53 protein-coding genes (1 of these 53 running past the window's edge) are annotated in these 56,489 nt (G+C 60.1%); 27 read left to right on the top strand and 26 right to left on the bottom strand.

The features are described 5' to 3' along the window. The coding region (locus BZK31_RS17270; RefSeq protein ID WP_244182697.1) for an ABC transporter substrate-binding protein at positions 1-449 on the bottom strand (449 nt) is incomplete at its 3' end. A 199-nt stretch (positions 450-648) separates the two neighbouring features. Between BZK31_RS17270 and BZK31_RS17275 the strand changes: the two genes are divergently transcribed. The 4 genes from BZK31_RS17275 to BZK31_RS17290 all read left to right on the top strand — a co-directional run bounded on the left by BZK31_RS17275 (position 649) and on the right by BZK31_RS17290 (position 4,479). Then, entirely contained in the window at positions 649-1,557 is a 909-nt protein-coding gene (locus BZK31_RS17275) for a LysR substrate-binding domain-containing protein (protein ID WP_083184169.1), read from the top strand. Positions 1,558-1,740: 183 nt separating this feature from the next. Beyond that, positions 1,741-2,646, top strand: a complete 906-nt coding sequence (folE2, locus tag BZK31_RS17280; RefSeq protein ID WP_083184170.1) for a GTP cyclohydrolase FolE2 — start codon at positions 1,741-1,743, stop codon at positions 2,644-2,646. 11 nt (positions 2,647-2,657) lie between these two features. After that, positions 2,658-3,218: a gamma carbonic anhydrase family protein gene (locus tag BZK31_RS17285; protein ID WP_083184171.1), complete on the top strand. Its 561-nt coding sequence runs from the start codon at positions 2,658-2,660 to the stop codon at positions 3,216-3,218. Between the two features lie 94 nt (positions 3,219-3,312). Next, positions 3,313-4,479 (top strand): acetyltransferase domain-containing protein, encoded by a 1,167-nt coding sequence (locus BZK31_RS17290; RefSeq protein ID WP_083184172.1) that lies wholly within the window; start codon positions 3,313-3,315, stop codon positions 4,477-4,479. Between the two features lie 78 nt (positions 4,480-4,557). Here BZK31_RS17290 and BZK31_RS17295 read toward each other — a convergent pair whose 3' ends face one another. The 5 genes from BZK31_RS17295 to BZK31_RS17315 form a co-directional block, all read right to left on the bottom strand. Next, complete coding sequence (locus BZK31_RS17295) at positions 4,558-5,286, bottom strand: DUF4198 domain-containing protein (RefSeq protein ID WP_083184173.1); 729 nt, start codon at positions 5,284-5,286, stop codon at positions 4,558-4,560. 51 nt (positions 5,287-5,337) lie between these two features. Then, positions 5,338-7,458 carry a TonB-dependent siderophore receptor gene (locus tag BZK31_RS17300; RefSeq protein ID WP_083184174.1) on the bottom strand — a complete coding sequence of 707 codons (2,121 nt, stop codon included), beginning with the start codon at positions 7,456-7,458 and terminating at the stop codon, positions 5,338-5,340. 203 nt (positions 7,459-7,661) lie between these two features. After that, positions 7,662-8,207: a hypothetical protein gene (locus BZK31_RS17305; RefSeq protein WP_244182698.1), complete on the bottom strand. Its 546-nt coding sequence runs from the start codon at positions 8,205-8,207 to the stop codon at positions 7,662-7,664. A gap of 128 nt (positions 8,208-8,335) precedes the next feature. Further along, complete coding sequence (locus tag BZK31_RS17310) at positions 8,336-9,373, bottom strand: ABC transporter substrate-binding protein (RefSeq protein ID WP_083184175.1); 1,038 nt, start codon at positions 9,371-9,373, stop codon at positions 8,336-8,338. Positions 9,374-9,470: 97 nt separating this feature from the next. Continuing rightward, entirely contained in the window at positions 9,471-10,463 is a 993-nt protein-coding gene (locus BZK31_RS17315; protein ID WP_083184176.1) for an ABC transporter substrate-binding protein, read from the bottom strand. 169 nt (positions 10,464-10,632) lie between these two features. On the opposite strand from BZK31_RS17315, the gene BZK31_RS17320 reads away from it, so the two are divergent. The 4 genes from BZK31_RS17320 to BZK31_RS17335 all read left to right on the top strand — a co-directional run bounded on the left by BZK31_RS17320 (position 10,633) and on the right by BZK31_RS17335 (position 14,609). Further along, the gene (locus tag BZK31_RS17320) at positions 10,633-11,448 is read left to right on the top strand and encodes a class II aldolase/adducin family protein (protein WP_083184177.1); all 816 of its coding nucleotides are present in this window, start codon (positions 10,633-10,635) and stop codon (positions 11,446-11,448) included. 36 nt (positions 11,449-11,484) lie between these two features. Further along, on the top strand, positions 11,485-12,489 hold the full coding sequence (locus BZK31_RS17325) for an ABC transporter substrate-binding protein (RefSeq protein ID WP_083184178.1): 1,005 nt from the start codon (positions 11,485-11,487) through the stop codon (positions 12,487-12,489). Positions 12,490-12,543: 54 nt separating this feature from the next. Beyond that, entirely contained in the window at positions 12,544-13,452 is a 909-nt protein-coding gene (gene glsB / locus BZK31_RS17330) for a glutaminase B (protein ID WP_083184179.1), read from the top strand. Positions 13,453-13,535: 83 nt separating this feature from the next. Next, positions 13,536-14,609, top strand: a complete 1,074-nt coding sequence (locus tag BZK31_RS17335; RefSeq protein ID WP_083184227.1) for a DUF1615 domain-containing protein — start codon at positions 13,536-13,538, stop codon at positions 14,607-14,609. 34 nt (positions 14,610-14,643) lie between these two features. Here the strand turns inward: BZK31_RS17335 and BZK31_RS17340 are convergent, their stop codons facing one another. Continuing rightward, positions 14,644-15,069: a DUF1810 domain-containing protein gene (locus BZK31_RS17340; RefSeq protein WP_083184180.1), complete on the bottom strand. Its 426-nt coding sequence runs from the start codon at positions 15,067-15,069 to the stop codon at positions 14,644-14,646. A gap of 93 nt (positions 15,070-15,162) precedes the next feature. Between BZK31_RS17340 and BZK31_RS17345 the strand changes: the two genes are divergently transcribed. The 4 genes from BZK31_RS17345 (at position 15,163) to BZK31_RS17360 (ending at position 20,833) form a co-directional block, all read left to right on the top strand. Next, positions 15,163-16,974: an ABC transporter ATP-binding protein gene (locus BZK31_RS17345; protein WP_083184181.1), complete on the top strand. Its 1,812-nt coding sequence runs from the start codon at positions 15,163-15,165 to the stop codon at positions 16,972-16,974. A gap of 119 nt (positions 16,975-17,093) precedes the next feature. Next, positions 17,094-18,131 carry an NADP(H)-dependent aldo-keto reductase gene (locus tag BZK31_RS17350; protein ID WP_083184182.1) on the top strand — a complete coding sequence of 346 codons (1,038 nt, stop codon included), beginning with the start codon at positions 17,094-17,096 and terminating at the stop codon, positions 18,129-18,131. 82 nt (positions 18,132-18,213) lie between these two features. After that, a complete protein-coding gene (locus tag BZK31_RS17355; RefSeq protein WP_083184183.1) occupies positions 18,214-19,014 on the top strand; it encodes a glucose 1-dehydrogenase in 801 nt (266 codons plus the stop codon). Continuing rightward, positions 19,007-20,833, top strand: coding sequence for a glycoside hydrolase family 15 protein (locus tag BZK31_RS17360; protein ID WP_083184184.1), 1,827 nt, complete (start codon positions 19,007-19,009; stop codon positions 20,831-20,833). Before BZK31_RS17355 ends, BZK31_RS17360 begins: the two co-directional genes overlap by 8 nt. 45 nt (positions 20,834-20,878) lie before the next feature. Here the strand turns inward: BZK31_RS17360 and BZK31_RS17365 are convergent, their stop codons facing one another. The 5 genes from BZK31_RS17365 to BZK31_RS17385 form a co-directional block, all read right to left on the bottom strand. Next, positions 20,879-22,309: a DUF2723 domain-containing protein gene (locus BZK31_RS17365; protein WP_083184185.1), complete on the bottom strand. Its 1,431-nt coding sequence runs from the start codon at positions 22,307-22,309 to the stop codon at positions 20,879-20,881. A gap of 76 nt (positions 22,310-22,385) precedes the next feature. Next, a complete protein-coding gene (locus BZK31_RS17370; protein WP_083184186.1) occupies positions 22,386-23,351 on the bottom strand; it encodes a lysylphosphatidylglycerol synthase transmembrane domain-containing protein in 966 nt (321 codons plus the stop codon). Next, on the bottom strand, positions 23,348-24,088 hold the full coding sequence (locus tag BZK31_RS17375) for an SDR family oxidoreductase (RefSeq protein ID WP_083184187.1): 741 nt from the start codon (positions 24,086-24,088) through the stop codon (positions 23,348-23,350). Before BZK31_RS17375 ends, BZK31_RS17370 begins: the two co-directional genes overlap by 4 nt. Next, positions 24,085-25,401 carry an FAD-binding oxidoreductase gene (locus BZK31_RS17380; protein WP_083184188.1) on the bottom strand — a complete coding sequence of 439 codons (1,317 nt, stop codon included), beginning with the start codon at positions 25,399-25,401 and terminating at the stop codon, positions 24,085-24,087. The genes BZK31_RS17375 and BZK31_RS17380 overlap by 4 nt, the downstream gene beginning before the upstream one ends. Next, positions 25,398-26,849, bottom strand: coding sequence for a UbiA family prenyltransferase (locus tag BZK31_RS17385; protein ID WP_083184189.1), 1,452 nt, complete (start codon positions 26,847-26,849; stop codon positions 25,398-25,400). The genes BZK31_RS17380 and BZK31_RS17385 overlap by 4 nt, the downstream gene beginning before the upstream one ends. A 364-nt stretch (positions 26,850-27,213) precedes the next feature. Here BZK31_RS17385 and norR point away from each other — a divergent pair, with 364 nt between their 5' ends. Then, a complete protein-coding gene (gene norR, locus BZK31_RS17390; RefSeq protein WP_083184190.1) occupies positions 27,214-28,764 on the top strand; it encodes a nitric oxide reductase transcriptional regulator NorR in 1,551 nt (516 codons plus the stop codon). Between the two features lie 112 nt (positions 28,765-28,876). Then, on the top strand, positions 28,877-29,101 hold the full coding sequence (locus BZK31_RS17395) for a DUF6555 family protein (RefSeq protein ID WP_083184191.1): 225 nt from the start codon (positions 28,877-28,879) through the stop codon (positions 29,099-29,101). Between the two features lie 18 nt (positions 29,102-29,119). Here the strand turns inward: BZK31_RS17395 and BZK31_RS17400 are convergent, their stop codons facing one another. Then, the gene (locus tag BZK31_RS17400; protein ID WP_083184192.1) at positions 29,120-30,538 is read right to left on the bottom strand and encodes an MFS transporter; all 1,419 of its coding nucleotides are present in this window, start codon (positions 30,536-30,538) and stop codon (positions 29,120-29,122) included. 316 nt (positions 30,539-30,854) lie between these two features. On the opposite strand from BZK31_RS17400, the gene BZK31_RS17405 reads away from it, so the two are divergent. Both BZK31_RS17405 and BZK31_RS17410 read left to right on the top strand, forming a co-directional pair. Beyond that, positions 30,855-32,162 (top strand): Nramp family divalent metal transporter, encoded by a 1,308-nt coding sequence (locus tag BZK31_RS17405; protein ID WP_167378019.1) that lies wholly within the window; start codon positions 30,855-30,857, stop codon positions 32,160-32,162. 63 nt (positions 32,163-32,225) lie between these two features. Next, positions 32,226-33,683: an MFS transporter gene (locus BZK31_RS17410; protein WP_083184194.1), complete on the top strand. Its 1,458-nt coding sequence runs from the start codon at positions 32,226-32,228 to the stop codon at positions 33,681-33,683. Here the strand turns inward: BZK31_RS17410 and BZK31_RS17415 are convergent. The 3 genes from BZK31_RS17415 to BZK31_RS17425 form a co-directional block, all read right to left on the bottom strand. Further along, entirely contained in the window at positions 33,680-33,880 is a 201-nt protein-coding gene (locus BZK31_RS17415; protein ID WP_083184195.1) for a hypothetical protein, read from the bottom strand. The two genes, BZK31_RS17410 and BZK31_RS17415, sit on opposite strands and share 4 nt — an antisense overlap. A 125-nt stretch (positions 33,881-34,005) precedes the next feature. Next, positions 34,006-34,218 carry a hypothetical protein gene (locus tag BZK31_RS17420; protein WP_083184196.1) on the bottom strand — a complete coding sequence of 71 codons (213 nt, stop codon included), beginning with the start codon at positions 34,216-34,218 and terminating at the stop codon, positions 34,006-34,008. A gap of 64 nt (positions 34,219-34,282) precedes the next feature. Beyond that, entirely contained in the window at positions 34,283-34,777 is a 495-nt protein-coding gene (locus tag BZK31_RS17425; protein WP_083184197.1) for a DUF3828 domain-containing protein, read from the bottom strand. Between the two features lie 208 nt (positions 34,778-34,985). Between BZK31_RS17425 and BZK31_RS17430 the strand changes: the two genes are divergently transcribed. After that, positions 34,986-35,570 carry a LysE family translocator gene (locus BZK31_RS17430; protein WP_167378013.1) on the top strand — a complete coding sequence of 195 codons (585 nt, stop codon included), beginning with the start codon at positions 34,986-34,988 and terminating at the stop codon, positions 35,568-35,570. A gap of 10 nt (positions 35,571-35,580) precedes the next feature. Here the strand turns inward: BZK31_RS17430 and BZK31_RS17435 are convergent, their stop codons facing one another. The 3 genes from BZK31_RS17435 to BZK31_RS17445 form a co-directional block, all read right to left on the bottom strand. After that, positions 35,581-36,402 carry an AraC family transcriptional regulator gene (locus BZK31_RS17435; protein WP_083184198.1) on the bottom strand — a complete coding sequence of 274 codons (822 nt, stop codon included), beginning with the start codon at positions 36,400-36,402 and terminating at the stop codon, positions 35,581-35,583. A gap of 113 nt (positions 36,403-36,515) precedes the next feature. Further along, positions 36,516-36,824: an RcnB family protein gene (locus BZK31_RS17440; protein ID WP_083184199.1), complete on the bottom strand. Its 309-nt coding sequence runs from the start codon at positions 36,822-36,824 to the stop codon at positions 36,516-36,518. Between the two features lie 98 nt (positions 36,825-36,922). Next, entirely contained in the window at positions 36,923-37,780 is an 858-nt protein-coding gene (locus tag BZK31_RS17445) for an SDR family oxidoreductase (RefSeq protein ID WP_083184200.1), read from the bottom strand. 87 nt (positions 37,781-37,867) lie between these two features. Between BZK31_RS17445 and BZK31_RS17450 the strand changes: the two genes are divergently transcribed. The 3 genes from BZK31_RS17450 (at position 37,868) to poxB (ending at position 42,326) form a co-directional block, all read left to right on the top strand. After that, entirely contained in the window at positions 37,868-38,308 is a 441-nt protein-coding gene (locus BZK31_RS17450; RefSeq protein WP_083184201.1) for a winged helix-turn-helix transcriptional regulator, read from the top strand. A gap of 125 nt (positions 38,309-38,433) precedes the next feature. Continuing rightward, positions 38,434-40,323, top strand: coding sequence for a penicillin-binding protein 2 (mrdA, locus tag BZK31_RS17455; RefSeq protein WP_083184202.1), 1,890 nt, complete (start codon positions 38,434-38,436; stop codon positions 40,321-40,323). A gap of 284 nt (positions 40,324-40,607) precedes the next feature. Continuing rightward, complete coding sequence (gene poxB, locus BZK31_RS17460; protein ID WP_083184203.1) at positions 40,608-42,326, top strand: ubiquinone-dependent pyruvate dehydrogenase; 1,719 nt, start codon at positions 40,608-40,610, stop codon at positions 42,324-42,326. Here poxB and BZK31_RS17465 read toward each other — a convergent pair. After that, positions 42,323-42,745, bottom strand: coding sequence for a GFA family protein (locus BZK31_RS17465; RefSeq protein WP_083184204.1), 423 nt, complete (start codon positions 42,743-42,745; stop codon positions 42,323-42,325). The genes poxB and BZK31_RS17465 overlap by 4 nt on opposite strands. 233 nt (positions 42,746-42,978) lie before the next feature. Here BZK31_RS17465 and BZK31_RS17470 point away from each other — a divergent pair, with 233 nt between their 5' ends. The 7 genes from BZK31_RS17470 to BZK31_RS17500 all read left to right on the top strand — a co-directional run bounded on the left by BZK31_RS17470 (position 42,979) and on the right by BZK31_RS17500 (position 49,811). Beyond that, entirely contained in the window at positions 42,979-43,890 is a 912-nt protein-coding gene (locus BZK31_RS17470; RefSeq protein WP_083184205.1) for a LysR substrate-binding domain-containing protein, read from the top strand. 157 nt (positions 43,891-44,047) lie between these two features. Continuing rightward, positions 44,048-44,674, top strand: coding sequence for an antibiotic biosynthesis monooxygenase (locus tag BZK31_RS17475; protein ID WP_083184206.1), 627 nt, complete (start codon positions 44,048-44,050; stop codon positions 44,672-44,674). 145 nt (positions 44,675-44,819) lie between these two features. Further along, positions 44,820-46,658: an amidohydrolase gene (locus BZK31_RS17480; RefSeq protein WP_083184229.1), complete on the top strand. Its 1,839-nt coding sequence runs from the start codon at positions 44,820-44,822 to the stop codon at positions 46,656-46,658. Positions 46,659-46,727: 69 nt separating this feature from the next. Then, positions 46,728-47,357 (top strand): isochorismate family cysteine hydrolase YcaC, encoded by a 630-nt coding sequence (gene ycaC / locus BZK31_RS17485; RefSeq protein WP_083184207.1) that lies wholly within the window; start codon positions 46,728-46,730, stop codon positions 47,355-47,357. Between the two features lie 539 nt (positions 47,358-47,896). Then, positions 47,897-48,214, top strand: coding sequence for a hypothetical protein (locus BZK31_RS17490; RefSeq protein ID WP_083184230.1), 318 nt, complete (start codon positions 47,897-47,899; stop codon positions 48,212-48,214). A 524-nt stretch (positions 48,215-48,738) separates the two neighbouring features. Next, positions 48,739-49,260 carry a chalcone isomerase family protein gene (locus BZK31_RS17495; protein ID WP_083184208.1) on the top strand — a complete coding sequence of 174 codons (522 nt, stop codon included), beginning with the start codon at positions 48,739-48,741 and terminating at the stop codon, positions 49,258-49,260. A 17-nt stretch (positions 49,261-49,277) separates the two neighbouring features. Continuing rightward, the gene (locus BZK31_RS17500; RefSeq protein WP_083184209.1) at positions 49,278-49,811 is read left to right on the top strand and encodes a DUF3833 domain-containing protein; all 534 of its coding nucleotides are present in this window, start codon (positions 49,278-49,280) and stop codon (positions 49,809-49,811) included. 6 nt (positions 49,812-49,817) lie between these two features. Here the strand turns inward: BZK31_RS17500 and moaA are convergent, their stop codons facing one another. From moaA to BZK31_RS17530, 6 genes are all read right to left on the bottom strand, one after another. Continuing rightward, complete coding sequence (gene moaA / locus BZK31_RS17505; protein ID WP_083184210.1) at positions 49,818-50,816, bottom strand: GTP 3',8-cyclase MoaA; 999 nt, start codon at positions 50,814-50,816, stop codon at positions 49,818-49,820. Positions 50,817-51,074: 258 nt separating this feature from the next. After that, positions 51,075-52,424, bottom strand: a complete 1,350-nt coding sequence (locus BZK31_RS17510) for a cation:proton antiporter (protein WP_083184211.1) — start codon at positions 52,422-52,424, stop codon at positions 51,075-51,077. Positions 52,425-52,750: 326 nt separating this feature from the next. Further along, positions 52,751-53,803: an ABC transporter substrate-binding protein gene (locus BZK31_RS17515; protein WP_083184212.1), complete on the bottom strand. Its 1,053-nt coding sequence runs from the start codon at positions 53,801-53,803 to the stop codon at positions 52,751-52,753. Then, positions 53,800-55,017 (bottom strand): NAD(P)/FAD-dependent oxidoreductase, encoded by a 1,218-nt coding sequence (locus BZK31_RS17520; RefSeq protein WP_083184213.1) that lies wholly within the window; start codon positions 55,015-55,017, stop codon positions 53,800-53,802. Before BZK31_RS17520 ends, BZK31_RS17515 begins: the two co-directional genes overlap by 4 nt. Next, complete coding sequence (locus tag BZK31_RS17525) at positions 55,014-56,375, bottom strand: FAD/NAD(P)-dependent oxidoreductase (RefSeq protein WP_083184231.1); 1,362 nt, start codon at positions 56,373-56,375, stop codon at positions 55,014-55,016. The genes BZK31_RS17520 and BZK31_RS17525 overlap by 4 nt, the downstream gene beginning before the upstream one ends. A gap of 7 nt (positions 56,376-56,382) precedes the next feature. Then, positions 56,383-56,489 carry the 3' portion of a (2Fe-2S)-binding protein gene (locus tag BZK31_RS17530; RefSeq protein WP_083184214.1) on the bottom strand. It continues 208 nt past the right edge of the window, so the window shows 107 of its 315 coding nt (coding positions 209-315); its start codon lies beyond the right edge, outside the window; its stop codon occupies positions 56,383-56,385.

Consider the following 56,489-nt stretch of genomic DNA (forward strand, 5'->3'; position numbering starts at 1 on the left):
GGCTTCTTCAGGTGCAGGCGGACGCTGTAGTCACCGAGTTTCTCGGCGCTCTTGATCCAGTCGACGTTCTGCACCGTGACCACCTTGGATTCAGGCGACACCACGTAATTGAGTGTGAACACTACGTCGTCGGCGGTGAACGGATCGCCGTTGTGGAATTTCACGCCCTCGCGCAGCTGGAAATCGATGGTGGTGTCGTCAACCTGCTTCCAGTGGGTGGCCAGCATGGGTTGGTACTCACCGTTGTCAGGGTTGCGATAGACCAGGTTGTCCCAGATCAGGCGACCAAGGATCACGCCTTCGCGCAAATCGTTGTGGTAGGGGCTGATGTTTTCCGGCTCGCTGTCAGAGGCGTAGACCAGTGTGTCGTCGGCCTTGCCGGCGAAGGCGGAAAAACTGCTGAACAAACCCAGCAGCGCGATGCTGCGGGCGAAACCCTTGATGCCCATGCCGTCGTCTCCCTCTGGCGAAGTGGTTGTATCAAAGGGCAGTGGGTCGCAAATGCGAGAAGAGGGGTGTGTGTTGAACGGCCATGATTTTCTTTTGGTCTAGCCGACGGCCTCGACACGACTCTAGGCAAAGCGTATCAATGCCACAAGTACAATATTTCGAATCTTTCATTGCCAAAAAGGCAACACAGGAGGCGCGATGCAACTCTATGGCGTGCAATCTACGGCCCTGCGCTATTTTCTGGAAGTGGCGCGCTGCGGCTCGATCAGTGAGGCGTCGACCCGGCTCAATGTCGCGTCCTCGGCGGTCAGTCGCCAAATCAGCAAGCTGGAACGCGAACTGGACGCGGTGCTTTTCGAGCGTCAGGCGCGAGGCATGGTGCTCAGCGAGGCAGGCACTCGCCTGGCGACGTACGCACGCAAATCCCAGCTCGAGGCCGAACAGGTGGTACTGGAAATCACTGAGCTGCAAGGCCTGCAACGCGGTCACGTGCGGGTTGCGTGTTCCGAAGGTTTCGCTCTGGATTTCCTGCCGCAGTGCATTGCCCGGTTCCGGCGCATCTACCAGGGCATTCATTTTTCAATGGAGGTCTGTGCGCCTGCGCAAGCCACCGAACGGGTCCGCTCGGGTGATGCGGACCTGTGCCTGACCTTCAGCCTGACTCCGCAAAACGAAATCAAGGTCGAGCATGTGCACAGCGGCGCGATCTGCGCGGTGGTCAGCCCTGAACATCCGCTGGCGTCGCGCAAGGAAGTGGCGCTGGCCGAATTGCAACCCTATGCCATCGCACTGACCAACACCGATACCACCTTGCGCCAGTTGTTCGATATCTGCTGCGGCGTGCAGGGCCTGTTGTTCGATCCGGTGCTGACCAGTAACTACATCGGTGCGCTTCTGCGGTTCGTGCGTGAAGAGGGCGGTATCAGCCTGTCCAGCGAGATGACGCTGGACAAGCGTGTGCAGGAAAAACAACTGGTCTCGCTGCCGATCAGCGATGAGGGCATGAAGGCGCGCCGCATCGAGCTGCAAAGCATGGCTGGCCGCAATCTTCCGGTCGCAGTGGCGGCGTTTCGGGATTTTTTGATAGAGGAATTGATGAAGACCTGAAACCAGTCCCTCGATTCATGTTCGGTCGGTTCTTTTGTGGCCAGTGCATGCCGCACGATCGGTTGATGTCGCTTGTCATGATGATGTTATAGTGTAACGAATTTGCCGGGGCAGACAGTATGCGCCCCATGACATCAGGCTTCGCTTTAGAGGCGAAGCCGACCTACGAGACGACCGACTCACATGAACAGTTCTCTCCCTGATGTTGCCCTGACGGAAGCATCTTCGGCCCTGATTGCCCTTGACTGGGTGGGTATGCGAGCCATCGAAGTGCCAATAAGACTGAGCGAAGAGGGCGTCAGCCATCCGGTTCATGCCTATGTTGACCTGCACGTTGACCTGGCCGATCCGAGCGTCAAGGGCATTCACATGTCGCGGCTGTACCGGCTGCTTGATCGTTTTGCCGAAGATCGGGTGCTCAACGTTGCCTCTCTGTCGGACCTGCTCGAGGCGATGGTTGAAAGCCACGCCAGTTGCCGTTCGACCCGCGCCCGCATCAAGCTGGACTTCAATCTGCTGTGCCGCCGACCGGCGCTGGTCACCGAGGGGCTCAGTGGCTGGACATCCTATCCGATTACCCTTGAGGGCGTTTGGGAAGCGGGGCGTCTTAGCCTGGATCTTGCCGCTGACATTACCTATTCCTCTACCTGCCCCTGTTCGGCCGCGCTGTCGCGGCAGGCGCTGGAGCAGGCGTTCATCGCCCGTTTCGACAGGCAAACCTTCGTCGACACCATGCAGGTTGCGACCTGGCTGCGCGAGAACGGCTCGCTGGCCACGCCACACAGTCAACGCAGTGTGGCGACGGTGCAGGTACGCGTGCCGGAACACGCCACCGATCTTGGACTGATGGCGCTGATCGACACCACTGAACGCGCGCTGGGCACCCCGGTACAAACCGCCGTCAAGCGTGCCGACGAGCAGGCGTTCGCCCGGCTCAACGGGCAGAACCTGATGTACGTGGAAGACGCGGCCCGCAAGGTCCAGCAAGCACTGGAGAGCACTTACGCCGCATCCAGCGTCAGCGTGCGCCATTTCGAAAGCCTGCACCCCCACGATGCCGCTGCGCAAACATCCAACTACCTGACCTGAGGCTTGCTACCGTGATCCGTAAGAACCCGTCCGGCCATTTGCCGGTGATTGCCGAATCCGCCTACATCGACAAGACCGCCATCATCTGCGGCAAAGTCATCATCAAGGACAATGTGTTCGTGGGGCCTTACGCGGTGATTCGCGCCGATGAAGTCGACGCAAGCGGCGACATGGAACCGATCGTGATCGGTGCCAACTCCAATATTCAGGACGGTGTGGTGATCCACTCCAAATCCGGTGCGGCAGTGACCATCGGCGAGTTCACCTCGATTGCCCATCGCTCTATCGTGCACGGGCCGTGTCAGGTGGGTGACCGGGTGTTCATCGGTTTCAACAGCGTGCTGTTCAACTGTCAGGTTGGCAATGGCAGCGTGGTGCGCCACAACTCGGTGGTCGACGGACGCGATCTGCCGGAAAATTTTTACGTGCCGTCCACCACCCGGATCGGGCCTAATACCGACCTTTCGCAATTTCCACCGGTGAGCATTTCGGCCTCGGAGTTTTCCGAAGACGTGGCGCACACCAACATCGATCTGGTGCGCGGCTACAAGGCGCTGCAGAACGAGTTTTAACCGCTGACGGCGGGCGTTTCGTGACTCGACACGGTACGCCCGACCTCTCCGGAATTATCGACACCGCACACCCAACCACGGACGTTTACCCTTCATGACGACAGTTGTTCACCCCACTCGCGCGCTGACCTCCCGGCTGCGCTCCATCGACGCGCTTCGCGGTCTGATCATTCTTTTCATGCTGCTGGACCATGTGCGGGAAACCTTCTTTCTGCACCGTCAGGTGCTGGACCCGATGGACATCACTGCAACCGGACCGGAGGTCTTTTTCAGCCGCCTGTTGGCCCACCTGTGTGCACCGCTGTTCGTCTTGCTGACCGGGCTTTCGGCTTACCTGTATGGCGAGAAATACAGCGGCCGGGCGGACGTTTCGGCGTTTCTGCTCAAACGTGGCCTGTTTCTGATAGCCCTCGAATTCACCCTGGTCAGCTTTGCCTGGACGTTCCAGTTCCCGCCGACCGTAATCTACCTGCAAGTGATCTGGGCCATCGGCCTGAGCATGGTGGCGCTTTCGGCGATGGTCTATCTGCCGCGCTGGGCGCTGGTGGTGATTGGCGTGATGATCATCGCCGGCCACAACCTGCTGGACTCGCTGCACTTCGGCGTCGAGTCGGCAATGCACATTCCGTGGGCGATTTTGCATGACCGTGGCTGGATCGAGGTGTCGGACAGTCTGCGTTTGCGCACGTCTTACCCGTTGCTGCCGTGGATCGGCATCATCGCGCTGGGCTACGCCGCCGGACCCTGGTTCTCGGCAGGCTTCGATGCGGCCTCCCGTCGCGCCAGGCTGTGGATGTGTGGTTTGGGTGCGCTGCTGTGCTTTATGGTACTGCGCTTGATCAACGGCTACGGTGAAAAGCCGTGGAGCGTGGGCGAGACCGAACTGCACACGGTGATGAGCTTTCTTAACATCACCAAGTACCCGCCATCGCTGTTGTTCATCAGCCTGACGCTGGGCATCGGTATGTTGATTCTGATCGCCTTCGAGCGTTGCCAGGAAAAGGGCTGGTTGCGGCCGCTGGTGGTACTGGGCTCGGCACCGATGTTCTTCTACCTGCTGCACCTGTATGTGCTGAAGATTCTGTACCTGATCGCGCTGGCGATCTGGGGCAAGAATCAGGGCAATTACTTCGGCTTTGAGCACATGTGGGGTGTGTGGCTGACTTCGGTCGTGCTGGCGGTGCTGCTGTTCCCGGCGGTGCGTTGGTTCGCTTCGCTCAAGGCCCGGCGTCGCGACATCAGTTGGTTGAAATATTTGTAAGCGTCTTTTCAGTGGCTTCACCGCTACGCGACGGTTGCCTGAACAGCAACCGTCGCGTAGCGGTTCAAAAGAAGCGCATCAATCGCGATGCGCTTCACCGACGAAGGTCAACGATGTGAACAGGCCGCGTTCGGCGATATCGGCGTTGTCCTTCACCGGCAGCGTCACCTCGGCGGCGATGATGTTCAAGCCCTCGTTGCGTACCACCACGCTGGCCAGGCCTTGGGCATCCGTCTCGGCGCTGACCACGTCCGGCGCACTGCGGTAATCCCCGATCAATTTGATGCCCGCCGCCGGTTTGCCATCGAGCAGGACGCGCACAGGCAGTGGCTTGCCGGGACCGACTTTCAGCGGATCGACCTGCGGCACGATGACGAAGTCGAGTTTCTTGAATTCCGGCAAGTGCGCGCCTTCTTCATAGATCGCCACGCTATACTTGAAGGTATGGATCGAATCCGTGCCGTTGGGCACCTTGCTGCGTCCTTCGTTAATCCACTTCTTTTGCGCATTGCGCGTCCACATGCCATTGTCCAGCGCGACCGACATGACTGCCGGCGACTTGACCGGCACCAGACGTGCGTGATCGTCCAGCCGCTGGACCGTCACTGGAATCATCCGGCCTTGAAGGTCATACGCCCAGGCGCCGCTGATCTTTTGCGCCTTGAACGCGTTGTCTTCGGCGCCGTGGCCGTATACCACCTCGATGTTGCCACGACGTTGTTCGGTCCACAGACCGTGGGCGCTGGCCTGAGCGGCGAACAGGGCACTGAGCAGGCTCAAGGCCACAAGCGGTTTCGATGAAAGCATGATGCATCCTTGTTGTTTTATCTGTCGGGGTAGAAGCAGGATTCTTCGGGATCAGAGGTTCAAGGTGAGGCTGACTGTAAAATTGCGCGGTTCGCCTGGCGCCACCCAGTAATTGCTGAACGAACGCTCGTAGTATTTCTCGTCGAAGATATTGTTGAGGTTCAGGCCCACTGTCACGTTGTCGCTGGCCTTGTAATGCGCGAGCAGGTCGACGGTCTGGTAGGCGGGCAATTCAAAGCGTGTGCCTGACTCGCCGGAACGGTCGCCGACATAGGTGTACGCGGCGCCCACGTCCGAGCCGCGCAACACGCCTTCCTGAAATTCGTAGACACCCAACAGGCTGCCGCTGTGTTTGGCCACGCCTAGAATCCGGCTGCCGGTCGGGATGGTGCGATCACCTTTGGTCACTTCGGCATCGATGTAGGCGAAGGCACCGATCACCCGGACCGCTTCGGTCACTTGACCGGTGAATTGCAGGTCAAGGCCCTGGCTGCGCGCCTTGCCCACGGCACGGTTGCTGTCGGTGGACGGGTCAAGGGCCAGCACGTTTTCCTTCTCGATGTGGAAAGCGGAGAGCGTCGTGCTCAGGCGATCATCGAACAGTTCGCTCTTGATCCCGGCTTCGTAACCTACGCCTTCTTCGGGGTCGAAAGTCTTGCCTGCGGCGTCCAGCCCGTTGTTGGGTTTGAACGAGGTGGACACATTGGTGAACAGACCCAACTGCGGCGTAAGCTGATACAACAGCCCGGCGCGCTGGGTGAACGCATCGTGGCGCTGGCCGGAGGTCCGGTTGGTGGTGTAGTCGTCGACCTGCTGATCGAAATGCTCGACACGCGCCCCGATCATTCCGCGCAGTTTGTCGGTGAAGATGATCTGATCCTGCAGGTTCAACGCGCGGCTTTCGACATGCTCGAAGAAGTCCGTGCCCGAGCGAGCGCCATTGGGTTTGGGCTGACCGTAGACCGGGTTGTAGAGGTCGATGGCATAGGTGGTGCCCGCAACCGGCGCAATGTTGGTTACACGCTCGTTCTTGCGGTAGTTCTCGTATTCGGTGCCGATCAGCACTTCGTGTTCCAGGCCCATGCCTTCGAAGCGCCCGCGCAGTTCCAGCTGGGTGATGCTGTCATGCCAGTTGTTGTCACGCTCGCGATAGCGACGGTTGACGGTACGGCCGTCGGCACTCAAAGGACGGGATTCGCTGGCAAACCCTGACAGCTCGCCTTGCTTGTAGTGGCTGGCCAGACGCAGCGACCAGACGTCATTGAGCTGATGATCCAGGGCGAACTGGACCATGTTGTTATCGTTATCGATGTCGTCGTCAGGTTCGCCCAGGAAGGTCGAACGCGACACGCCGCTCCACTTGTTGTTGGGGGCGACCACGCCACGGTCGAACGTGGATTTCTGGCGGACGAACTCGGTTTCCACCAACAGGTGAGTGTCAGGATTCAACTGCCAGCTGAAGGAGGGCGCAACGAAGACGCGCTTGCTCTCGACGTGATCGCGGAAGCTGTTGTTGTCCTCGACCGCCAGATTGACCCGCGACAGCAGGTTGCCTTCCTCATCGAGGGGTGTGTTGACGTCCAGTGCCGTGCGATAACGGTCCCGGCTGCCTGCGCTGGTCTGCAAGGTGGTGAAGGCTTCGCGCTGCGGTTTCTTGGTGACAATGTTGACGGTGCCACCTGGGTCGCCACGGCCGTAAAGGCTGGCCGCGGGGCCTTTGAGCACTTCGATGCGCTCGATGTTGGCCGCGTCAGGTGTCGCAGGGTAGCCGCGGTTGGCGCTGAAGCCATCCTTGTAGAACTCGGAGGTGGTAAAGCCGCGAATGCTGTACTCGTAGAGTGTCAGGCCGCCAAAGTTGTTTTGCTTCGACACGCCGCCGGCGAAGTCGAGGGCACGTTCGACGCTGTTGCTGCCCAGGTCTTTCAACACCGCCGCAGGTACCACGCTGATCGATTGCGGGACGTCCTTGATGGCAGTGTCTGTCTTGGTGGCGGTGGCAGAGCGGGTCGCCCGATAGCCCTGTACCGGACTGGTGGCCGTTTCGTATTGATAATCGGAGGTGACGTTGACGCTTTCCAGCTCGATGGTCTGTGGCTGATCTTCCGCAAAACCGGTATTGCCCAACATCCCGATGGCCAAGCCTGCCAGAGACGCAATTCTACGAGACGACATGTGAGACTTCCTGATGGTTATAGATACAATATAACATCTCCGATGAGAATTGTTTCTATACAGAAGTATGCTGCTCGTACAAATTTTACGAAGCTCGCGGCGGATGAATCCTTGAGGTTCAGCGCATGGATGACGAGGGAACGGGACGTGAAATCGAAGCGAACGGAGCGTGGTCCGTTCGCCTTCCGCGATGAAGAGAAGGATTACTTGACGCGGTTGCTGAGGGTGCTGAGGGTGCTGACAGTGCTTTTCAGTGCGTTCAGATCGCTTCGTGTGTTGCTGATATCGTTCTTCAGGCTGGAAAGATCGTTGCTGCTGGCGTTCGAACCCGAACTGCGCTTCAGGTCACCGACCTGACTCTGCAACGCTGCGAGGCCACGGCCCTGTTCGTCGATCCTGCTTTTCAAACCGGACAGGTCGCTTTCGCTGCTGCGTGACGAATTGCCGTTGCTGCGCTTGAGTTCCTCGATCAGGCGTGCCTGAGCCTCTACGGTCTGCTTCAGACTTTCCAGTTTCGCCGCATTCTGCCTGGAGTCGTTCAGCAGCGCCTGGAGATCGCCGAGCGTCACGTTGGTGTTGCGCACCGAATAAGCTGAATTGGTCTCGTAATGGGTTGCGGCCAGATTGTCCTGACTGAACGCGCTGCCCGCGTTGAATTCAAGCGCTTGCGCCTGCGAACAGGCCAGGCCGGTGATCAGTAACGCCGCGAAACGATAACCCGAACGCGATGAAAAGGAGTGACACGCCATTGCAAGAATTCCTGGTCAGGTGCCGAAAGTGGCACATTGACATGACTTTAAAACGTAAGTCCGGTTCATGATCCGCCAGAATTTATTACTTGTTGATCCTGGCGGATCGGGCGTGTCAGGCAATTCCCTCAGCTTCCCTGCAATGGCTTGGCATCCTGAAAGAAATAGTCCTTCCAGGACGCAGGTTTGTTCTTGATCGCGCCAACGCGGTGCAGGAATTCTGCCAGCGGGTAAGTGTTCCTGGGCGTGATGGTGAACTGGAACTCCGGCTGATCGATGATTTTGAGCAGCTCGGCCCTGTCGATTTTCGAGCGAGTCACACGCAGGTAGATGTCGGCAGCCGCGCCGATGTCCTTGCTGACGAACTGCTCGGCTTCACTCAGAGCCTCAACGAAGGCTTTGTAGGTCTTGGGGTTTTCGTCGCGAAATTTCTCGGTGGCGAACAACACGGTTGGCGAGTTCGGACCCAGCAGATCGTAGGTGTTCAGGACCACGTGCACATTGGGGTTCTGCAGCTCCTGATCCTGATAGGGCGGATTGGAGAAATGACCGGTCAGTTCGGTTCCCCCGGCAATCAGGCTGGCCGCTGCATCCGGATGTGGCAGGCTGATGGTGTACTTGTCCAGACGCGCGAACTCTTTATCGCCCCACAGCTTTGCCGCTGCGTATTGCAGGTAGCGCGATTGCACCGAGACGCTGACGGCTGGCACTGCAATGCGGTCTTTTTCGGTGAAGTCGGCAATGGTCTTGACCTTGGGGTTGTTGCTGACCAGGTAATACGGAAAGTTGCCCAACGATGCGACCGCCTTGACGTTCTGTCGGCCGTGGGTACGGTCCCAGATGGTCAGCAACGGGCCGACGCCTGCACCGGCGATGTCGATGGAGCCCGACAGCAGAGCGTCATTGACCGCCGAACCACCGGACAGCTGAGTCCAGTCCACTTTGATGTCCAGGCCCTCTGCCTTGCCGTGCTTCTCGATCAGTTGCTGATCACGCACCACATTGAGCAACAGATAGACGATCCCGAACTGCTCGGCAATGCGGATTTGCCCTTCTGCCTGGGCCGTGGCTGGGGCCAGAAGCAAACCGGCGAGCACGCTCGCGCCCAGCCCGATGGCGGTCGCAAAGCATTTAAAGCGTGAAGTTCGTGTTGAAATGATTGACATGGGCGGCTCCAGAAAAGCGGTTTTTTGAGCTTATCGCTATAAAAATATTTATTTAAATAACGTTAATGCATAACCATAGGCATGTTTCGCTGTCGTTTCAGGCCAGCTCGAACTGGCGGTCCCACAGCGGCGAGACATCGATCCGCTCGCTCAGCACCCCGGCTTCGAAGAACACATCGGCGACCTCTTGCTGCGAGGCAATCGCCTGATCGTCGATGGCTCTGAGCTTCCATGGCTGGCTGCGGTTTTCGATCTGATCGGCGAATACCGCCGGGTCGATACCCAGCAGCTTTCCGGACTTTTGCGCCCACTGCGCCGGATGGTCGTTAATCCATTCCAGGGTCTGGCGCTGCCGGGCGAGGTAGTCGGTGATGGCCTGACGGCGCAGCGGATCTGCCAGTGCGGCGGGACGGGCAGCCAGCACGTAGTTGCCGGACAGATACCCCAGCGCGGTTTTCAACACCCGCGCGCCGCTGCGGAATTTGGCCAGTTGAATGAACGTGCCGTAGGTCACCCAGGCATCGAGCTGGCCGCTTTGAAAGGCACTGAAGCCGTCCTGCGGAGTGAGCGCGATGGCGTTCACGTCGGCCATGCTCAGGCCTTGCTCCTTGAGCGCCTTGATCAGGAAATAGTGAGCGGTCGTGGCTTTGACATACCCGACGCGCTTGCCGCGCAACTCGGCGACCGATTCGATGCGTGAGGCCTTGGGGATCAGAAATACCTGGTTGTTGACGTCGCCTTCCATCACCGCGATCAGCTTGGGTTGGCGATGGCTTTGAATCGAGAACACCGGTGGAATTTCGCTCATCGAACCGATATCGATGCTGCCGGAGGCGAGGGCTTCGACGATCAGGTTGCCGCCAGGGAATTCGGAAAACTGCACCTTGTAAGGACGTTTGTCGTTCCCTGCGTCTTCATTGAAGTTGGCGTCGCCGCCCCGGTAAGTGGCGACCTGCAGCGTCAGATCGGCCAGCGGATCGCTGGCGAACAGTCGCGGCGTCATACCCAGTGTGGCCGCGCCGAGCGTCACGGCGCTGGCGGTCAGAAAACGGCGTCGATTGAACAGTCCGTTGTGTGGCGTTTTGCTCATGCGCTCTCGTCCTTCAAGTACGGTCTGGGGTGTCGAGCGCCGATGTAAGCATAACGATGAATATTAATATTCTAATTTTTTATAATTAGCTTAGAAGTAAATGTGCTTTTTAATTGATTTCTTATGCGCCTAGTCTTGCTCCATCGACCTCGAATCAGGGAGCAATACCATGAGCAATGTCAGTGCCTTGCCGATCCCGGCCGACACCTTCAATTCGTCGGGCTCCAGCGTGAAGGAGCGGGTTACGCCGGAAGAATGGGAGGTGCGGGTCAAACTCGCCGCCGCTTACCGACTGGCGGCACTGAAACGCTGGACCGATCACATCTACACACATTTCTCGGCCCGCGTACCGGGCCCGGACGAGCATTTTCTGATCAACGCATTCGGTCTGCTGTTCGACGAGATCACGGCGTCCAATCTGGTCAAAGTCGATATCGATGGCACGATCGTCGATGACCCGACAGGCCTGGGCATCAATTACGCAGGCTACGTGATTCACAGCGCCATCCACGCCGCGCGCCACGATTTGCAGGCGGTGCTGCACACCCATACTCGCGACGGCATTGCCGTTTCGGCACAGAAGGACGGTTTGCTGCCGATTTCCCAGCACGCCATCGCCTTTTCCGGGCGGGTGGCGTACCACGGCTACGAAGGCATCGCGCTGGACCTGGACGAGCGCGAACGGCTGGTGGCGGATCTGGGCGACAAGAGTGTGATGATCCTGCGCAACCACGGCCTGCTCACGGGCGGCGTCAGTGTCGAGCATGCCTTTCAGCAACTGCACGCGTTGGAATACGCCTGCAACATTCAGGTTGCCGCGCAGTCGGCAGGCAACGCCGAGCTGGTCATTCCGCCGCACGAGGTCATTGCCAGGGTCGAGGAACAGGCCAGGGTCATCAAGGACGGGCACGGCCCAGGCGTGGCGCGGCACTGGAATGCCCTGATCCGCGAACTGGAACGCAACGACACCGATTACAAGACCTGAACATACCTTTACCCACACACACAGGGATACACATTGATGGGTTTCACTTATTGGCTCAGAGGCTGCGCTGCACTGTTGGCCTTCAGCGTGCTGGTGGGTTGCGGCGATGGCGAGAAACAGGCAGTTTCAGGTGGCGAAACGGATTGGTCGAAGGTCAAGCTGGTACTGGGCGATCAGGCCAAGGGATTGCGCACAGTGGTCGAGGCTTGCGGAGCGTTCGATGGCGTGCCTTATCAGATCGAGTGGGCCAACTTTCAAGGCGCGGCTCCTTTGTTCGAAGCCTTGCGCGCTGGCGCGGTGGATCTGGCGCCTGCCGGTGACACGCCGGTGCTGGCAGCGGCCACCGGCGGCGCGCCGTTGCGTATCGTGGCTGTACGGCGCAGTCAATCGCGCAGCATTGCGATTCTGGTGCCCAAGGATTCTCCGATTCAGACCGTTGCCGACCTCAAGGGCCGCAACGTGGTGATATCTTCGGCGCGTGGCAGCATTTCCCAGTACCTGCTGATCCGTGCACTGGCCAATGCCGGGGTCAACGAGGCGGACGTCAATATCGGCTTCGTCATGCCGACCGACGCACTGCCCGCGTTCAACGCCGGCAAAATCGAAGCCTGGGCAACGTTCGGCGTCTATCAGGCATTTGCCGAAGAGCAGGGCGCCCGCGTGCTGCTCAGCGGGGAGGGCATCAATACCGGGCTGACGTTCATCACTGCGTCGGACCAGGTGCTGACTGATCCAGTCAGGCGTCAGGCCATCAATGATGTTCTCAAACGCCTGGCCAAGGCGTTCGACTGGGCCCGCACCAACCCCGACCGATACGCCGAGGTATTCGCCAGGGTCAACGACATCCCGCTGCCGGTGTCGCGGCGCCTGCACAGCTGGGGCCTGGAGGCGCTGGAGCCGGTCGAGAACCGCGACGTCGAAGCGTTGCAGCAGGTTGACGATCTGTTCGTCGAGAAGAAGATCTTCCCGCACAAGGTCGAGGTTGCCGAGCTGGTCGACCGACAGGTATTTGTCCCGGAACGCGATATCACTGCGCGATGATGCGAGGCGTCGACGGTTGGTGTAGTGTGCGCACCCAAAACAAGGGGCGCCCACATGCAAGACCTGCTGAACGAAATCCTCGATGAAGTAAGACCCTTGATCGGTCAGGGCAAAGTGGCCGATTACATACCGGCGCTGGGCGGTGTACGGCCCGATCAACTGGGCATCGCGGTGTACGGCAACGATGGCCAGATGTTCAGCGCGGGCGATGCCGACACGCGGTTTTCGATCCAGAGCATTTCCAAAGTGTTCAGCCTGGTGCAGGCCATCGGGCATTCCGGCGAGGACATCTGGCAGCGTCTCGGGCATGAGCCGTCCGGCCAACCCTTCAATTCGCTGGTGCAGCTGGAATTCGAGCGGGGCAAGCCGCGCAACCCGTTCATCAATGCCGGCGCGCTGGTCATCTGCGACATCAATCAGGCGCGTTTTGCCGCGCCATCGCTGTCGATGCGCGATTTCGTCCGGCGGCTGTGCGGCAATCCTTCGATCACCTCCGATTCCAAAGTGGCTGAATCCGAATACCAGCACCGTTCGCGCAACGCGGCGGCGGCGTACCTGATGAAGTCGTTCGAGAATTTTCATGGCGATGTGGAAGACGTGCTGCGCAGTTATTTCCATCACTGCGCCCTTAGCATGAGCTGCATCGACCTGGCCCGAGCGTTTGGCTTTCTGGCCAATCAGGGTTTCTGCACCCACAGTGGCGAGCAGATTCTCAGTGCCCGTCAGGCCACGCAGTTGAACTCGATCATGGCCACCAGCGGCCTGTATGACGAAGCGGGAAATTTTGCCTATCGCGTGGGTCTACCAGGCAAGAGCGGCGTCGGCGGTGGTATCGTCGCCATCGTGCCAGAGCGGTTCTCGGTCTGCGTATGGTCCCCGGAGTTGAACGCGGCAGGCAATTCGCTTGTCGGTATGGCTGCGCTGGAAAAGCTCAGCGCGAGGATCGACTGGTCAGTGTTCTGATGCCCGAGCCGGGATGCTGACACCCTGAAGCACCAATGTGTTGGAGTCATGGATTGAATCGACGGTTGTTCAAGTCGCTCACGATGAGCCTGAGCCTGCTGGTCATGGCCGGTTGCGGTACCCGGACGCCTCAGGAGCCTGAACTGAGCCCCGAGCAGGCGCGCACGCGAATTGTGCGCCTGATGCCCGCCACGGTCAGCGACCGTCAGGCGTGGGCGACGGACATTCACGCGGCCTTCGCTGCACAGAAAATCCCCCTGACCACCGAGAACATTTGCTCAGTGCTGGCCGTGACCGAACAGGAGTCCACCTTCCAGGTCGATCCCGCCGTGCCGAACATGGGCCGCATTGCGCGCGGCGAGATTGACCGTCGTGCGGCACGGCTGCACATTCCCAACGCCTTGATTGCCGCTGCACTGCGGGTACGTTCGCCGGACGGCAAGACCTACGGCAAACGTCTCGATTCGGCACGGACCGAGAAGGAACTGAGCGCCATCTTCGACGATTTCATCGGCATGGTGCCTTTGGGCCAGACCCTGTTCGGCAACTTCAATCCGGTCAAGACCGGCGGCCCGATGCAGGTCAGCATCGCCTTTGCCGAAAAGCACGCCGAAGATTATCCCTACACCGTGGATCGCACCATTCGCCGTGAAGTCTTTACCCGCCGTGGCGGAATGTATTTCGGCATCGCCCACCTGTTGGGTTATCCAGTGAGCTATCGCCAGTCGCTGTACCGCTTCGCTGACTTCAACGCCGGTTGGTACGCCAGCCGCAACGCTGCCTTTCAGGCGGCTGTCAGTCAGGCTACCGGCATCGACCTGGCGCTGGACGGCGACCTTATTCGCTTCGACTCTACATCGCCAGGCGCCACCGAACTTGCGGTGCGAACCTTGGGCGACCGGCTGGGCATGAACAAGTCGCAGATCTGGAGCCAGCTCAAGCAGGGCGATACGTTCGAGTTCGAAGAGACCGAGCTGTACGACAAAGTCTTTGCCCTTGCGGATCGTGCAGCCGGCAAGCCCATGCCCCGCGCGATTCTGCCGGGCATCACCCTGAAAAGTCCGAAGATCACCCGCACGCTGACCACAGCATGGTTTGCCGAGCGTGTGGATGATCGACGCGAGCGCTGCGTACAGCGTGCGCCGGCGGGGATGTGATACGCAGCGTCGTCATCGCCGGCCTGCCGCTGACTCAATGTCCCGCCAGTTTCACCGTCATCGCATCGCGCTCACCGTCGAAAAACGTGTCCAGCACCTCCTGAAAAATCGGCCGGTCAGGCGCTGCGAGTGTGAACAGGGTCATGCTGGAATGCAGCTTCAGGTCGTCCGGAGAACTGAATATTTGCCGCGCCGTACGTTCTACTTGAGGGGCAATGAGCTGGGCACACTGCTCAAGACGCGGGCCGAGTACGGGATGTTTCAGATAGGCCATGGCCTCATCGAGACTGCCGATGGCGTAGCGCTGGGCCATGTCACTGCGGCCCAGGCCACGAATCTGCGGAAACACGAACCACATCCAGTGGCTGCGTTTCTTCCCGGCTTCAAGCTCGGCCAGCACCTGTGAAAGCACAGGTTGTTGAGCATCCACAAAGCGTTGCAGGTTGTAAGCATCGTTCATGATGAGCCTCCTGTTTTTCAGCGAGCCCGGACCGGTCGCCGTATGATGGCCGTCCTTTGCGGGGCCTGGTCCGTATCAAGAGTTCTTTTTGCCATGCCGGTTTTCAAGCGTTTTTCATCGTTCATGCAGCAAGCCTTCCGCGCCATGCACTTGGTGTGGGCCACGTCTCGCGGGCTGTCGCTCGGGCTGATCGTCGCCACGCTGGTGGCGGGTCTGTTGCCTGCGCTGGCCGCGTGGCTGGGCCAGCGCATTGTGGATGCTGTGGTCAGCGCCATGCAATTGCACGCCAGCACCGGCGAGGCTCCCTTGTGGCCGGTGTTGCGCTACGTGCTGTTCGAAGCGGGCGTGCTGGCGTTGCTGGCTGCCGCCCAGCGCGGTTTGTCGGTGCAGCAGGCGCTGTTACGGGTGCTGCTGGGGCAGAAGGTCAACACGCTGATTCTGGAGAAGGCACAGACCCTGTCGCTGATGCAGTTCGAGGACTCCGAGTTTTACGACAAACTGGTCAGGGTCCGGCGCGAAGCCTCGACCCGACCGCTGGCCTTGGTCACCAAATCGCTGGGTCTGATGCAAAACCTGATTTCGCTGATCAGTTTTGCCGTGTTGCTGGTGCATTTCTCGCCTTGGGCACTCGTTATTCTGGTACTCGGTGCGTTGCCGGTGTTCTTCGCCGAAGCGCATTTTTCCGGTGATGCGTTCCGCCTGTTCACCCGTCGCGCTCCGGAGACCCGACGCCAGAACTACATTGAAACGCTGCTTTCTCACGAGGGTTACATCAAGGAGGTCAAGCTGTTCGGCTTCGCGCCGCTGCTGCTCAAGCGCTATCGCGAGACGTTCGAGCGCCTGTACGCCGAAGATCGCCGCCTGACCGTTCGCCGTGACGGCTGGGGCTTTCTGCTCGGGCTGCTGGGCACCGCGGCGTTTTATCTGGCGTACGCCTGGGTGGTGGTGGATGCCGTGCATGGCCGCATCACCCTTGGGCAGATGACCATGTACCTGGTGCTGTTCAAGCAGGGGCAGGCTGCCGTCAGTAGCAGCCTCAGCGCGATCAGCGGTCTGTACGAAGACGGGTTGTACCTGGCAGATCTGTATGTCTACCTCGGCCAGCCGGTGGTCGTGCCGAGTGGTAGTCTGACCCAAGGCGCGCAGCTTGGCGACGGGTTGCGTTTCGAGGACGTGAGCTTCACGTACCCCGGCACCGGCAGACCGGCCCTGGAGCATATCGACCTGCATTTGGCGCCGGGCCGCAGTGTGGCGCTGGTAGGGGAGAACGGTTCCGGTAAAACCACGCTGATCAAGCTGCTGACGCGTCTCTACAAGCCTGATCACGGCCGTATTCTGCTCGATGGCAGTGACCTTCAGGAGTGGGACGAAGAGGCCTTGCGCACCCGCATCGGGGTGATCTTTCAGGACTTCATTCGCTATCAGTTTCTGGTCGGCGAAAACCTCGGCGTTGGTGACACTGAAGCCTTTCATGACGAAACACGCTGGCGCGAAGCCGCAGCCCAGGGCATGGCAGCGCAGTTCATCGAGCAGCTGGATAAGGGGTACGAAACCCAACTGGGCCGCTGGTTCGCCGGTGGTCAGGAACTGTCCGGCGGGCAGTGGCAGAAGATCGCGTTGTCGCGTGCCTACATGCGCCGTGATGCCGACATCCTGATTCTCGACGAACCGACTGCCGCGCTGGATGCCGGCGCAGAAGCCGCAGTGTTCGATCATTTTCGTGAATACGCCAAGGGCCGCATGACGCTGCTGATTTCCCATCGTTTTTCCAGCGTGCGCAACGCCGAGCACATTGTGGTGCTGGAACATGGGCGAGTGCTGGAGCGCGGCAGTCACGCCAGCCTGATCGCTGCGCAAGGGCGCTACGCCGCGCTTTTCGACTTGCAGGCTCAAGGTTATCGATAGATGAAGACAGTCATGCAAACCGATAAAAACCTTGCAGTGGGTCAGCGGTCGGCGTTTTATAGAGCTCGTTTTTCGACAGCGCTTGCGAGCGCTTTTTTCTGAACAAGACGGAGTCATCAATGCAATTTCGTTCATTGGGCAAGACTGACCTGTCGGTCAGCGCCATCACACTGGGCACCATGACCTGGGGCGAGCAGAACACGCAGGACGAGGCGTTCGAGCAGATTCGCATGGCCAAAGAGGCTGGCGTCAACTTCCTCGACACCGCCGAGATGTACCCGGTGCCGCCGCGTGGCGAAACCTACACCAAGACCGAAAGCATCATCGGCGAATACTTCAAGAAGTACGGCGACCGCAGCGATTGGGTTCTGGCCAGCAAAGTGGCCGGCCCCGGCCGCATGGAACACATTCGCGACGGTAATCCGCGTCTGGATCGCCATAACATCACCACGGCGCTGGATGCCAGTCTCAAGCGCCTGAACACCGACTATCTGGATCTGTATCAACTGCACTGGCCGGATCGCAAGACCAACTTCTTCGGCGTGCTGGGCTACACCCACGACCCAGATGACGTATCGGTCGAGATCGAAGAAACCCTGTCGGTGCTGGGCGATCTGGTCAAGGCCGGCAAGATCCGCCACTTCGGTCTGTCAAACGAGACGCCGTGGGGCACCCAGCGCTTTCTGCACTTGGCCGAAAAGCTGGACCTGCCCCGCGCGGTATCGATCCAGAACCCCTACAACCTGCTCAACCGCACCTTCGAAGTCGGTCTGGCGGAAATCGCCATCCGCGAACAGATTGGTCTGCTGGCTTATTCGCCGCTGGCGTTCGGCGTGCTGGCGGGCAAATACCTGGACGGAGCGCGCCCGGCCGATGGTCGTCTGACCCTGTTCGAGCGCTTCCAGCGTTACAACAACCCGCAAGCCGTCAGCGCCACCGAAAAATACGTGGCCCTGGCCCGCGAGCATGGCCTGGACCCGTCGCAAATGGCACTGTCTTATGTGACCAGTCGGCCGTTCGTGACCAGCAATATCATTGGCGCCACCAAGCTCGACCAATTGGCCGTCAATCTGGCGAGCATCGATGTCACACTGTCGGACGACGTGATTGCCGGGATCGAAGCCATACACATTTCGCAACCTAACCCGGCGCCTTGAGCGGAACGCCACTGAACTAAGTTTCAGCCTCGCCAGTCAGCATCTAACGCATGCCCTAGCAGACTTCGAGGCTGAAAATCCGATGCATATCTCTCTCAAGCAACAAGTCGCACTCGTCACCGGCGCCAGTTCCGGTCTGGGCGCTGCGGCGGCACGCGCTTTGGCGGACGCGGGGGCGGCCGTCGTCATCAACTACCATTCCAAGGCTGAACCCGCCGAGAAGCTCGCGGACGAGATCCGCAAGGCTGGCGGTCAGGCCGTGGCCATCGGTGCCGATGTGTCCAAAGAGGACGAGGTCGAGCGACTGTTCGCCCAGACCATCGAGCAGTTCGGCGCACTGGACATCCTGTTTGCCAACTCGGGCCTGCAAAAGGACGCCGCTTTCGTCGACATGAGTCTGGAAGACTGGAACACCGTCATCAACGTCAACCTGACCGGACAGTTTCTTTGCGCTCGCGCAGCCGTACGCCAGTTCATCAGCCAGGGCATGCGCAAAGACGTGTCGCGAGCGATGGGCAAGATCATTCACATGAGTTCGGTGCATCAGCTGATTCCGTGGGCCGGTCATGTCAACTACGCAGCCTCCAAGGGCGGCGTCGATCTGCTGATGCGCAGCATTGCCCAGGAAGTGGGTGAGCAGAAAATCCGTGTCAACAGCATTGCTCCGGGCGCGATTCGCACGCCGATCAACGCTGATGCCCGAAAGGGCGACGCGGAAAAGAAAATGCTCGAGCTGATTCCGTACGGCCGTATAGGCGAGCCGGAGGATGTCGCCAACGCGGTGGTCTGGCTGGCGTCGGACGCCTCCGATTACGTCCACGGCACGACCCTGTTCATTGACGGAGGCATGACCCTCTATCCGGAGTTTCGTGGCAATGGCTGACTTTCCAGAAGAAGCACAGAACCCGATCGAAAACCACGGCATCATCGGTGACATGCGCAGCGCCGCGCTGATTGCCGACACCGGCAGCATCGACTTCTGCTGCTGGCCGGATTTCGACAGCCCGTCCATCTTCACCGCGTTACTGGACAGCAATGATGCCGGGATCTTCCAGCTCGCGCCGGACCTGCCGGATGCGCGACGCCTGCAAATCTATCTGCCGGACACCAACGTGCTGCAGACCCGCTGGATCTCTGAAGAGGCGGTCGTGGAAGTGACGGACCTGATGCCGATTGGCGAAGATCAGGACGATCTGCCGCGCATCGTGCGCCGGGTTCAGGTGCGCTTCGGTCAGGCGACGATCCGCATGCGTTGCAAGGTACGCATGGATTACAGCCGTGGCGAAACCACTGCGCATCAGGAAGGTGAGGACGTGTGTTTTCAGGCGCAGGGCCAGCCGGGCATGCGTCTTTCAGCGGCCACGCCTCTGTATGTGGAGAATGACGCGGCGGTCGCCGAGTTCCGGATGGAGAAGGGCCAGACCATCGAATTCATTCTCGGTGGGGTCGATGACCCGCAGGTGGCGGCCGGCAAATGCTCACGCTACTTCGACGACACGCTCAAGTTCTGGCGGCGTTGGGCCGGACAGTCCGAATACAAGGGACGCTGGCGTGAGATGGTCACGCGCTCGGCGCTGGCGCTCAAGCTGCTGACCTCGCGCAAGCATGGCGGCATCATTGCGGCGGCGACCTTCGGCCTGCCGGAGACGCCGGGCGGCGAGCGCAACTGGGACTACCGCTACACCTGGGTCCGCGACGCGTCGTTCACCGTGTACGCATTCATGCGCCTGGGTTACACCGATGAAGCCAATGCGTTCATGGGCTGGATGCGCGGGCGCCTCGACGACTGCTGCGAGCACACCGAAACGATGGGCATTCTTTACGCCCTCGACGGACGGGAAAAGCTGCCTGAAGAACACCTCGATCACCTGACCGGTTACGGCGGTGCATTGCCCGTGCGCATCGGCAACGAAGCGTACAAACAGACTCAGTTGGACATTTATGGCGAGCTGATGGACGCCGTCTACCTGGCCAACAAATACGGCGATGCGATTTCCCACGATGGCTGGAAGCACGTGGTTCGCCAGGTCGATTATGTGTGTGAACACTGGAATGACCGGGACGTGGGGATCTGGGAAATGCGCGGCGGCGATCAGCATTTTCTGCATTCGCGGCTGATGTGCTGGGTGGCGCTGGACCGGGCATTGCGTCTGGCGTTCAAGCGCTCTCTGTCAGGCCCGTTCGAGCGCTGGACCAAGGTGTGCGAGCAGATTCATGACGACATTTGGGACAACTTCTGGAACCCGGAGCTGGGGCACTTCGTCCAGCACAAGGGCAGCCGCAATCTGGACGCCTCGATGCTGCTGATGCCGCTGGTGCGCTTCGTCGGTGCCAGTGATCCCAAATGGCTGGCGACGCTGGACGCCATCGAACGCACGCTGGTGCGCGACGGCATGGTGTTTCGTTACCGTAATGATGACGATCATGACGACGGGCTCGAGGGTGAAGAGGGCGCGTTCGTCGCCTGTTCGTTCTGGTATGTCGAATGCCTGGCCCGCGCCGGGCGGGTCGGTCAGGCGCACCTGGAGTTCGAGCAATTGCTGCGCTACGCCAACCCGCTGGGTCTGTATGCCGAGGAGTTCGATGCCCATGCGCGTCATCTGGGTAACACGCCGCAGGCGCTGAGTCATCTGGCGCTGATCAGTGCCGCCAGTTTTCTCGACCGCAAGCTGGGCGGCGGACAGGCGTTGTGGCAGCCCTGAGCGACCGCTGAGCCAACCTACCTCAGGCAATGCGTTACGGCCCGCTCATTTGGTGTGTAACGCAAAGCCCACCGACGTGTTTTCCAGCACGTAGTTATCGGCGATCATCCCGCAATAACTCAGGCGCGCCAGAAACACCCCCGGATTGCCCAAGTAGGCACGGATGTCGATGTTGTCACCGCACATGGCCAGTCTGCGTCCGCGCAACAGCCCTATCGCTTGCCCGGAGCGGATCGCGCCCAGCGGTGTCCAGTCGGCGATGATCAATGCACCTTCCGGCACCGAGCGTTCGTAGGCTTTGACGAACGCCTCGGCGGAGCGGTCCTGCAGGTAAGGCACCATGAAATAGTGGATGTCTTCGCGAAACGGCAGCTTTTCCTTGTGGGTCGGCAGATTAACCGCTCCGCTGACGTACAGTGAGTAGGCGAGCATGATCACCACCGGCGAGGTCAGCACCGACAGATCGAGCAGCGCCTTGCCAGTCGTGCTGCGTGACAGCAGGGCGGGAAGCTGGGTCATGCCGATGATGCTCAGCATCGCGATGCCCGGCAGGAAGAAGGTGAAGCGGTCCGTTACGTTGTAGGAAATCGCGAAGATCAGGTTCAGCACTGCCGCGCTCCATAGCAGGCGCAGTCGGCTGTCGCGGGGAAACAGCAGCAGACCGGCGATTTGCGGACCGATCAACGACAGCAACATCAGCACCACCGAGTTCTTTTCGTGCCACATGTCGTCGAACCGGAACAGGCTGCCTTCCCATTCGGGGCCGGCGACCACTGAAGATGCGCCGGTCAGGTAGCGACGCAGAAGGTCGAACAGGCCCATTCCAGCATTCAAGTCATTGATGACCGCCACTGCGGCGCTGGCAAAACCCAGCAGGAAGCCGGGCACGGTGATCAGGATTCGCGCTCTGTGCTGATACAGCAACTGCATGTAGAGCGGCAGCATCACGATAAACGTCAGCTGATGAACCGAAGCGCTCAAACCGGTCAGCACCCCGATGACAAATAGCCGTTTTACGGGCGTCAGGTGTGGGCTGGCACTGAAGTGCAATGCATAGGCCAACAGCACAAACAGCGTGTGCAACAGATAAACCTCAGCCTTGGTCGAGACCCAGAACACCGCATGGGCCAGCACCGTAGTGGCGGCAGCAAGCAGCGCCTGGCGTGCACGTGCTCCGACGCTGGTCGCGAGCCGGTAGATGATCCACGCCAGCGGTATCAACAACAGCGAGTTCATCAGACTGAGCACCTGCGAGCCGAACAGGCGATACAGGACCGAACTGAAGAGATGGTAGAACGGGTGATCCAGCGGCCCGAGCGATTGAGAGAAATACTCGCCCGTGCTGGCGTCCGCCAGAAACACCCCGTTGTCCATCCACTGAACCGGGCCGCTGGAAGCGAAAAAGCTCGCGGCAATGGCGGCACAGAGCAACAGCAACGGAACGACGATGGAAGGTCGAGTGGTGGGTGAAGTCATTGAACGGCTACTCCGTGAGGTGAACGATGCATCAGGGCATTAAGTGAGCGTGCGTCAAGTGCCGGGCAGGACGGCGTCATCTCGGCTGCCCGGGCTGTGTGGCGTTTCTGAATCGACTCAGCATCGCCGTGCCGATGGCCACCGCGAACCAGAGCGTGGCGAGGCGGATCAGGATCGTCGCGGCAATTGCGTCGGCGGCAGGCATGCCTTTGAACATCAGCAGACCGATCATCACTGCTTCGGCACCGCCCAGACCGCCCGGCATGAAGCTCAGGGCACCGGCAAGCATGGCCAGTGCATAGGTGAAAACGGCAAAGGTCAGCGCGATGTCCGCGCCCATCCAGCCCAGCACCCAGTGAAACGCCAGGGCTTCGGCGCTCCAGGCGAACAGGCTGAGAAGACTGGCGGCGAGCAGCACCGTCCAGCGGTGACACTGTCCCGCAGCCAGCAACACGTCCAGCAGATGCTTCAGCAGGGTCGGCAGGCGCGGGGCCTGCGCCGGTATTCTGGTGTGCAGCCCGTGCAGCAGATGGCGTTGCGACAGGGTCAGCACGCCGAGCAGCACCAGTGCCAGCCCCACGCCGATCATCGGTTGCGCCTGCGGATACCAGGACAGGCCGAACAGGGTCAGCAGGGCAATGGCGAGCAGATCGGACAGGCGCTCGCTGATGAACGCCGCAAAACTCTGCGCATATGGCACGCCCAGCGGTTTGAGCAGCACGCCACGCAGCGCTTCGCCAGCCTTGCCGGGCGTGGTGGTCAAGGCGAACCCGGCCAGATACGCAGTCAGACTGGCACGCCACGCCACCGGGTGACCGAGGACCCGCAGATACAACTGCCAGCGCACAAAGCGCAAGGCGTAGTTGAGTGCCGACATCAGCAGCGCGAGGCTGATACCCACTGCGCCGACTCGGGCGGTGGCCTGTGCCACATCGTGCCAGCCGCCCCACAGGCAGAAGGCGAGATAGCCCAGCGCCGATCCGGTCACTGACAGCAGCACCGCCCGGTAGCGCCATCCGGACAGCCAGGGCGCGCCCGTCACAGATTGAGCCTCTTGAATACCGGCTGCGGGATCAAGCGGATCACCAGCATGATCCACGCCCAGAAACCGGGTGTGTACAGGCTGGTGGACTGGCGGGCGATGCCATTGATGATTCGCTCGGCAACCTGTTCGGGTTGCGCGAGCAGGGCGCTCGGCAGCGACAGGCCTTGGGTCATGGGCGTATCGACGAAGCCCGGCTTGATGGTCAGCACGTGCACGCCGACCTTGAACAGCCTTGCCTGAAGACCGTCACAAAAGGTCGATACGGCGGCCTTGGCCGAACCATACAGGTAATTGGAAGGTCGACCGCGTTCGCCTGCCACCGAGGAAATCACCGCCAGCGTTCCGCAGCGTTGAACCTCGAAATGCCGGGCAAGCAGCGTCAGCAGGGCGATGACCGAGGCGCTGTTGGTCATGAACGCCTGAAGTGCCAGGCCGACATCCTGCTCGCAGGCTTTCTGGTCGGGCAGCGTTCCGTGGGCGATCAGCACCACATCGATCTGACCAAGCGCGTGCAGGCAATCGGCGAGCATCCGGGGGTGTTCGGCAAAATGTGTGGCGTCCATCTCATGCAGGGTGACCGCTCCGGCACCGCGCGCCTTGAGGTCTGCCGCGTTCACGTGCAGCTTGTCGGCACTGCGCGCCACGAGGAAAAAATCACAGCCCTTGGCCGCCCAAAGACGGGCGCAGGCGTGGGCGATGGCCGAGGTGGCTCCGATGATCAGAATTCGTTTCATGGCAGGATTCGTTTCCAGAAGCGGGACATCAGGGCAGGGTCGCGCAAGGCTTCCATTCGCTCCCAGGCCGGATAGGCCTGACGGAAATCGCTACCGTTCATGTGTGCGTCCTTGGCCGGGTACAGCCGTCCGCCCGCGTCGCGGACAATTGCATCCAGACGGGGAAACAGCGTACCGGCCAGGTCGCGGTGTTGCGGGAAGTCCAGCGCCAGCGAGGTGCCTGGCATCGGGAACGACAGCAGGCCTGGCGAAGCGATGTCGCCGCAGCGCTTGAGCACCGCCAGGAACGAACCCTGGCCGGATTCGGCGATGACTTGCAGCAACGCCTGCAGCGCATCCTGCGCACAGCGCTCGGGCATCACGCACTGATATTGCTGAAAGCCGTTGCGCCCGTAGATCCGATTCCAGTGCAGCACGCGGTCCAGTGGATAGAAAAACGGCTCATAGCCGCTGCGTTTCGGGGTCGGGCGAGCAGGGTGAGCATGCCAGTACATGGAATTGAACAGGCGCAGCGACAGCGGGTTGATCAGCGAGACCGGCGGGGTGAACGGCACGCCCACCTTGCTGCGCGGCTCGACTTCGAGCGAGCCGTAACGCGCATGATCGCCAACGATGTACACGCCACGTCCGCTGTTGCGGCCGCGCGCCAGGCAATCGACCCAGGCGACGCTGTACTCGTGCCGATGATCCAGTTCCCGGGACAACGCAAAGAACTCGTCGAGATTGGCGAAGCGCACCACGGTACTGTCGATCAGGCTGTTGCGGATCGGCATCAGTTGCAGGTCGGCCCAGTGAATGACCCCCGTCAGCCCCAGCCCGCCGATGCTGGCGGCGTACAGCAGGGGGGTTTCCACGGGCGAGCAGATCATCGGCTGTTGTGCGTGGCGCAGCAGGCCGAAACGCAATACATGGCAGCCGAACGTGCCGCGCAGGTGATGATTCTTGCCGTGCACGTCATTGCCGATCGCACCGCCCACGGTCGCGAACTGCGTTCCGGGCGTGACCGGCAGAAACCAGCCTTGTGGAATGGCGGCGGTGAGGACCTGCGCCAGGGTCATGCCGGCTTCGACGCGCACCACCCCCGTCTTCCAGTTGCTGGCGATAAACCGATCCAGCCGGTGCATGTGCAGCACGTGCCCGCTGCCGGCCAGGCAACTGTCGCCGTAACTGCGACCATTGCCGAACGGCAGGCTGCTGCGATGGCGGCTCAGTGTGCTCTCGAGATGCCGGGGAAGGTCATCGATCCATGCGCATTCATGGCCCTGCTGCGCGATCAAGGGGTACCGCCCCCACGGATAGAGAGGCGCGCTCATGCGGCAATCCAGAACACTAGCAGGAACAACGCGCCGATGCCCTGACTGATCCGGTCGCGGATGGCGAACACGACCGGGTCGTCATTCATCAACCCGCGATGGGTGAGCATCCAGATCCGGGTGATCCAGAACAGCAACAGCGGACAGGCCAGCCAGATCACGTGCGGATGTCGATAGAGCGCAACGGTGGCACCTTCGTGGATGTACAGCGCCAGTACCATCACTGCCAGATTGCCGGAGGACGCGCCCAGGGAAGCGATCATGTCCAGATCGCTCGGGTAATAGCCTCGCCCGCGCGTCTTGCCTTCCACCTCGCGCATCCGGGCTTCGCGCAATTCGGCGTAGCGCTTGACCAGGGCCAGACTCAGAAACAGGAACATGGAAAAGGCCAGGATCCAGAACGTGAGCGGCAGACTGAACGCCGCTGCGCCTGCCAGGATTCGGGTGGTGTAGAGCATGGCCAGCACGATGACGTCGACCGCCATGTGTCGTTTAAGGTACAGCGAGTAAACCAGCGTCAGCACGTAGTAGGCCGCCAGCACCGCCGAGAACTGCCACGGCAGAAACCACCCTGCGCCGGCGAAGGCCAGCAGCAACAAAGTGGGAACAGCGATCAGGCCGGACTTGATCGGCAGACGGCCGCTGGCGAACGGCCGGTTGCGTTTGCTGCGGTGATGGCGGTCGTCTGCCAAGTCCAGCAGGTCGTTGAGTACGTAGACGCTGGACGCGCAGAGGCCGAAGAATAGAAACGCCAGCACGCCATCGAGCCACTGTTGTGGTTGCTGAAGCCGGTGCGCCGCCAGCAGCGGGACGAAAATCAGCGCGTTCTTCAACCATTGATGCAAGCGCAACGCCTTGCGCCAGTCGTTGACGCAGGCAGCGTCGGCGTTGATCACCTGCTCGACATTGCCCTGCGCCTGAGCGCGGCGTTCGACGCCACGGTGTGGGTTAGCCACGATGGCCTTGCGCGCCGCTGCCCAGATGCACAGATCGTCGGTCGAGTTGCCAACGTAATCGAAGCCGCTCTGGCCGTAATGAGCTATCAGCAGATCGCGCTTGCGGTGGGCCGACAGGTTGACCTGACCATCGGATGCCCAGACCTGATCGAACAGATTCAGGTGTCTGGCGATGCGCTTGGCCAGTGTCTCGTGGGCGGCGGTCGCAAGCACGATGAGCCTGCCGGTGCTGCGCTGCGTCTCGACGTAGTCGATGACGGCGACGTCGTAGGGCAGCAGAGCGATATCGAGCTGAGTGGCCTGCGCCAGTCCCTGTTTCAGCGCGGCCTTGCCCTGCAACAGCCACAACAGCAATTTGAACAGGTGCAACGGATACTGACGCACAAAGGCCATGGTTGTTTCAAACAGCAGGTCGGAACGCAACAGCGTGCCGTCCAGATCGACCACCAGCGGTGGGTGCGTTTGCAGAACTCTTCCCTGAATTCCAGACATGGACGTGACTCCGGTGAACGTGAGCGCACTATGGAACGAAAACGGACAATCGCCTCTTGAATAAAATTAAATACCACGGATTTAATTGCCGTGTGCATGACGTCAGAAAACCTCAGTTTATTAAGGCTTTCAATGAGTGAAACTATTGTTTCATCTAATTAACACATCATCGGCTTTGAGCCGGATGATCCCGGTAATGATTAACGGTTGGCATATCCGATATCCCGAGCGGAGGGTCTGTTTAAGAGGTCGGCGCGTGAGACATGCAGGGGACACTTCTGTGTAATCCCGATGAATCATAGGTCGCGCTTATAAGAAATCGAGTCATAATGACACGCCTTTATGCCATCCTTCGAGCGTCAAAATGACCCATCCCTTGCTGCGTGCGTTGGTGCCGCTGGTTGCCGATCTGTCCCGTGAATTGCCGGACGAGGAGCGTTATCGGCGGCTTTTGCAGTCGCTGCGGCAGATGTTGCCCTGTGATGCCACCGCTTTGCTCAAGCTTGAAGACGACATCCTGATTCCACTGGCCGTGGATGGCTTGAGCGCGGACACGCTGGGACGACGCTTCAAGGTGGATGAGCACCCGCGCTTCAAAGCGTTGCTGGAAAGCCCGGCGCCAGTGCGTTTCTCTTTCGATTGTCCGCTGCCCGACCCGTACGACGGCCTGATCGAGGGGCACGCACCGCTGGAAGTGCACGATTGTCTGGGGTGTGTGCTGCATTTCCAGGAACGGCCGTGGGGATTGATCACACTGGATTCGCTGGACCCGGCCAGCTTTGGCAGCGTCGACCTGGATAACCTGCAGGCATTCGCCAGTCTGGCAGCCGCCACGGTCATGGCCAGTGAACGCATGCAGCATCTGGCACGTGGATTCGAGGACCAGCGCCAGCTGGCCGAGGTTTATAAACGCGCCGCTGGCGGGCGGGCGCCTCGCGAGTTGATCGGCCAGAGCGCCGTGCTTGAGCAGTTGCGTCAGGAAATTCAGCTGGTCGCCAACAGCCCGCTCACGGTGCTGGTGACCGGCGAGACCGGCGTGGGCAAGGAGCTGGTCGCCGAAGCGATTCACTTGCGTTCACCCAGGGCGCATAAGCCGCTAATCAGCCTCAACTGCGCAGCGTTGCCGGAGACGCTGGTTGAGAGCGAACTGTTCGGACACGTCAAGGGCGCCTTCTCAGGTGCCGTGAACGGGCGCAGCGGCAAGTTCGAGCTGGCCAATGGCGGCACGTTGTTCCTCGACGAGGTGGGCGAGCTGCCGCTGGCCGTGCAGTCCAAACTGTTGCGGGTGCTGCAAAGCGGCCAGTTACAGCGGGTCGGATCGGATCAGGAACATCGCGTGGACGTGCGCATCATCGCGGCCACCAACCGTGATCTGGCCGAAGAGGTACGCTGCGGCAGATTTCGCGCCGACCTGTATCACCGTCTCAGCGTCTATCCGCTCAGGGTGCCCGCGTTGCGCGAGCGTGGTCGCGACGTGTTGTTGCTGGCCGGTTTCTTTCTGGAAGAGAACCGGCTGCGCATGGGCCTGCGGGCATTGCGCCTCAACCCGCAAGCACAGCGGTTGTTGATGTCACACGACTGGCCCGGCAATGTCAGGGAACTGGAGCATCTGATCAGTCGCGCGGTGCTCAAGGCCCTTGCCGGCCACGCGCAACGGCCACGCATTCTGAGCCTCGAGCCTCAGGCCCTGGGTCTTGATGAGCCACTCGGCACTGGGTTGCCTGCACACACAGCCCAAGCATTTGCGCCGCTGATTCAGGGTGAAGGACTCAAGACTGCCGTCGATAATTATCAGCGGGCATTGATTGCCGATTCGCTGGATCGGCATCAGGGCAAATGGACGGAAGTAGCCCGCGAGTTATCAGTAGATCGCGCCAATCTCAATCGACTTTCAAAGCGCCTGGGTCTGCGTTGATATAGCGCTCGATCCGTTCATGGGCGCGTGCATGTAAAAAAGAGTGAATTTTTTCAGGCTGACTTGGGTCATCTGTATCTCAAGCCACCACTGAAAAAGGATCAGGTTTTCAATGGCACTGCCCAAACACTATCGCATTGATTATCTTTTGAATGGCTCTTTCAAGAGTTTTTATATACGAACCGAACATATGGATAACGTTGAAGCCTGGCATTACGCAAGTGTCGACGCCGGGCTTGCGCGCATTCCCAAATACCGTCTGGAGAAGGTGCCCCGCGTGACGAAGCCCTACGCCGAGCACTTTGGCGTGACCAACGTGGAATGGGCTCAGGCCTGAGCCCGTTCCACCTGAACGTCAGCGATTAGCAATGTCCTCCAGCGCGAGATTGCGGGTACGCGGCCCGAAGCCACCGATGGTGATAATCACGATCAGCATGCTGCTGACGATGAATGCGAGTACGCCGGGCGTCCCGAAGTGCTCGAGGAATATACCGATCAACAGACTGCTGAAAACGGTCGACAAACGACTGAACGAGTAGCAGAAACCCACCGCCCGCGCGCGGATGTTGGTAGGAAACAACTCGCCCTGATAGGAGTGGTAGCTGAAGCTGAGCCATGCATTGCAGAACGTGATCATGACCCCGCAAAAGATCAACCCGACGGCGCTGGTCTGAAAAGCGAACAGCGTGCCGAAGATCATCGCGCCCAGGGCTGAACCGACGATCTGCCATTTGTTCTCGAAGCGATTGGCAAACCTCATGAACAACAACGGACCCAGCGGGTACGCCAGTGTGATGACGAAGGCGTAGCCCAGGCTGTGCGTGACGCTCACACCTTGTCCGGAGAGCAGGGCAGGCAGCCAGTTGCCAAAGCCGAAGAAGCCGATGGCCTGAAAGACGTGGAAAGCGATCAGCATTAGTGCGCGACGACGGAACGGCGGTTGCCAGATGTCGGCGAAGCGACCTTTGCCCTCGACTTCAACCTTCTGCGGTTCAGGTGCGTCCAGCGGCTGTTTGTGATCCTTCAGGCAGCGAGCTTCAAGTCGGTCCACGATGTGCTCGGCCTCGTCGAAGCGCCCTTGCTGCGCCAGCCAGCGTGGCGACTCGGGCAGCGCCGAGCGCAACCACCAGATGAACAGCGCGAACACTGCGCTGCTGATCACTACCCAGCGCCAGCCCGAGTAACCAAACGGCGCCTGCGGCACCAGCCACCACGACATCAGGGCAACGCTGGGCACCGCCAGAAACTGGATGGAGAAGGCAAAGGCAAACGCCGCGCTGCGCATGCGTTTGGGCATCAGTTCCGACAGGTAGGCGTCAATGGTGACCAGCTCGACGCCCAAGCCGATACCGACCAGAAATCGCATGCCGATCACACCCATGGCCGATGTCTGCAGCCCCATCATGACCGTCGCAACGGTGTACCAGATCAGCGCACAGGTGAAAATAGCGCGCCGCCCGAACCGATCTGCGATCGGGCTGAGTAGACTGGCACCGAAAAACAGACCAAGAAAGGTCGCCGAGGCGAACGCGGCCTGATCGGAAAAGCCGAACAACCCTTGGCTGCCGGTGGCGAAAATGCCATCGCGGATCAGGCCGGGGCTGATATAGGCGGTCTGGAACAGGTCGTAGAGTTCGAAGAATCCGCCGATCGAAAGCAGGGCCACCAGTTTCCAGAGTGTGGCAACGGCGGGAAGGCGATCGATACGCGCCGAGATCAAGGCAGCGCGAAGCGGGTCGGCGTGGGATTCACTGCGCAGAGTAGTGGAGGGCATCGGCGGAAAGTCCAGAAGATGGAGTGAAGAATGTTACGCGTTTTACAATTGGTAATACTTGCTCAATAAAGCTATTAATGATCATAAATTAGCGTTTTGTTGCGGATAAATTAAATATTTTGATAATTTCTGCACTTCGGATAACGTTTTTTTCATAATGATGTGACGTCCCGTTGGCTGACCGAAGCATGATCAGCGGCATATAAAGAGCTGCCTGAAAGACCCATTTAAGCCAAGTGATGTATCAAGATATGTCTCGAGACCTTAGGATAGGCGCTTCGTTTTCTGCCTTCCGCGGGTTCCCGTGACGTATAAATTGCCCACCACGGCGACTGCGCCGTTTTGTCCTTCGGCGACCAGCGATAGCGTCGCCATCCCCGCAAATGCTTCCTTGCTGCGCAAAATGATGCTGTTCGTCGGCCCCGGCCTGCTGGTGTCGATCGGCTACATGGACCCGGGCAACTGGGCGACGGCCATCGAAGCCGGGTCGCGCTTCGGCTATTCATTGTTGTTCGTGGTGGTACTGGCCAGTCTGTCGGGGATGGTGCTGCAGAACCTGTGTTCGCGACTGGGTATCGCTACGGGTCGGGATCTGGCGCAATTGTCGGCGGCCCGCTACAGCCGCAACGTCGCCAAGGGGCAATGGGTATTGGCGGAGTTGTCGATCATCGCCACGGACCTGGCCGAAGTGCTGGGCGCGGCGTTGGCCTTTCATCTGCTGCTGGGGGTCTCGATCACCACCGGTGTCGCGCTGACCGCCTTCGACACGCTGATCGTGCTGGCCTTGCAGGGTGCCAATTTCCGTCGTCTGGAAGCCATCGTGCTTGGACTGATCGCAACCATCGCCGCGTGCTTCGCTGTGGAACTGATCCTGATCAAGCCGTTCTGGCCGGATGTTGCAGCAGGCCTGAAACCCGGTTGGGACGTGCTGAGCAGTCAGGAGCCGTTGTATCTCGCCATCGGGATTCTGGGCGCGACGGTGATGCCGCACAACCTGTACCTGCATTCCTCGGTGGTACAGACGCGGGTCAATGGTTCAGACACGGGGAGCAAGGCTACGGCTATCCGTTTCGCCCGGCTGGACACGATCGGTTCGCTGAGCCTGGCGCTGTTGATCAACGCGGCGATTCTGATTCTCGCCGCTGCGGCGTTTCACCGAACCGGCCACACCGATGTGGTGGAGATTCAGGACGCCTATCACCTGCTCGACCCGTTGGTGGGCGGTGCGGTTGCCAGCGTATTGTTCGGCGTGGCGTTGCTGGCGGCGGGGCAGAGCTCCACATTTACCGGAACCATCGCCGGACAGGTGGTGCTCGAAGGCTTTCTGCAGGCGAAGATTCCGTGTTGGCAACGACGCCTGATCACCCGTGTGCTGGCGTTGATCCCCGCCCTGATCGGGGTGATCTGGTTGGGCGATAGCTCAGTGGGCAAGATGCTGGTACTCAGCCAGGTGGTCTTGAGTCTGCAACTGCCGTTCGCGCTCTGGCCGCTGATTCGCTTCACCAGTGACAAAAGTTTAATGGGGTCCTTCGTCAACACCCGGCTGGTGCAAATCACGGCCTGGAGCCTGTTTGGCGTGATCTCGGCTGCCAACCTGACGCTGTTGTGGTTCTGGGTAAGCTGAACTTAGCGGCGTCCTTCCGGCTCTCAATCCTGACATTCAGGTCCGCCGTGAAGGAATCCGGAAATGACGACGATCCAGACCCTCGACAAGGGACAGGTATTCGAAACTGACCTGCCTGCCCGACTGGATCGATTGCCATGGGGGCGTTTTCATACGTTGCTGGTGATTGCGCTGGGCATTACCTGGTTGCTGGACGGGCTTGAGGTGACCCTCGCAGGGTCCGTGGCCGGTGCACTGAAAGCCAGTCCGGTGCTAAACCTGAGCAACAGTCAGATTGGCCTGGCCGGTGCCGCCTATATTGCCGGCGCAGTGCTGGGTGCACTGTTCTTCGGCTGGCTCACCGACCGTCTGGGGCGGCGCAAATTGTTTTTCATCACGCTGGCGCTGTACATCACCGCCACCTTCGCCACGGCATTCTCGTTCAATGTCTGGAGCTTCATGCTGTTCCGGTTTCTTACCGGCATGGGCATCGGCGGCGAATACACCGCGATCAACTCGACCATTCAGGAGTTCACGCCCGCGCGCTATCGCGGCTGGGTAGATCTGACCATCAACGGTACGTTCTGGCTCGGCGCGGCGTTGGGCGCTGTAGGCTCCATTGTCCTGCTGGACCCGCAATGGCTGGGGGCAGAGTTGGGCTGGAGATTATGTTTCGGCATTGGCGCGGTGCTGGGCCTGTTCATCATGCTGATGCGCCTGTGGCTACCGGAAAGTCCGCGCTGGTTGCTGATTCACGGTCGCTCCGACGAGGCCCGTCAGATCGTCGAACGCATCGAAGCCGACATGCAGCGTCGAGGGCACGTGCTGCCCGTCGTCCAGGGCAAACCCTTGCGTCTGCATGCGCGTGACCACACACCGCTCGGTGAAATCTTTCACACGTTGTTCGTGTCTTTCCGTCAGCGCTCGCTGGTTGGCCTGACCCTGCTTACCGCTCAGGCGTTCTTCTATAACGCGATCTTCTTCACCTATGCGCTGGTGCTGACCGATTTTTACGATGTGCCCGCTCAGAATGTGGGCTGGTTCGTACTGCCACTGGCGCTGGGCAACTTCTGCGGCCCATTGTTGCTCGGGCGTTTGTCCGATGTGGTCGGGCGGCGGGTGATGATCAGCCTGACCTACGGCCTGTCAGGCGTACTGCTGGCGATCAGCGGGTATCTGTTTCAGCAGGGGTTGCTGGATGTGACGCAACAGGCCATCGCCTGGATGGTGATCTTTTTCTTCGCATCGGCAGCGGCCAGTTCGGCCTATCTGACCGTCGCCGAAACGTTCCCGCTGGAAATCCGCGCGCTGGCCATTGCGGTGTTCTATGCCTTCGGCACTGGCCTGGGCGGGATCATCGGCCCGACGCTGTTTGGCGAACTGATCGAAACCCATGATCGCGGCAATGTGCTGATCGGTTATCTGATAGGCGCGGGGCTGATGCTGCTGGCGGCGTTCGTGCAGTCGATATGGGGGGCTGCAGCGGAACGCAAGTCGCTGGAGGAAGTGGCGCGGCCATTGTCGCAGGCGCGGGATGACTAGCTGTTGAACACGCCGCGCAGGTCCTGGACCGATGCCCTCAGGCCGCGAATCTGTTCACTGACGGCCTGGGCCTCGTTCGCACGGGCATTGCTTTGCAAATACGCCAGATGACCGGACATGTTGCGCGATACGCGCTCAAGGTCGTCGGCGGTGCGCTGTACATAAGCCTGGATGTCTTTGAGTTGCTCGATGTGCACGAATGCTGTCCTGTTGGTCGCATCCGAGCGCACTGAGTGAAGAGGGGTTCTTGCGTCAGCAATCAAGCTATCGGCACGAATGGCATTTTGCTTTAGGGCGGCGGAAAAATAAAACCTGCCGCGCCTTACTGACCGTCTTCGTCTTCCTCGGGATCCTGCTCCGAGTACGAGTCGAGCAATTCGGCCAATGCCAGGGTCCTTTTCAGCCCGCTCATGCTCGACATGATCTCGGCCACTGCCTGAGTGGCAACAGCCTTGGCGGCTTCGCGTTCTGCAGCAGTGTTATTGGGCGTGGCGTCCTGCGCCGCTTCAATAATCGACTGTTCAAAGGTATCCATGTGGCTCGCTCTTGAGGTTCAGCCTTCTGTGATACAGACAATAACCAGCGCTTTCAAGACCCCATCAATCCCCTTCATAAGGGAAGTCTTGCAGGGTCTGGGTCAGCGCGACCTCCTGAGGGCCTTGCAAGTCGTCCAGCGCCCAGCACCCGTTAGGGTTTTTGACCAGCCTCAGGCGCGAGGTCTGAGTGGCGGCTGCCTGTTGCGGCGCGTCTTTGTAACCCAGCAGGTAGGTCATCTCGACCACGGCCTGTTTGTCCGAGCCGGACACGGCCTTCCACTCGACGGGCTTTTGCACGTCGCCGTCTTGCGCATCGGTCCAGGGATTGGCGGTTATTGCACATTGATCCCCGCCCGGCCCCTGGCATGTCCAGTCTCTTTTGAGCAGGCTCAGCATCGGTTTTGACAGATAGTCTGCCGAGCCTTTGCCGTTGATATAGAAGTCCTGATGTTTTTCATAAATCCATTTCGCGGTGTCTGCCGGCGTTGCCGCAGGACAGGCGGCCTGAGCGGTGGAAGAGAGCAGGCAGGCGATCACGATCGCAAGAGGTCTGGACATGGAGCAGGCTCGCAGTCTGGGGTTGAAGATCAATGCATCTTGAGCACATCGCATTTGTAGTCCAACCGGTCTAAAAAGCAATTTTTTTACGCGGTCATTTTGCAGGTCTCCTGCCTGCGGGAGCATCAAAGGGTAATTTCCTTCAATACGCGTGTGCTCTGCCTCCCTACCTTGAACCGGTATTTCGATCGCGTTCGAGGATTTTCTCATGAGTCTGCTCATTTCCATGGCGGCCTTCGCGCTGGCATCGTCCATCACCCCCGGGCCGGTAAACATCGTGGCGTTGAGCACCGGCGCACGTTTCGGGTTCAGGTCCGGCATGCGTCATGTGCTGGGCGCGACGCTGGGATTCACGCTGCTACTGGTGCTGATCGGTTTCGGATTGCACGAAACGTTGCGCCAGTGGCCTTACCTGACCCGGATCATTCAATGGGCGGGCGTAGCCTTTCTGTTGTACATGGCATTACGTCTGGCGCTGGACGACGGTCGTTTGAGCATCACGCAGCAGGGCCTTCCACCCTCGATGCTCCACGGTGCAATCATGCAGTGGCTAAACCCCAAGGCCTGGCTGGCCTCGATTGCAGGCATGGGCGTATTCGTCGCCGACGGCGAGGCGCGACTGATCGGGCAGTTCGCGGCCATCTATTTCGTGGTGTGCTACTTGTCGCTCGGATGTTGGGCCTACGCGGGCAGTTTTTTGCGCAATTACCTGCGCAGTCCCACTGGCGTGCGCGTGTTCAATCGCCTCATGGCCCTGCTGCTTGGGGGATGTGCGCTGTATCTGGTGATCTGATGCGTTCGGCTCAACACCGATACTGACCGGGCGTTGCCGCGAGGTGTTTCTTGAATTCGCGCTGAAAATGCGCCTGATCGGCAAATCCGGTTTCTTGAGCTACGTCGGCGATCAGTCTGCCATCGCGCAGTTGGGTGCGGGCGTGCTGAATCCGGCGGTTGAGCAGATAGGCGTGTGGTGTCATGTGGTAGCGCTGCTCAAATGAGCGAATCAGGTACGACGCCGACAGATTCGCCGCTTCGCAGATGTCGGCGAGCTTGAGAGGCTGGGTAAAGTGATCGTCGATGTACTGCGCCGCGCGTGCCACTCGCGGCGACGCGGGTTCGACGACAGAGGCCGGGTCGCCCAGTATGGATTGCATGAGGCCGAAGAAGGTCACCGCCGCGCAGTGTTTTTCCAGAGTGTCGAGCCGGGTATCGGTCAGCGTTAGGTAAAGCGCAATCAACGCGCTGAACAACGCCGGATCTTGGCTGTGGGTCGGTTTCAGCGGCTGAAACGCAGCACCTGTCACGGACTGAATCGTGGCCAGCCAGTCGCTGTCGACATACAGCATCAGGTACGACCACAGCTGGTCCTGGATTGGATTGCAGGCGTGCACAGCGCCGGGATTCATCAACACGACTGTTCCGGTAGAGACCGTCAGCGAGGTCTTTTCGTGAAGGTAAGTGCTTTGTCCGCAGGTGATGGCGCCGATGGAGAAAATCTCGTGCGAGTGCCTGGCATAACAGACTTTGCGCCCGTCCTGAACCGACCTTGCTTCGATGAACGGCAAGCGCTCATCGCGCCAGAAGAACGGCGTGCTGTCAGTCGGTCCAACAGTGTGAAGGGTCATGCGCATGTCCCGGTGGCTTGAGGCATGGCACGCAGGGTAGCGCATCGTGCTCGACATTGGCCATCGAGCCGGATGAAGCGGGAGCGAGCAGGGCGACGCTCCCGTGACACTGTTTACTTCTTGATTGGCACGATATCGACAATCTGACCATTCACGGTCTGGAAGCGTACGTATTTATCGTTGATCTGGACCCACTGGCTTTCCTTGGCAGGTGCTTCAAGGCCTTTGCTTTTCCAGTCCTTGATGCTGGAGTCGCTGCGACGGTATTTCTCCGGCACTCGGGAGCCCAGTTCCAGTTCGTGGGTATTGTCCTTGGACTCGGTGACTTTCTGCTCTGGCGCATCGGCTGCGTGGACGGGCAGGGTGGCGACCGAGAAGCAGCCGAGCAAGGTCATGCAGGCGATCAACGATTTGCGATTCATGTGAAGACTCCCAGTCTTTTGGTAATGCGATGGCTTAATGCCCTTCGTATTGACTGGGACCTTCACGGTTGAAAATCATTCGATCGGGTTTGCGCGCATCAGCTTTTCAGGGCTGCTGCGATCGTCTCGGACAGCGGTGTGGCAGAGCGGCGGATCAGGCGGCTCAACTGGTGAGTGTCATCGAACAGCGCGCCTTTGGCAGCGGCTGCATCCGAGTCGGCGAACAGGCTGGCGTAGACATCCGGTACACCTGCCTTGACGAGCGCTGCCTCAAAGTCAGCCTGAGGAAGATTCACGTAGGGCACGTTTTTGCCGCTTTGCTTCGACAGTTCGGCGGCGAATTCGGACAAGGTATAGGACTCATCCCCTGCCAGTTCGTAGACACGGCCTGACTGATCTTCTGCAGACGTCAGCACCGCCGCTGCGGCCTCGGCGTAGTCAGCGCGTGCGGCCGAGCTGATACGGCCTTCGCCAGCGCTGCCAATGAACGCGTCATGGGCGAGAGCGGCGGGGATGGAAGCGGCGTAGTTTTCGGTGTACCAGCCATTGCGCAGCAACGTGAACGGCACACCGCTGGCGCGCAGGTAGGCCTCAGTGTCGACATGCTCGTTCGCAAGCCCAAGCTGCGAACTGTCCGCGCGCAGAATGCTGGTGTAGGCAAGCAGTTTGACGCCGGCTTGTCTCGCGGCATCAATGACGGCGCGGTGCTGAGGAAACCGCTGGCCTATTTCATTGGAGGAAATCAGCAAGATCTTATCCGCGCCGACGAACGCACTCTCCAGAGTGGCAGGCTGTGAATAGTCACCCTTGCGCACCTGTACGCCCAGCGCCGCAATGTCAGCGGCTTTTTCGGGGCTGCGTACCGCCGCGACGATCTGGTCTGCGGGGACCGTTTCGAGAAGCTTTTCAATAACGAGACGACCCAGTTGGCCGTTGGCAGCAGTGACGACGATCATGAAGAGGAACCTTGTGTTGGTTTGAAAGAAAGGCGAGCATAGCGACGGTACTTACCTTTCGTAAGTACGTACAAAAAGGTAAGTGTCATGCGCGAGTCAGATGCCTCAATCTCAATCAGTGACGGCGAGTCGATGCTGTTGAATATTCGTCAGGGACAGGTGCTGGCCCGTGACTGTCCGTCCAGGGTCATTCTCAATCATGTGTGCGGCCGTTGGGGCGTGCTGGTGTTGATCGTGTTGCGCGGCGGCATGCATCGCTTCAGTGAAATACGTCGCAAGATTGGCGGCGTCAGCGAGAAGATGCTCGCGCAGACTCTGCAACAGCTGGAACATGATGGCTTCGTTGGTCGCAAGGCGCTGCCGGTGGTGCCGCCACATGTCGAGTACCGGCTGACTGCGATGGGTGAAGAAGTGGCCTTGCAGGTCGAGACACTGGCGGTCTGGGTCGAGAAGAATCTGCCGCAGATTATGCGCGCCCGTGCAGCCTCTGAAATGGCCCGGCCGCAAGTCCTGACCGAGCCTGCATGACCCTTTGCTGACAGATTCTTCATCCGGCGATTGTCAGCTCGGGCCCCCTGCAATCGCTACTTCTTGGTATGGTGCGCGCCGAAATATTTATTCACATGTGTCGCCTTTACCGAGAAGCTGTAGAAATGCCTGAACCCATTCCGCTGAAAGACCACGAAAAAGAAACCCGGCTGGTCAATCAGCGCCTTATCGCTTGCGCCATTCTCGTAGCTGTCCTGGCGGGCTGTCTGATTGCGCGGATGTACTTTCTGCAAGTCACCGAATTCGACTACCACTCGACGATTTCCGAGAACAACCGTGTCCATGTGTTGCCGATCCCACCCGAGCGCGGCTTGATCTTCGACCGCAACGGCGAAGTGCTGGCTGATAACCGCCCCAGCTTCAACCTGACCCTGACCCGTGAGCGCGCTGGTGACTGGCACAAGGTCATCGATGAGCTGATGATCTTGCTGGCGTTGCCCGATGAAGACCGCATTCTGTTCGACAAAGAACTGAAACAGGTCCGCCATCCGTTCGAACCGGCGACACTGCTCTACGAACTGACCGAGGAGCAGATCGCGATACTGGCGGTTAACCAGTACCTGCTGCCGGGTGTCGATGTCGCGGCGCAGTTCGTGCGTCATTACCCGTTGGGCGATCATTTTGCTCATTCGATCGGCTATGTCGGACGCATCAACGAGAAAGAAGCCTCGCAACTGGACAACGAATACCGCGGTACGCAGTCGATCGGCAAGACCGGCATCGAGCGGTTTTACGAATCCGAACTGCACGGCCACGTAGGCTACGAAGAAGTTGAAACCAATGCCCAGGGCCGCGTGCTGCGAGTCCTGAAACACACCGATCCGGTGCCGGGCAAGAACATCACCCTCAGCCTCGACGTACACCTGCAGGAAGCGGCTGAAAAAGCGCTGGGTGATCGCCGTGGTTCGGTGGTGGCGCTGGACCCCGAGACCGGTGAGGTGTTGGCGATGGTCAGCAAGCCCAGCTTCGACCCTAACCTGTTCGTGACCGGCATCAGCTTCAAGCAATACGCTGCGCTGCGTGATTCCATCGACCGGCCGCTGTTCAACCGCGTGCTGCGCGGACTCTACGCACCGGGCTCGACCGTCAAGCCGGAAGTGGCGATTGCCGGTCTGGACAGCGGTGTGGTCAATGCCTCCACCAAAGTGTTCGATCCTGGCTATTTTCAGCTGCCGGACTTCGATCACAAATACCGCAACTGGAACCACAGCGGCGATGGCTGGGTGGACATGGATACCGCCATCATGCGGTCCAACGACACCTACTTCTATACGCTGGCGCACAAGCTGGGCATCGATCGGCTGCACGACTACATGACCATGTTCGGCATCGGCCAGAAGGTGTCACTGGACATGTTCGAGGAGTCGGCAGGCCTGATGCCGTCCCGCGAATGGAAGCGCGCCACGCGTCGTCAGGCCTGGTTTCCTGGTGAAACGGTGATCCTCGGTATCGGTCAAGGCTACATGCAGGTCACGCCGCTGCAACTGGCGCAGGCAACCTCGCTGATTGCCAGCAAAGGTGTCTGGCATCGCCCGCACCTGGCGATGGAAGTCGGCCATGTCGCGCCGCTGGATGAACACCCGATGCCCAATATCGTGCTGCGCGATCCGCGCGAGTGGGATCAGGTCAACGAAGGCATGCAGATGGTCATGCACGATCCACGCGGCATCGCCCGCGACGCGGCCAAAGGTGTGCAGTACCACATCGCGGGCAAGAGCGGCACGGCGCAGGTGGTGGCGATCAAGCAGGGCGAACGTTACAACCGGCTGAAGACGCTGGAACGCAACCGGGACAACGCCCTGTTCGTCGGGTTCGCACCGGCCGAACATCCGAAAATCGTGGTGTCGGTGACCATCGAGAACGGCGAGGCGGGCGGCCGGGTGGCAGGCCCGGTGGTGCGAGAAATCCTCGACGCCTGGCTGTTGGACAACGACGGCAAGCTCAAACCGCAATACGCCTCGCCGAGCAAGCCTGCGGGCAATCCACACGCCTGATCGGGCCGGCGCCCTTGATCAATAGTCGTGTCCACCGCTTGGCGTGGGCACGCGTCCCGTGACGCCGCGCGTCGCAACTGGCACACACGCGGACTTCAGGGAGCCGAGCGCTCGGCTTCATACGCCGTTGGGTTACCAATCTGAACACCCCCGCAGTTTCCCGGAACTGTCGAGAACGCATCGGGTCGACCACAACAGGCGCAGCAACGCGCTGTGCCTGTTCTTCCAGTACGGAAGCTGAATCTTTTTGCCTCGATTTTGTTCGTTTAGACAAGGAACCCCGCATGTCCAAGACCATTGCCGACCATCTCGCGCAAACCCTCGCAGCGGCAGGTGTTTCTCATATCTGGGGCGTTTCCGGTGACAGCCTCAATGGCTTGACCGACAGCCTGGAACGCACCGATTCGATTCGCTGGATGCACACCCGTCACGAAGAAGTGGCTGCGTTCGCCGCAGGCGCCCAGGCTGCGAGCAGCGGCAAGCTGGCGGTATGTGCCGGCAGCTGCGGTCCGGGCAATCTGCACCTGATCAATGGCCTGTATGACTGCCATCGCAACCGGGTGCCGGTGCTGGCCATCGCCGCACATATTCCGTCTTCGGAAATCGGCCTGGATTATTTCCAGGAAACCCATCCGCAGGAACTGTTCAAGGAGTGCAGCCATTTCGTTGAACTGGTCAGCAATCCCGAGCAATTCCCGCGTGTGCTGGAACGTGCGATGCGCGCGGCGATCAATCAGAAGGGTGTGGCGGTGATCGTGCTGCCTGGCGACGTGGCGCTTAGTCCATCGCCTGACGTACCGGCCAAGTGGGTCGAGGCGACGCCGCCGAACGTGGTCCCGGCGGAAAACGATCTGCAGGCCGTGGTCGAGCTGCTCAACGGTTCCAACGCCACGACGCTGCTGTGTGGTGCTGGCTGCGCCGGTGCTCACGAGCAGGTGGTAGCGCTGGCGGAAAAGCTCGGCGCACCGGTAGTGCACGCTCTGCGCGGCAAGCAGCACATCGAATACGACAATCCGTTCGATGTCGGCATGACCGGACTGATCGGCTTCAGCTCCGGTTATCACGCGATGTTGTCCTGCGACACGCTGGTGATCCTGGGCAGCAGTTTCCCTTACCGCAACTTTTACCCCGAGAAGGCCAGGATCATCCAGATCGACCTGGACCCGACCCAGTTGGGACGTCGCACGCCCGTCACACTGGGACTGGTTGGCGGTGTGCGTGAAACCCTCGATGCATTATTACCCAAGCTTAAACCGCACTCGGACCGCCGCTTCCTCGACAAGGCCCTCAAGCATTACGCCAAGGCCCGCGAAGAACTGGACGAACTGGCGACGCCCACTCCGGACGGCACGCCAATCCATCCGCAGTACCTCACACGGCTGGTCGACGAACAGGCCGATGCCGATGCCATCTTCACCGTAGACGTCGGCACGCCGACGCTGTGGGCAGCGCGCTATCTGCACATGAACGGCCAGCGCAGCCTGCTGGGCTCGTTCAACCACGGCTCGATGGCCAACGCACTGCCCCAGGCACTGGGTGCCAAGGCCGAACACCCGGATCGCCAAGTGGTTGCGCTTTGCGGCGACGGCGGTCTGTCCATGCTGATGGGCGATCTGCTGAGCATCCGTCAGCTGAACCTGCCGATCAAAATGGTCGTGTTCAACAACAGCTCGCTGGGCTTCGTGGACATGGAAATGAAAGCCGGTGGCTACGTGCCCCACGGCACTGACTTTCATGAAACCAACTTTGCCGGTGTCGCGCTGGGTGCCGGTATTCTGGGGCTGCGCGTGGAAAGCGCCGAAGAACTGCCTGCCGCGCTGCGCAAAGCCTTCGACCATCCCGGCCCGGTGCTGATCGACGTGGTGACCGCCAAGCAGGAACTGGGCATTCCACCGAAGATCAAACTCGCCCAGGCCAAGGGTTTCAGCCTGTACATGATGCGCGCCGTGTTTAGTGGCCGAGGCAGCGAAGTGCTGGAACTGGCCAAGACCAACCTGCGTTAATCACTTAAGGGCAGGGGCTCGGCAGGTCGGTCCGACGGATGATTCACCCCGTCACTGGTCTGCACCGGCCCCAGGTCGAATGGATTTACACCTTCCAGGCAGGCGACGTTGTAACCGAACTCATGCGGATTTGAACGCCGCCGATGATGGGTGTACACCCCGCATCGGCCGCAAAAGTAGTGCTCGGCGGTTCGGCTGTTGAACTGATACAGCTTGAGCATCTTTTGGCCGTGGATCACACGCACACCTTCTTCCGCCACCGTCGCAACGATGGCACCTCGCCGTCGGCAGAGCGAACAGTCGCAGCGTCGTGGGTCCACGATGCCATCCGGCAAGTCCAGCTCCAGCACCACCGCACCGCAATGACAGGATGCGAGATGGACGGGTTTGATCTCGGTCGGTCCGACTGATTTGATCATGTGAATCTCCTCCTTGGTAGGTATTGAGGTTAATGCCTGACGGGGCGACTGGTTGTGCCGGTGGTCGATCAAGGGGTGATCATTGGCCTGCAGTGCTGCGAAAAGTAGCGAACGTTGCGGCCACTGACATTCTTCAGCACACCCATACAATCCCTACGCTCCACATTGGTGCCTACTGACGTCAAAGCCTCGCCTCGCAGGCACCTTGATCATCAGTCCACGGAATCCATCTCATGAATCGCAACGACCTGCGCCGCGTCGACCTCAATCTTCTGGTGATTTTCGAAGCGCTGATGTTCGAGCGCAATCTCACTCGGGTGGCTGAGAAGCTCTTCATCGGCCAGCCGGCGGTCAGTGCCGCGCTGGGTCGTCTTCGCGATCTGTTCGACGATCAATTGCTGTTGCGCAACGGGCGGGCGATGGAGCCGACGGTGCGGGCGCTGGACATTCTCAAGGAGATTCGGCCGGCGCTGGACACCATTTCCGGGGCGGTGAGTCGGGCCAAGGAGTTCGATCCTTCGACCAGCAACGAGGTTTTCCGCATCGGTTTGTCCGATGACGCGGAGTTTGGCTTGCTGCCGCCGCTGCTCTCGCGTCTGCGGGAAGAGGCGCCGGGCATCATTGTGGTGATTCGTCGGGCCAACTACCTGTTGCTGCCTGCGCTGCTAGCCTCTGGTGAGATTTCGGTGGGGGTCAGTTATACCGTCGATCTGCCAGCCAACGCCAAGCGCAAGAAGTTGCGGGACATTGGCTGCAAGGTGATTCGTGGCGATGCGCGGCCGCAGCCGTTGACGCTGGACGAATATTGCGAGCGGCAGCACGCGATGGTGTCGTTTTCGGGCGATCTGAGCGGCAATATCGATCTGGACCTGGCGCGCGTCGGTCGGGCGCGCAAGGTGGTGCTGGCGGTGCCCCAGTTCAATGGGTTGCGGGCGCTGCTGGCTGGCACCGAGTTGATCGCCACGGTGCCGGATTACGCGGCCTGTGCGCTGATCGAAGGTTGTCAGCTGCGCGCCGAAGAACCGCCGTTTCCGATCGTACCGGCGGAGTTGTCGATGGTCTGGAGCGGGGTGCATGACAACGACCCGGCCGAGCGCTGGTTGCGTGGGCGTATCGCCGAGTACATGTCGGCTCCACTCGCATGAAAGTGCCGTCGTAGAGCGGAAAACAAAGACAGCACATACGTTCAATTTCTGGCGCTGGTTTGACGGCACTATCGTTGACGTTCTGAACGGTTGAAGGCCACTGCGCTTTTGCCTGCCAGAGCCAGACTTTAATCACCTGTCACTGGAGCCACTGGCCATGTCCGATTCCGTCCGTCTCGACACCGAAGCTCATATTGTCGGCAGTGCGGTCTTCAATGAAGTCGTTACGCTGGTTATCAAGCACCGGGTCAAGACCGGGCAGGAAGCGGCTTACGAAAGCTGGCTGCGTCGCATCGTGACCATCGCCAGCGGCAAGCCCGGTCATCTTGGCGTGGATGTGATTCGTGCCAGAGAAGACGGGCTGCAGATGTTTACCAGCGTGCTGCGCTTTCATTCGACGCAGGCCATGCAGGACTGGCTGGACTCGGATGAGCGGCGAAAGCTGGTGCGCGAAGCCGAGCCGATGCTGGCCGATGGCGATCAGACGCTGGTCAATCCCCACAACGAGTTCTGGTTCACGCCGACCGCTGAGGAGAGCAGCCCGCCGCCGCGCTGGAAGCAGGCATGTGTCTCGTTCATGGTCATCCTGCCGCTGACTTTGTTCGTGCCACTGTTCTGGGGGCCGGTTTTTGCCCGCGTCCCTTGGTTGTCCAGTTATTTCGTCAGTACCGCGTTGGTGACCATCACCATCGTGTTGCTGGTGGTGTATCTGATGATGCCCGCCGCGACACGCCTGATGGCGCCCTGGCTTAATGCTTCCGCGAAAAAATCACAGGGAAAGTGATCCGATGACAGACGACAAAACCGATCTGCAACGCCGTCGCTTCATTGCCCAAGGCTCCTTGCTGAGCGCGGCTGCAGCGATTCTTCCTTCTTTGTCTTTCTCCGGCCTGGCCGGTGCCTCTCAATCTTCCGCCAAAGGTGTAGCGATGAATGTCGAACTGATTCTGTTCAATGGTCAATTCCATACGGTTGACCGCGAAAAGCCCAAGGCCAGCGCTGTGGCGATCAGCAGCGGACGGTTTGTAGCGGTGGGCAGCGATGCAGAAGTCATGGCCATGCGCGGCAGTGCGACACAGGTGATCGATCTTAAAAAGCGCACGGTGATTCCGGGTCTCAACGACTCCCATTTGCACCTGATTCGTGGCGGTTTGAACTACAACCTGGAGCTGCGCTGGGAAGGCGTGCCCTCGTTGGTCGACGCATTGCGCATGCTCAAGGATCAGGCGGATCGCACACCGACGCCACAATGGGTGCGTGTAGTGGGCGGCTGGAATGAATTCCAGTTCGCCGAAAAACGCATGCCGACCCTGGAAGAGTTGAACCAGGCCGCGCCGGATACCCCGGTGTTCGTGCTGCACCTGTATGACCGCGCGTTGCTCAATCGCGCCGCACTGCGCGTCGCCGGCTACACCCGAGACACGCCGAACCCGCCGGGTGGCGAGATCGTACGTGATGCGCAGGGCAACCCGACCGGCATGCTGGTGGCCAAGCCCAACGCCATGATTCTGTATTCGACGCTGGCCAAGGGGCCGAAGCTGCCGCTGGAATACCAGGTCAACTCGACCCGCCAGTTCATGCGCGAACTCAACCGCCTGGGCCTGACCAGCGCCATCGACGCCGGCGGCGGCTTCCAGAACTATCCCGACGACTACGCGGTGATCGAGCAACTGGCGCGAGAAAAACAGCTCACGGTGCGCATCGCCTACAACCTGTTCACCCAGAAACCCAAGGAAGAGCTGGCCGACTTCAAGAACTGGACCAGTTCCGTCAAGCTGCATCAGGGCGATGACTTCCTGCGGCACAACGGGGCAGGGGAGATGCTGACCTTTTCGGCCGCCGACTTCGAAGACTTTCTCGAACCTCGCCCCGACCTGCCGCCTGGCATGGAAGGCGATCTGGAGCCGGTGGTGCGGCATTTGGTCGAGCACCGTTGGCCGTTCCGTCTGCACGCGACCTACGACGAGTCCATCAGCCGCATGCTCGACGTGTTCGAGAAGGTCAACCTCGACATCCCGTTCAGTGGCCTGCCGTGGTTTTTCGATCACTGCGAAACCATCACGCCGAAGAATATCGAGCGCGTGAGGGCGCTGGGTGGCGGGATCGCGATTCAGGACCGCATGGCGTTCCAGGGCGAATACTTCGTCGAGCGCTACGGTGCCAAGGCCGCCGAGATGACGCCGCCGATCAAGCGCATGTTATCCGAAGGCGTGCCGGTGGGCGCGGGCACCGACGCCACACGCGTGTCCAGCTACAACCCGTGGACCTCGCTGTACTGGATGGTCAGCGGGCGTACGGTCGGCGGGCTGGAGTTGTATCCCGAAGGACTGCCACGCGAGACCGCGCTGGAGTTGTTCACGCACGGCAGCGCCTGGTTCTCGTCGGAGCAGGGCAAGAAAGGCCAGATCAAGGTGGGGCAACTGGCCGACGTGGTAGCGCTTTCAGCAGACTATTTCAGCGTCGAGCCTGAGGCCATCAAGTGGATCGAATCGGTGCTGACCGTCGTCGACGGCAAGGTCGTTTACGGCAGCGACGACTTCGAGACGCTGGCACCGCCGAGCCTGCCAGTGCTGCCGGACTGGTCGCCGGTGGTCAAGGTGCCGGGCCATTGGCGTCCGGCCTCACCGATGGTCGCTCAGGTTCACCACTGCAGCGGCCCTTGCGCCGTGCATTCCCACAGCCATGAAAAGGCCAGGCTTTCAAGTGCGCCGGTCAGCGACTTCCAGGGTTTCTGGGGCGCATTTGGCTGTTCCTGCTTCGCTTTCTGACCGGATTACCCAGGACGCACGGGGCCGATGTGCCTCGCGCCATTAGCGACAACCTTAAAGGAGTCAATCATGAGCACTGCAATCCCTTACAACCGTTTGAACAAAGATGACGCTGCGGTTCTGCTGGTCGATCATCAGACCGGCCTGATTTCACTGGTGCAGGACTTCTCGCCCAATGAATTCAAGAACAACGTGCTGGCGTTGGGTGATCTGGCCAGGTTCTTCGGTCTGCCGACCATCCTGACCACCAGCTTCGAAACCGGCCCTAACGGTCCGCTGGTGCCTGAGCTCAAAGAAATGTTTCCGGATGCGCCATACATCCCGCGTCCCGGCCAGATCAATGCCTGGGACAATGAGGATTTCGTCAAGGCAGTCAAGGCGACCGGGCGCAAGCAATTGATCATCGCTGGCGTGGTGACGGATGTCTGCGTCGCGTTCCCGACCTTGTGCGCACTGGCTGAAGGCTTTGAGGTTTTCGTAGTGACCGACGCATCGGGCACGTTCAACGAAACCGTGCAAAAAGCGGCGTGGGCGCGCATGAGCGCAGCCGGTGCGCAATTGGTCAACTGGTTTTCGGTCGCGTGCGAGCTGCAGGTCGACTGGCGCAATGACATGGAAGGCCTGGCCAACCTGCTGTCCCAGCGCATTCCGAACTATCGCAATCTGATGAATAGCTACAGCGCCTTTACCGCTCGGTAAGTCCCCACTTATAACGGCCGTGCATCAATGGCGCAGTGACTAAACGGTCACTGCGCCATTTTTTTTCGCCTTGTCCTACAATTATGTAGTGAGCAGAAATAATCACTACATAATCATTGACGCCCCCGGTTTCCTTTTGCATTATGCAGCTGTCTCCCTGATCGGGAGTACGGCAAAGAGGTATTGAACAGGCTCGGCAAGCCGTCGAGATGTTCCCGGATGTAGGCTGCCCACAAGGCAGATTGATGAAGCTGACCCGGCATGTTCGTCGCAAAGGACGAGGCTGGCGAAACGTCCTCATGATGCTTGTGGTTGATCATTGTCGATCATCAGGCCTTTGGGTTTCGCGACTTCTTCTCTCTTCGATGACGCTGCCATGTAGCGGCTTTGCATCAAGGCTACCTGCATTTCCTTGAGGGCTGGATCTGTATTCGACGAACACTCCATCGTGGCTCGTGCACGAATCGTCTGGCGATTGAACTTGATGTATCAACCATTGAACTGCTTACGAGCGAAGGAGCATCAACATGAACATGAACATGAACATGAACAATCAACCGAACATTGATGAACTGGCTCGTCTGTTTGCCGCCCGCAAAGATACCCTCGATAACCACATTGCATGGATCTCGAATGCCGGCGAAGTGCGCGTAGACCCCATGACTCCGCATACTCAGGAAGACGAATTCCGTGACGCCCATCCCGAACTGCGTGCCGCGCTGGGCATGTACCGTCGGGGACTGGGGTATGTCGGCAAGAAAGCTGCCGCCGACCGGGCTTTCATGGAAAGCGTATTGCTTGAACTGAAGAACGAATGGCAGAACAGCCGTCGTCATGCCCATAGCCGGGTAGCTTGATACTGTCTCGTTGTCCTGACTGAGTCGTCACTTCAGCCGCCATCAACTATCGAACATGCCTGTTTCTGCACTGATAGCGGGAGCAGGCACAGTATCCATGAGTCGCTCAACAGCCTGCGGCTTCAGGTAAATCTGCCGTTTTACCTTCCACGCTTGTATATGATTACCCGGACACCTTTGCCGCGTGGTTGCCTTGGTTGACAGGGTCGGCCGTTCGCAATTGCGCGTCGCGTTTTTCCATTTTGCAATTCGAACCTTGGGGCAGAGGGCCTGACTGTCGTCGGTGTGCCAATTTTTCTGTGTTGGGTGTGCACCTTTTGTGTCGGGTTTGATAACTGACTGTTTCAATGTTGAAAAAAAATCTTGTCTTATTGTTGTACAAAACGATTTCAGTGGTATAGATTTTTACCCATGAGTCAGCGTGTATGGCGCTGTTTTTGCCGGTTTCGGTATAGACCACACCGCTGACTCTTCAGAATTTCTCCCGCGGGTCTCATGCTCACGGGTACTGCCCGAGACTCACAATGGTTACGCCGAGAGGGTTGTTGGTCGTGCTGTTGCTGATCAGTGGCGGTGCTCAGGCCAGTTGGCGTGAAGCGCTGCCGAACGCCCAGGTCCTGGGAACTGGCGAACTTACCCTGTTTGGATTCCGCATCTATTCAGCCCGGCTGCTCAGCCCCGTTAAACCGTTCGCCGCGAATGCGCCTCTGGCGCTCGAACTCACCTACCATCGCGCCATCGAGCGGGAAGATCTGGTCGATGCCAGCATCGATGAGATCAAGCGTATCTCAGGCCCGGCCGTAACCGGAGCGCAGCTCGACACTTGGCGACAGCACATGAATCAGTCGTTCGTCGACGTGCAGCCGGGCATGAAAATCACGGGGGTCTATCTGCCTGGGCGCGAAGCCCGTTTCTACGTGGGTGAAAAGCTGCAGCACGTGGTCCCGGACAGCGCGTTCGCCAAGGCCTTCTTTTCGATCTGGCTGGACCCCAAAACCCGCAACCCTGAACTCAGAAGCGAGTTGCTGGGCAACGCGGGATCTTGATCAATCACGGAGGGCTCATGTTCAGAAAATGGTTGCTAATGCTCTGCCTGGGATCGGTTCTTGGCGGCTGCGGCGCAATTCAGGTCAGCCAGTACAGCCAGGAAAAACCCAAGCTCGACCTGCGTGAATATTTCACCGGTCGAGTCGATGCGTGGGGCATGTTCCAAAAGCGTTCAGGTGAAGTCACCAAGCGTTTTCATGTGGTCATCAATGGCCACAGCGAAGGCGAGGTGCTGGTGATGCATGAGGCGTTCAGCTATAGCGACGGCACCCAGCAAGTGCGCGAGTGGCGGTTGCGACCGGACGGGCCGGGGCGCTGGAAGGGAACTGCAGGGGATGTGGTCGGACAAGCCAGCGGCGAAGTGGCGGGCAACAGCTTCCACTGGCGCTACGTGTTGAGGTTGCCGGTGGATGACACGGTGTATGACGTGAGTCTGGACGACTGGATGTACCTGATCGACGAACAGACCATGGCCAATCGATCCTCGATGACCAAGCTTGGCGTGGAAGTGGGGCAGATCACCTTGTTCTTCCGCAAGCAGGGCAAGTAACCGGTTCTAGCCGCCGGTCATGTTCATGAAGCGCACGACCTGCACGCCGTCGTCGTGGGTGAAGTTATGGCTCCACGGTTTGATCTGCATGGCGTCGATGATCGCCTTTTCCAGCTTGTGCGGTTGCCCGGGATTGGCGCGCAGTACCGATTTGAGGTCCACCGAGTGCTCGTTGCCAAGGCACAGCAGCAAGCGGCCTTCAACAGTCAGGCGCACCCGGTTGCAAGTGCCGCAGAAGTTGTGGCTGTGGGGCGAAATGAAACCGATGCGGATGCCCGGTGCCTCGGCCAGACGCCAGTAACGCGAAGGGCCCTGTGTTGAATCGGTCGAAGGGACCAGCGTGTAGCGTTCGGCAATACGCTCGCGGACCTGATCACTGGAACAGAACGTTTCGGCACGGCTGTGCTCACTGATGATGCCCAGCGGCATTTCTTCGATGAACGACACATCCAGGTTGCGATCGATGGCAAAGGCCAGCAGATCGTTGATTTCGTGATCGTTCCGGCCTTGCATCACTACGCAGTTGAGTTTGGTGTGAGTGAAACCCGCCGCGTTCGCAGCGTCGATCCCGGCGATGACCTTGTTCAGGTCGCCGGTGCGGGTCAGCTCGCGGAAGCGTTGCGGATCCAGGCTGTCGAGGCTGATGTTCAACCGCGTCACACCCGCCTTGAACAGCGGTCCAGCCAGTTTGTCCAGTTGCGAGCCGTTGGTGGTCATGCACAGTTCGCGCAGGCCGGGCAGGGCGGCGATGCGCTCACACAGGCCGACCACGCCAGTGCGCACCAGCGGTTCACCGCCGGTCAGGCGAATCTTGCGGGTGCCCAGCGCCACGAAACGCTCGGCAACCTGAAGGATTTCCTCCAGCGAAAGAATTTGTTGCCGAGGCAGAAATGTCATCTCTTCGGCCATGCAGTACACGCAGCGAAAATCGCACCGGTCGGTCACCGACATGCGCAGATAATCGACTTTGCGGGCAAAGCGGTCCATCAGGACGGGTTCGGACATTTCACCTTCTTACGTGATCATTCAACGGGCTGGCAGTCCGGGTTTGGACGACAGCGCATTGAAGGAGTTTGATTTTTCTCGAATTGCGCGACACCGGCGCCTGGATTCAACGCCATGGTGGATAACGACATAGTAGCCACCGGCGGCGAGTATTGCACTGGCTTCATGCCATCCACGCTACCGAGTCGAAATGCCGCAGTCCAATCGCTTGTTCCAATGGTCTGATCGACTTGCTCTATGGAGTCCGGCCCCGCTCGTTCAGGGTTCCGATTGAGCGCCTGAGCTGCGTTCATAACGCTCCAGCAACGGCTGGATACTGATGCCGTGTAGCAGAATACTTAACGCCACCACCGAAAGCGTCATGCCGATCACCAGGTGTCCCACCTCTGGCGACAATCCGTGAGACAAGGCGAAGCACAGGTAATAAAGGCTGCCGATCCCGCGAATGCCGAACCAGCCCACCAGCGCTTTCTGCCGGTTGTTGAGCAGGCGTTTGCTGATCAGCAGCCACACCCCCAAAGGCCGGATGATGCAGAACAGCGCGAGTCCCAGGCCGATGGCGCGCCAGTCCCAGTAAATGGCCAGGGCGGCACCCAGCAGGGTGATCAACAGCACTTCCATCGCCCGCTCGACCAGACTGCCGAATGCCAGCATGTCGCCCATCATCACGCCAGCGGCCAGCTGCGAATCACTCAGTTCTTCGGCTTCGGCCACCGTGCCGCGTTCCAGGGACGCCGTCATATGGCCCAGCACCGGTTGGGCAACATGCTCCGAAGGCACTTCGGAGCGGGTGACCCGAGCCTCTGCCCGACGCAAACCGACCCCGGCGGCGAACACCGAGAGAAAGCCGAATGCATCGACGCTCTGCGCCACTACGTATGACAGCGCGATCAGCGCCAGCGCCAGGTAATCATTGGGCGATGAGGTGCTGTCAGCGTTGCGGATACGCAGGAAAATCATCAGGTGCCCGACGCCTCGACCCATGCCGTAGCCGATCAGCAGCCCGGCCGGAACGGCCCAGACCAGATGCTTGAAAAACCAGAGCTGCATCCAGTCGGTGGTGGTCTCGCCCGAACTCAGGTACAGCAAGGCGAAGATGACGAACGGAAAGGCGGTGCCATCGTTCAGGCCCGCTTCGCCAGACAGCCCGAAGCGCAGACGATCCTGATCCTGAGCGTTGTTGACCTGCACCATGCCGGCCAGGACCGGGTCGGTGGGCGAGAGCATCGCGCCCAGCAGTAGCGCGATTCCCCACGACAGACCGAACAGGTAATGCGCTGCGACACTGACGCCAGCGATGGTCGCCAGCATTACCGGTCCGGCCAGCCAGTAGGCCGAATGCCAGGCCTTGCCGCGCAACGGCAGGCGCAGCTTGATGCCGGTGCTGAACAACGAAAACAGCACCGCGACTTCGGTCAGGCGCTCCAGCCATTCATAGGCGTCCTTGAAATCCAGATCCAGGACGCCTAGGCCCATCGGGCCGATGCCAAAGCCGAACGCCAGACACACCGCCGAGGTCGTGACCGGCATCCAGCGCAGATAGGAAGACGTCAATGCCAATAGCATCAACAGCGCGCCAAGCACGCTCATGCAGACGATGAAACTCATAGTGGGAGGGCCGCCGTTAAAGCGCCTTGAAAAGAGGGCGTAATCTTGGGACTGCATTTAGGGGAAATAAGTTGAAATAATTTGGCCACAAATAGATGAACGCGGTTCTTTCATGCATTCGTCTTGCCGACGTGCTCGCGCAAGAGCGCAGCCCTGCGTATCCGCGAGCGCAGGCTCTCAAGCAGCGCGAGACACGTCTTGAAGCTCAGTTGCCTAAATCTCTGTACGTGCAGTAGCTGCGCTTGGTGACGCTGCGTTAAAACAGGCTCGGTTACGACCAGTAGACGCCGCTTCCTTGCCCGTTTGCCTTGCCTGACCTACAGAGCCTAGCGCTCGATGCTGCGGCTCCAGCGCGCATTCCATTGCGGGCGGATCTGATTGACCTGATCCCAATCGATCGTCACCGCCGTCTCCAGGTACGTGTTCATGGCTTGGACCTGGCCGCGCGTCTTGTCGGTGGTCGGGGTGTTCGGGTTGGACGGGATCTGATCACCGAACTCCAGCGCCGGAGCCTGCGCTTCGGGCGTCAGCAGGTAGGCGGCGAGTTTCTGCGCGAGTTCCGGCTGGGTGTTATTGGCGATGGTGCATTCAGCCACGTTCAATACCACCCCACCTTCCTTGGGCGATGCGTACTCCACCGGAACGCCCTTGATCTTCAAGGCAGTCACTTGGGTCGGCGTGAGCGGGAACACCGCGGCGTCGTCGGTCTGGACCATTTCGGAGATTTTGGCCGAGCTGGCGATGTACTCCAGCACGTTGGGACCGACGGTTTTCGGCCAGGCCTTGAAGCCCGGCTCGACGTCTTTCTCGCTGCCGCCCTGGATACGATTGAACATCAGGAAGCCGTGCAGGCCGAAGGTCGAAGACGCCAGCGACTGGAAGACCACTTTGTCCTTGAAGCGTTTATCCGCCAGGTCCATCCAGGACGTCGGTGCATTCCAGCCCTGTTCCTTGAACATCCGGGTGTTGTAGGCCAGGCCGGTCACGCCGAGACTGACGGCCGCCGCCTGTTCCTTGATCTTCGCCTTGGCGGGCAGGTCGTTCAGGCCGGGGCTCGGCTGCAGGCTGTCGCAAAGGCCCATGGAAATCGCCCGGTACATGATGCCGTCGTCGAGAAACATCACGTGCATCTGCGGGTTGTCCTTGCTGGCCTGAACCTTGGCGAGAATGTCCGCTGAAGTGCCCGGCACGATCACTACTTTTACACCGTTGGCTTTTTCGAAGGCGGGCAGCACCTGATCGGCGTAGAGGCGCTCCATGGTGCCGCCGTTCATGCCCAGATAGAGCGTGGTCTCGGCGCTGGCCGGCATGGACGCGAGCAACGCGCTCAGCGGCAGGACTGACAGGCTGGTGAGGGCGACACGTTTGGCGATGTTCATAAGGGCGACCTTCCTCTGTTCAATGGGATGACGTTCGATACGGGTTCTGGTGCGGTGCGGGGTGTGACGGCGGGGGTTGACTCGGTGGGCGGCGTTGTTCGTCCAGTCTGAAATCGGCCGATCGAAAAGGCATCGAGCGCGATCGTCGAGCGACCGGTGCAGACCCATTCGGCCAGCGCTTCGCCTGCCGCCGGACCGATTTGAAAACCGGCGCCGGCGAAACCGAAGCCGTGCAGCAATCCGGGCTGCGCAAGGCTTGGGCCGAGCACCGGCTCGCGGTCCGGCAGATAACCTTCGGTGCCGCTCCAGGTGCGAATCGCCTGAGCACCTTTGAGCGGCGGATACAGTTCGACGGCATTGCGCAGGATGTCGAGCACTGCCGCCTGACCGGGCCTGGCGCGAGCCGGATCCAGAGCGAAACCCTGACCACCGCCCAGCACGCAGTTGCCGCGTGCCACCTGACGCGCATAGATGCCGCCGCCTTCGACGCCGGTGCTGACGTCCATGAACAGGGGCAGCGGTTCGGTCACCAGCATGGCCGGGTGCCCCGAATACATCGGCACCGGCTCGTTGAACTGCGCCGCCAGTTGGCCGGCCCAGGCGCCCGCGCAGTTGAGCAGCCAGGGTGCCCGCAGTTTCAGGCCGTTGGCGGTCTCGACGATAAACGCCTGGCCATCGTGGCTGACCTGCGTGACCCGCGCCTGCTCGAAGAGCTGCGCACCTGCGCGGCGAGCGGCTCGGGCGAAGGCAGGCGAAACCAGGCGCGGATTGGCATGCCCGTCGTCCGCGCACAATGACGCGCCGACGGCCACATCGCCCGCCCAGGGATAACGGGCGCGCAGTTGGGCCCGGTCCAGTAACTGCAAATCGAGTCCGAAACCCTGACTGGCCTGCGCGTAGGTGCGCAATGCGTCCATGTCCTGTTCGCTGCGGGCCAGTTTCAGATGCCCCGAGCGCAGATATTCACCGTCGGTGCCGATCAGGTCGTGCAGACGGCCCCAGATTTGATGCGCACGCTGGGACAGCGGCAGTTGTGACAGCGGGCGACCCTGGCGGCGGACGCCGCCGTAGTTGACGCCGCTAGAATGCGAACCGCAGAAGTCGCGCTCCAGCAAGGCAACGCGTTGCCCTTTCTGCGCCAGAGCCAGCGCCGCCGAGGTGCCGACAATGCCGCCGCCGATGATCAGCGCGTCGGTTTCGATGACCGCGCTCATGCCTGTGTCTCCACACCAAACGGGATCGGCTTGATAGGGGACTGTCCGCGCAGCCGACCGACCTGCTGCACCGGGCGACCGCTCTCGCAGGCAATCAGCTCGGCCGCCGCCAGACTGCACATCCGGCCCTGACAGCGGCCCATGCCGACCCGGCACATGGCCTTGACGCGATTGATTTCCCAATGCCCGTCCTGCACCGTGCGGCGGATATCACCCGCGCTGACGTCCTCGCACCGGCATATCAAGGTTTCATCCGGCACCCTGGCGGCCCAGTCCTCCGGAAACGGGAATGCGGTCTCCAGGCCATGACGGAAACGTTCGATGCGCTGCAACCGGCGTTTCAAGAGATGGATGCGACGCTCGTCAACCGCTCGGCCGCCGTCTTGCAACAGGCTGAGTGCGGCCAGTTCCCCGGCCATTTCGGCGGCATCGGCCCCCATGATCCCCGCACCATCGCCTGCCAGATAAACCTGCGACACACTGCTGCGTCCGGCATCGTCGCGTCTCGGCAGCCATGCGCGGTTCAACGGGCTCCAGTCGAAGGTACAGCCCAGCAGGTCAGCCAGTTGCGTTTCGCTGCGCAAGGCGTGGGCGAACGCAACGGCGTCACACCCCAACTGCGCCACACGGCCGTTGCGCTGCCACTGCACACCGGTAACGCGCTGCTGCCCCTCGACGAGCGTCAGTTGCGCATTTTGATGCACGGCAATGCCGTGAGCGGTCAGCCAGGCACGGTAATAGAGGCCTTTGGCGAGGGTTACAGGCTGGCCTAGCAAGGCGGGCAGGGCTCGGCATTGGGCGGAGAAGGGCGCGCTGTCCAGCACGGCCAGCACCTTGGCACCGGCTTTGGCATATTGATAGGCGACGAGGTACAGAAGTGGCCCGCTGCCACAGAACACCACGCGTTCGCCAATGGCGCAGCCCTGATATTTCAAGGCGATCTGCGCCGCTCCCAGGCTATACACGCCAGGCAGCGTCCAGCCGGGCACCGGCAGAATGCGGTCAGTGGCGCCAGTGGCGACAATCAGATGAGTGTAATCGACGTGACCGACGCAACCATCGTGCAGGGTGTCGAGGCGACCTTGTTCTGCGCTCCAGACCAGGGTTTGCGGTCGATAGTCGATGCGGGTTGCCAGCGCGTCGAGGCTCTGATGCACCGCAACCGCTCTGGAGGCCTCGAAGCCATAGAGTGATTTGGCCGAGCGCTGAAAATTTTCAGGCTGCTGCCGGTAGATCTGGCCGCCACCGCGCTGCGCCTCATCGATCAGGCAGGCTTTCACGCCATGTGCAAGCAGTGTCTGCGCGGCCCGGATGCCCGCAGGGCCTGCGCCAATGACCACGACCTTTTGCTCGCTCATGGCTGACTCATCGTTCATGGTCGCTCTCCCGCAACATCCGCCGCCCCGGCTCGCGACTGACCACCTGACCGGCTTCGAGCAGCGTCGAGCAGGCCCGCACCCGTTGACCGTCGC

The organism is Pseudomonas floridensis, assembly GCF_002087235.1.
Lineage (GTDB): Bacteria > Pseudomonadota > Gammaproteobacteria > Pseudomonadales > Pseudomonadaceae > Aquipseudomonas > Aquipseudomonas floridensis.

What these genes read in the sequence shown, in the direction of transcription:
- mrdA (WP_083184202.1), top strand. Translation starts at nt 38,434, where the DNA reads ATGCCTGAACCCATTCCGCTGAAAGACCACGAAAAAGAAACCCGGCTG.
- BZK31_RS17465 (WP_083184204.1), bottom strand. Translation starts at nt 42,745, where the DNA reads ATGATCAAATCAGTCGGACCGACCGAGATCAAACCCGTCCATCTCGCA.
- poxB (WP_083184203.1), top strand. Translation starts at nt 40,608, where the DNA reads ATGTCCAAGACCATTGCCGACCATCTCGCGCAAACCCTCGCAGCGGCA.
- ycaC (WP_083184207.1), top strand. Translation starts at nt 46,728, where the DNA reads ATGAGCACTGCAATCCCTTACAACCGTTTGAACAAAGATGACGCTGCG.
- BZK31_RS17365 (WP_083184185.1), bottom strand. Translation starts at nt 22,309, where the DNA reads ATGACTTCACCCACCACTCGACCTTCCATCGTCGTTCCGTTGCTGTTG.
- BZK31_RS17305 (WP_244182698.1), bottom strand. Translation starts at nt 8,207, where the DNA reads ATGGCGTGTCACTCCTTTTCATCGCGTTCGGGTTATCGTTTCGCGGCG.
- BZK31_RS17290 (WP_083184172.1), top strand. Translation starts at nt 3,313, where the DNA reads ATGACGACAGTTGTTCACCCCACTCGCGCGCTGACCTCCCGGCTGCGC.
- BZK31_RS17300 (WP_083184174.1), bottom strand. Translation starts at nt 7,458, where the DNA reads ATGTCGTCTCGTAGAATTGCGTCTCTGGCAGGCTTGGCCATCGGGATG.
- BZK31_RS17490 (WP_083184230.1), top strand. Translation starts at nt 47,897, where the DNA reads ATGAACATGAACAATCAACCGAACATTGATGAACTGGCTCGTCTGTTT.
- BZK31_RS17510 (WP_083184211.1), bottom strand. Translation starts at nt 52,424, where the DNA reads ATGAGTTTCATCGTCTGCATGAGCGTGCTTGGCGCGCTGTTGATGCTA.
- BZK31_RS17420 (WP_083184196.1), bottom strand. Translation starts at nt 34,218, where the DNA reads ATGGATACCTTTGAACAGTCGATTATTGAAGCGGCGCAGGACGCCACG.
- BZK31_RS17350 (WP_083184182.1), top strand. Translation starts at nt 17,094, where the DNA reads ATGCAATTTCGTTCATTGGGCAAGACTGACCTGTCGGTCAGCGCCATC.
- folE2 (WP_083184170.1), top strand. Translation starts at nt 1,741, where the DNA reads ATGAACAGTTCTCTCCCTGATGTTGCCCTGACGGAAGCATCTTCGGCC.
- BZK31_RS17480 (WP_083184229.1), top strand. Translation starts at nt 44,820, where the DNA reads ATGAATGTCGAACTGATTCTGTTCAATGGTCAATTCCATACGGTTGAC.
- moaA (WP_083184210.1), bottom strand. Translation starts at nt 50,816, where the DNA reads ATGTCCGAACCCGTCCTGATGGACCGCTTTGCCCGCAAAGTCGATTAT.
- BZK31_RS17395 (WP_083184191.1), top strand. Translation starts at nt 28,877, where the DNA reads ATGGCACTGCCCAAACACTATCGCATTGATTATCTTTTGAATGGCTCT.
- BZK31_RS17410 (WP_083184194.1), top strand. Translation starts at nt 32,226, where the DNA reads ATGACGACGATCCAGACCCTCGACAAGGGACAGGTATTCGAAACTGAC.
- BZK31_RS17310 (WP_083184175.1), bottom strand. Translation starts at nt 9,373, where the DNA reads ATGTCAATCATTTCAACACGAACTTCACGCTTTAAATGCTTTGCGACC.
- BZK31_RS17275 (WP_083184169.1), top strand. Translation starts at nt 649, where the DNA reads ATGCAACTCTATGGCGTGCAATCTACGGCCCTGCGCTATTTTCTGGAA.
- BZK31_RS17445 (WP_083184200.1), bottom strand. Translation starts at nt 37,780, where the DNA reads ATGATCGTCGTCACTGCTGCCAACGGCCAACTGGGTCGTCTCGTTATT.
- BZK31_RS17495 (WP_083184208.1), top strand. Translation starts at nt 48,739, where the DNA reads ATGGTTACGCCGAGAGGGTTGTTGGTCGTGCTGTTGCTGATCAGTGGC.
- BZK31_RS17355 (WP_083184183.1), top strand. Translation starts at nt 18,214, where the DNA reads ATGCATATCTCTCTCAAGCAACAAGTCGCACTCGTCACCGGCGCCAGT.
- BZK31_RS17335 (WP_083184227.1), top strand. Translation starts at nt 13,536, where the DNA reads ATGAGCCTGAGCCTGCTGGTCATGGCCGGTTGCGGTACCCGGACGCCT.
- BZK31_RS17380 (WP_083184188.1), bottom strand. Translation starts at nt 25,401, where the DNA reads ATGAGCGCGCCTCTCTATCCGTGGGGGCGGTACCCCTTGATCGCGCAG.
- BZK31_RS17440 (WP_083184199.1), bottom strand. Translation starts at nt 36,824, where the DNA reads ATGAATCGCAAATCGTTGATCGCCTGCATGACCTTGCTCGGCTGCTTC.
- BZK31_RS17295 (WP_083184173.1), bottom strand. Translation starts at nt 5,286, where the DNA reads ATGCTTTCATCGAAACCGCTTGTGGCCTTGAGCCTGCTCAGTGCCCTG.
- BZK31_RS17520 (WP_083184213.1), bottom strand. Translation starts at nt 55,017, where the DNA reads ATGAGCGCGGTCATCGAAACCGACGCGCTGATCATCGGCGGCGGCATT.
- BZK31_RS17435 (WP_083184198.1), bottom strand. Translation starts at nt 36,402, where the DNA reads ATGACCCTTCACACTGTTGGACCGACTGACAGCACGCCGTTCTTCTGG.
- BZK31_RS17385 (WP_083184189.1), bottom strand. Translation starts at nt 26,849, where the DNA reads ATGTCTGGAATTCAGGGAAGAGTTCTGCAAACGCACCCACCGCTGGTG.
- BZK31_RS17515 (WP_083184212.1), bottom strand. Translation starts at nt 53,803, where the DNA reads ATGAACATCGCCAAACGTGTCGCCCTCACCAGCCTGTCAGTCCTGCCG.
- BZK31_RS17360 (WP_083184184.1), top strand. Translation starts at nt 19,007, where the DNA reads ATGGCTGACTTTCCAGAAGAAGCACAGAACCCGATCGAAAACCACGGC.
- BZK31_RS17430 (WP_167378013.1), top strand. Translation starts at nt 34,986, where the DNA reads ATGAGTCTGCTCATTTCCATGGCGGCCTTCGCGCTGGCATCGTCCATC.
- BZK31_RS17475 (WP_083184206.1), top strand. Translation starts at nt 44,048, where the DNA reads ATGTCCGATTCCGTCCGTCTCGACACCGAAGCTCATATTGTCGGCAGT.
- BZK31_RS17345 (WP_083184181.1), top strand. Translation starts at nt 15,163, where the DNA reads ATGCCGGTTTTCAAGCGTTTTTCATCGTTCATGCAGCAAGCCTTCCGC.
- BZK31_RS17320 (WP_083184177.1), top strand. Translation starts at nt 10,633, where the DNA reads ATGAGCAATGTCAGTGCCTTGCCGATCCCGGCCGACACCTTCAATTCG.
- BZK31_RS17400 (WP_083184192.1), bottom strand. Translation starts at nt 30,538, where the DNA reads ATGCCCTCCACTACTCTGCGCAGTGAATCCCACGCCGACCCGCTTCGC.
- norR (WP_083184190.1), top strand. Translation starts at nt 27,214, where the DNA reads ATGACCCATCCCTTGCTGCGTGCGTTGGTGCCGCTGGTTGCCGATCTG.
- BZK31_RS17525 (WP_083184231.1), bottom strand. Translation starts at nt 56,375, where the DNA reads ATGAGCGAGCAAAAGGTCGTGGTCATTGGCGCAGGCCCTGCGGGCATC.
- BZK31_RS17375 (WP_083184187.1), bottom strand. Translation starts at nt 24,088, where the DNA reads ATGAAACGAATTCTGATCATCGGAGCCACCTCGGCCATCGCCCACGCC.
- glsB (WP_083184179.1), top strand. Translation starts at nt 12,544, where the DNA reads ATGCAAGACCTGCTGAACGAAATCCTCGATGAAGTAAGACCCTTGATC.
- BZK31_RS17315 (WP_083184176.1), bottom strand. Translation starts at nt 10,463, where the DNA reads ATGAGCAAAACGCCACACAACGGACTGTTCAATCGACGCCGTTTTCTG.
- BZK31_RS17500 (WP_083184209.1), top strand. Translation starts at nt 49,278, where the DNA reads ATGTTCAGAAAATGGTTGCTAATGCTCTGCCTGGGATCGGTTCTTGGC.
- BZK31_RS17425 (WP_083184197.1), bottom strand. Translation starts at nt 34,777, where the DNA reads ATGTCCAGACCTCTTGCGATCGTGATCGCCTGCCTGCTCTCTTCCACC.
- BZK31_RS17340 (WP_083184180.1), bottom strand. Translation starts at nt 15,069, where the DNA reads ATGAACGATGCTTACAACCTGCAACGCTTTGTGGATGCTCAACAACCT.
- BZK31_RS17325 (WP_083184178.1), top strand. Translation starts at nt 11,485, where the DNA reads ATGGGTTTCACTTATTGGCTCAGAGGCTGCGCTGCACTGTTGGCCTTC.
- BZK31_RS17470 (WP_083184205.1), top strand. Translation starts at nt 42,979, where the DNA reads ATGAATCGCAACGACCTGCGCCGCGTCGACCTCAATCTTCTGGTGATT.
- BZK31_RS17450 (WP_083184201.1), top strand. Translation starts at nt 37,868, where the DNA reads ATGCGCGAGTCAGATGCCTCAATCTCAATCAGTGACGGCGAGTCGATG.